Annotated in this window: 47 protein-coding genes and 3 pseudogenes (1 of these 50 running past the window's edge); 26 read left to right on the top strand and 24 right to left on the bottom strand. The window is 65.5% G+C overall.

What is annotated here, in order from left to right; genetic code table 11:
• A protein-coding gene (locus M3I56_RS09165; RefSeq protein ID WP_302056740.1) for an ATP-binding cassette domain-containing protein crosses the window boundary here: on the bottom strand, positions 1 to 505 show its 5' end (the start). It extends 1,364 nt beyond the left edge of the window; 505 of the gene's 1,869 nt are visible here — the first part of the coding sequence; it begins with the start codon at positions 503 to 505; its stop codon lies off the left edge, out of view.
• The gene (locus tag M3I56_RS09160) at positions 502 to 1,395 is read right to left on the bottom strand and encodes an extracellular solute-binding protein (protein WP_254353525.1); all 894 of its coding nucleotides are present in this window, start codon (positions 1,393 to 1,395) and stop codon (positions 502 to 504) included. The genes M3I56_RS09165 and M3I56_RS09160 overlap by 4 nt, the downstream gene beginning before the upstream one ends.
• Before the next feature lie 174 nt (positions 1,396 to 1,569).
• On the opposite strand from M3I56_RS09160, the gene M3I56_RS09155 reads away from it, so the two are divergent.
• The 9 genes from M3I56_RS09155 (at position 1,570) to M3I56_RS09115 (ending at position 10,322) form a co-directional block, all read left to right on the top strand.
• Positions 1,570 to 1,998, top strand: coding sequence for a molybdopterin-binding protein (locus tag M3I56_RS09155; protein WP_254353524.1), 429 nt, complete (start codon positions 1,570 to 1,572; stop codon positions 1,996 to 1,998).
• Between the two features lie 25 nt (positions 1,999 to 2,023).
• Entirely contained in the window at positions 2,024 to 2,632 is a 609-nt protein-coding gene (locus tag M3I56_RS09150; protein ID WP_254353523.1) for a nitrogen fixation protein NifQ, read from the top strand.
• Positions 2,633 to 2,681: 49 nt separating this feature from the next.
• On the top strand, positions 2,682 to 3,095 hold the full coding sequence (locus M3I56_RS09145) for a winged helix-turn-helix domain-containing protein (RefSeq protein WP_254353522.1): 414 nt from the start codon (positions 2,682 to 2,684) through the stop codon (positions 3,093 to 3,095).
• Between the two features lie 378 nt (positions 3,096 to 3,473).
• Entirely contained in the window at positions 3,474 to 4,742 is a 1,269-nt protein-coding gene (locus M3I56_RS09140) for an MFS transporter (RefSeq protein WP_254353521.1), read from the top strand.
• Positions 4,743 to 4,902: 160 nt separating this feature from the next.
• Positions 4,903 to 5,367, top strand: coding sequence for a zinc-finger-containing protein (locus tag M3I56_RS09135; RefSeq protein ID WP_254353519.1), 465 nt, complete (start codon positions 4,903 to 4,905; stop codon positions 5,365 to 5,367).
• Between the two features lie 210 nt (positions 5,368 to 5,577).
• Positions 5,578 to 5,976 carry a hypothetical protein gene (locus M3I56_RS09130; RefSeq protein ID WP_254353518.1) on the top strand — a complete coding sequence of 133 codons (399 nt, stop codon included), beginning with the start codon at positions 5,578 to 5,580 and terminating at the stop codon, positions 5,974 to 5,976.
• An 878-nt stretch (positions 5,977 to 6,854) separates the two neighbouring features.
• Entirely contained in the window at positions 6,855 to 7,103 is a 249-nt protein-coding gene (locus M3I56_RS09125; protein ID WP_254353516.1) for a hypothetical protein, read from the top strand.
• Positions 7,104 to 7,224: 121 nt separating this feature from the next.
• Positions 7,225 to 8,973: an ABC transporter permease subunit gene (locus tag M3I56_RS09120; protein ID WP_254353515.1), complete on the top strand. Its 1,749-nt coding sequence runs from the start codon at positions 7,225 to 7,227 to the stop codon at positions 8,971 to 8,973.
• A 14-nt stretch (positions 8,974 to 8,987) separates the two neighbouring features.
• Positions 8,988 to 10,322, top strand: coding sequence for an AAA-associated domain-containing protein (locus tag M3I56_RS09115; protein WP_028207896.1), 1,335 nt, complete (start codon positions 8,988 to 8,990; stop codon positions 10,320 to 10,322).
• Positions 10,323 to 10,407: 85 nt separating this feature from the next.
• On the opposite strand, the gene M3I56_RS09110 is transcribed toward M3I56_RS09115, so the two are convergent.
• Positions 10,408 to 10,806 carry an FKBP-type peptidyl-prolyl cis-trans isomerase gene (locus tag M3I56_RS09110; RefSeq protein ID WP_254353514.1) on the bottom strand — a complete coding sequence of 133 codons (399 nt, stop codon included), beginning with the start codon at positions 10,804 to 10,806 and terminating at the stop codon, positions 10,408 to 10,410.
• Between the two features lie 287 nt (positions 10,807 to 11,093).
• A complete protein-coding gene (locus M3I56_RS09105; protein WP_254353513.1) occupies positions 11,094 to 13,982 on the bottom strand; it encodes a mechanosensitive ion channel family protein in 2,889 nt (962 codons plus the stop codon).
• Positions 13,983 to 14,417: 435 nt separating this feature from the next.
• On the opposite strand from M3I56_RS09105, the gene M3I56_RS09100 reads away from it, so the two are divergent.
• Entirely contained in the window at positions 14,418 to 15,707 is a 1,290-nt protein-coding gene (locus M3I56_RS09100; RefSeq protein ID WP_254353512.1) for an MFS transporter, read from the top strand.
• Positions 15,708 to 15,710: 3 nt separating this feature from the next.
• On the opposite strand, the gene M3I56_RS09095 is transcribed toward M3I56_RS09100, so the two are convergent.
• Complete coding sequence (locus tag M3I56_RS09095; protein WP_254353511.1) at positions 15,711 to 16,712, bottom strand: 2-dehydropantoate 2-reductase; 1,002 nt, start codon at positions 16,710 to 16,712, stop codon at positions 15,711 to 15,713.
• A gap of 4 nt (positions 16,713 to 16,716) precedes the next feature.
• Positions 16,717 to 17,487, bottom strand: a complete 771-nt coding sequence (locus tag M3I56_RS09090; RefSeq protein WP_254353510.1) for a class II aldolase/adducin family protein — start codon at positions 17,485 to 17,487, stop codon at positions 16,717 to 16,719.
• Positions 17,488 to 17,654: 167 nt separating this feature from the next.
• Between M3I56_RS09090 and M3I56_RS09085 the strand changes: the two genes are divergently transcribed.
• Entirely contained in the window at positions 17,655 to 18,098 is a 444-nt protein-coding gene (locus tag M3I56_RS09085; RefSeq protein ID WP_254353509.1) for a MarR family winged helix-turn-helix transcriptional regulator, read from the top strand.
• 44 nt (positions 18,099 to 18,142) lie between these two features.
• Here the strand turns inward: M3I56_RS09085 and hpaI are convergent, their stop codons facing one another.
• From hpaI to M3I56_RS09050, 7 genes are read right to left on the bottom strand one after another with little or no spacing between them, the layout of a single operon-like run.
• On the bottom strand, positions 18,143 to 18,925 hold the full coding sequence (gene hpaI / locus M3I56_RS09080) for a 4-hydroxy-2-oxoheptanedioate aldolase (RefSeq protein WP_254353508.1): 783 nt from the start codon (positions 18,923 to 18,925) through the stop codon (positions 18,143 to 18,145).
• A 16-nt stretch (positions 18,926 to 18,941) separates the two neighbouring features.
• Entirely contained in the window at positions 18,942 to 19,745 is an 804-nt protein-coding gene (gene hpaH, locus M3I56_RS09075) for a 2-oxo-hept-4-ene-1,7-dioate hydratase (protein WP_254353696.1), read from the bottom strand.
• Positions 19,745 to 20,155: a 5-carboxymethyl-2-hydroxymuconate Delta-isomerase gene (locus M3I56_RS09070; protein ID WP_254353507.1), complete on the bottom strand. Its 411-nt coding sequence runs from the start codon at positions 20,153 to 20,155 to the stop codon at positions 19,745 to 19,747. Before M3I56_RS09070 ends, hpaH begins: the two co-directional genes overlap by 1 nt.
• A gap of 15 nt (positions 20,156 to 20,170) precedes the next feature.
• A complete protein-coding gene (hpaD, locus tag M3I56_RS09065) occupies positions 20,171 to 21,034 on the bottom strand; it encodes a 3,4-dihydroxyphenylacetate 2,3-dioxygenase (RefSeq protein ID WP_254353506.1) in 864 nt (287 codons plus the stop codon).
• Entirely contained in the window at positions 21,034 to 22,491 is a 1,458-nt protein-coding gene (gene hpaE / locus M3I56_RS09060) for a 5-carboxymethyl-2-hydroxymuconate semialdehyde dehydrogenase (RefSeq protein ID WP_254353505.1), read from the bottom strand. Before hpaE ends, hpaD begins: the two co-directional genes overlap by 1 nt.
• Before the next feature lie 34 nt (positions 22,492 to 22,525).
• Complete coding sequence (locus M3I56_RS09055; RefSeq protein ID WP_254353504.1) at positions 22,526 to 23,281, bottom strand: fumarylacetoacetate hydrolase family protein; 756 nt, start codon at positions 23,279 to 23,281, stop codon at positions 22,526 to 22,528.
• Positions 23,278 to 24,048: a fumarylacetoacetate hydrolase family protein gene (locus M3I56_RS09050; RefSeq protein ID WP_254353503.1), complete on the bottom strand. Its 771-nt coding sequence runs from the start codon at positions 24,046 to 24,048 to the stop codon at positions 23,278 to 23,280. Before M3I56_RS09050 ends, M3I56_RS09055 begins: the two co-directional genes overlap by 4 nt.
• 193 nt (positions 24,049 to 24,241) lie before the next feature.
• Here M3I56_RS09050 and hpaR point away from each other — a divergent pair, with 193 nt between their 5' ends.
• Complete coding sequence (hpaR, locus tag M3I56_RS09045; protein WP_254353695.1) at positions 24,242 to 24,640, top strand: homoprotocatechuate degradation operon regulator HpaR; 399 nt, start codon at positions 24,242 to 24,244, stop codon at positions 24,638 to 24,640.
• 85 nt (positions 24,641 to 24,725) lie between these two features.
• Here hpaR and M3I56_RS09040 read toward each other — a convergent pair whose 3' ends face one another.
• Positions 24,726 to 25,037 (bottom strand): thioredoxin family protein, encoded by a 312-nt coding sequence (locus M3I56_RS09040; RefSeq protein ID WP_028207910.1) that lies wholly within the window; start codon positions 25,035 to 25,037, stop codon positions 24,726 to 24,728.
• 628 nt (positions 25,038 to 25,665) lie between these two features.
• On the opposite strand from M3I56_RS09040, the gene M3I56_RS09035 reads away from it, so the two are divergent.
• A complete protein-coding gene (locus M3I56_RS09035) occupies positions 25,666 to 25,941 on the top strand; it encodes a hypothetical protein (protein ID WP_028207911.1) in 276 nt (91 codons plus the stop codon).
• 47 nt (positions 25,942 to 25,988) lie between these two features.
• Here M3I56_RS09035 and M3I56_RS09030 read toward each other — a convergent pair whose 3' ends face one another.
• The 5 genes from M3I56_RS09030 to M3I56_RS09010 all read right to left on the bottom strand — a co-directional run bounded on the left by M3I56_RS09030 (position 25,989) and on the right by M3I56_RS09010 (position 32,652).
• The gene (locus tag M3I56_RS09030; protein ID WP_254353502.1) at positions 25,989 to 27,257 is read right to left on the bottom strand and encodes a winged helix-turn-helix domain-containing protein; all 1,269 of its coding nucleotides are present in this window, start codon (positions 27,255 to 27,257) and stop codon (positions 25,989 to 25,991) included.
• On the bottom strand, positions 27,250 to 28,998 hold the full coding sequence (locus M3I56_RS09025; protein WP_254353501.1) for an FAD-dependent oxidoreductase: 1,749 nt from the start codon (positions 28,996 to 28,998) through the stop codon (positions 27,250 to 27,252). The genes M3I56_RS09030 and M3I56_RS09025 overlap by 8 nt, the downstream gene beginning before the upstream one ends.
• Before the next feature lie 46 nt (positions 28,999 to 29,044).
• On the bottom strand, positions 29,045 to 30,034 hold the full coding sequence (locus M3I56_RS09020) for a DedA family protein/thiosulfate sulfurtransferase GlpE (RefSeq protein WP_254353500.1): 990 nt from the start codon (positions 30,032 to 30,034) through the stop codon (positions 29,045 to 29,047).
• A gap of 268 nt (positions 30,035 to 30,302) precedes the next feature.
• The gene (locus M3I56_RS09015; protein ID WP_028207914.1) at positions 30,303 to 30,548 is read right to left on the bottom strand and encodes a hypothetical protein; all 246 of its coding nucleotides are present in this window, start codon (positions 30,546 to 30,548) and stop codon (positions 30,303 to 30,305) included.
• A 454-nt stretch (positions 30,549 to 31,002) separates the two neighbouring features.
• Positions 31,003 to 32,652, bottom strand: coding sequence for a PAS domain-containing methyl-accepting chemotaxis protein (locus M3I56_RS09010; protein ID WP_254353499.1), 1,650 nt, complete (start codon positions 32,650 to 32,652; stop codon positions 31,003 to 31,005).
• Between the two features lie 530 nt (positions 32,653 to 33,182).
• Here M3I56_RS09010 and M3I56_RS09005 point away from each other — a divergent pair.
• Positions 33,183 to 33,947 (top strand): annotated as a pseudogene (locus M3I56_RS09005) (transporter substrate-binding domain-containing protein); the annotation flags it as partial.
• A gap of 38 nt (positions 33,948 to 33,985) precedes the next feature.
• Here the strand turns inward: M3I56_RS09005 and M3I56_RS09000 are convergent.
• Positions 33,986 to 34,158 (bottom strand): annotated as a pseudogene (locus M3I56_RS09000) (gallate dioxygenase); the annotation flags it as partial.
• Positions 34,159 to 34,352: 194 nt separating this feature from the next.
• Between M3I56_RS09000 and M3I56_RS08995 the strand changes: the two are divergent.
• Together M3I56_RS08995 and M3I56_RS08990 are read left to right on the top strand one after the other, a co-directional pair.
• A pseudogene (locus tag M3I56_RS08995) lies at positions 34,353 to 34,476 on the top strand (PKHD-type hydroxylase); the annotation flags it as partial.
• 132 nt (positions 34,477 to 34,608) lie between these two features.
• Positions 34,609 to 35,319 carry a PepSY-associated TM helix domain-containing protein gene (locus tag M3I56_RS08990; protein ID WP_254353498.1) on the top strand — a complete coding sequence of 237 codons (711 nt, stop codon included), beginning with the start codon at positions 34,609 to 34,611 and terminating at the stop codon, positions 35,317 to 35,319.
• Positions 35,320 to 35,377: 58 nt separating this feature from the next.
• Here M3I56_RS08990 and cobF read toward each other — a convergent pair whose 3' ends face one another.
• Entirely contained in the window at positions 35,378 to 36,151 is a 774-nt protein-coding gene (cobF, locus tag M3I56_RS08985) for a precorrin-6A synthase (deacetylating) (protein ID WP_254353497.1), read from the bottom strand.
• Between the two features lie 160 nt (positions 36,152 to 36,311).
• Here cobF and M3I56_RS08980 point away from each other — a divergent pair, with 160 nt between their 5' ends.
• Positions 36,312 to 36,899: a LysE family translocator gene (locus M3I56_RS08980; protein ID WP_254353496.1), complete on the top strand. Its 588-nt coding sequence runs from the start codon at positions 36,312 to 36,314 to the stop codon at positions 36,897 to 36,899.
• A gap of 16 nt (positions 36,900 to 36,915) precedes the next feature.
• Here M3I56_RS08980 and M3I56_RS08975 read toward each other — a convergent pair whose 3' ends face one another.
• Positions 36,916 to 37,743 carry an AraC family transcriptional regulator gene (locus M3I56_RS08975; RefSeq protein WP_254353495.1) on the bottom strand — a complete coding sequence of 276 codons (828 nt, stop codon included), beginning with the start codon at positions 37,741 to 37,743 and terminating at the stop codon, positions 36,916 to 36,918.
• 137 nt (positions 37,744 to 37,880) lie between these two features.
• Here M3I56_RS08975 and M3I56_RS08970 point away from each other — a divergent pair, with 137 nt between their 5' ends.
• From M3I56_RS08970 to M3I56_RS08945, 6 genes are all read left to right on the top strand, one after another.
• The gene (locus M3I56_RS08970; protein WP_254353494.1) at positions 37,881 to 38,432 is read left to right on the top strand and encodes a GNAT family N-acetyltransferase; all 552 of its coding nucleotides are present in this window, start codon (positions 37,881 to 37,883) and stop codon (positions 38,430 to 38,432) included.
• Positions 38,433 to 38,634: 202 nt separating this feature from the next.
• On the top strand, positions 38,635 to 41,004 hold the full coding sequence (locus M3I56_RS08965; RefSeq protein ID WP_254353493.1) for a HAMP domain-containing protein: 2,370 nt from the start codon (positions 38,635 to 38,637) through the stop codon (positions 41,002 to 41,004).
• Positions 41,005 to 41,022: 18 nt separating this feature from the next.
• Positions 41,023 to 41,769: a methyl-accepting chemotaxis protein gene (locus tag M3I56_RS08960; protein WP_375541703.1), complete on the top strand. Its 747-nt coding sequence runs from the start codon at positions 41,023 to 41,025 to the stop codon at positions 41,767 to 41,769.
• Positions 41,766 to 42,299 carry a hypothetical protein gene (locus M3I56_RS08955; RefSeq protein ID WP_254353491.1) on the top strand — a complete coding sequence of 178 codons (534 nt, stop codon included), beginning with the start codon at positions 41,766 to 41,768 and terminating at the stop codon, positions 42,297 to 42,299. The genes M3I56_RS08960 and M3I56_RS08955 overlap by 4 nt, the downstream gene beginning before the upstream one ends.
• Positions 42,300 to 42,316: 17 nt before the next feature.
• Positions 42,317 to 43,303 carry a chemotaxis protein CheX gene (locus tag M3I56_RS08950; protein WP_254353490.1) on the top strand — a complete coding sequence of 329 codons (987 nt, stop codon included), beginning with the start codon at positions 42,317 to 42,319 and terminating at the stop codon, positions 43,301 to 43,303.
• Positions 43,304 to 43,343: 40 nt separating this feature from the next.
• Positions 43,344 to 43,709: a response regulator gene (locus M3I56_RS08945; RefSeq protein WP_028229743.1), complete on the top strand. Its 366-nt coding sequence runs from the start codon at positions 43,344 to 43,346 to the stop codon at positions 43,707 to 43,709.
• Positions 43,710 to 43,764: 55 nt separating this feature from the next.
• Here M3I56_RS08945 and M3I56_RS08940 read toward each other — a convergent pair whose 3' ends face one another.
• A complete protein-coding gene (locus tag M3I56_RS08940) occupies positions 43,765 to 46,086 on the bottom strand; it encodes an FdhF/YdeP family oxidoreductase (protein WP_254353489.1) in 2,322 nt (773 codons plus the stop codon).
• Positions 46,087 to 46,276: 190 nt separating this feature from the next.
• On the opposite strand from M3I56_RS08940, the gene M3I56_RS08935 reads away from it, so the two are divergent.
• From M3I56_RS08935 to M3I56_RS08925, 3 genes are all read left to right on the top strand, one after another.
• The gene (locus M3I56_RS08935) at positions 46,277 to 47,749 is read left to right on the top strand and encodes a PLP-dependent aminotransferase family protein (protein WP_254353694.1); all 1,473 of its coding nucleotides are present in this window, start codon (positions 46,277 to 46,279) and stop codon (positions 47,747 to 47,749) included.
• A gap of 11 nt (positions 47,750 to 47,760) precedes the next feature.
• Positions 47,761 to 48,081 (top strand): helix-turn-helix domain-containing protein, encoded by a 321-nt coding sequence (locus M3I56_RS08930; protein ID WP_254353488.1) that lies wholly within the window; start codon positions 47,761 to 47,763, stop codon positions 48,079 to 48,081.
• Between the two features lie 189 nt (positions 48,082 to 48,270).
• Positions 48,271 to 57,207 carry a hemagglutinin repeat-containing protein gene (locus M3I56_RS08925; RefSeq protein ID WP_375541702.1) on the top strand — a complete coding sequence of 2,979 codons (8,937 nt, stop codon included), beginning with the start codon at positions 48,271 to 48,273 and terminating at the stop codon, positions 57,205 to 57,207.
• A gap of 170 nt (positions 57,208 to 57,377) precedes the next feature.
• Here the strand turns inward: M3I56_RS08925 and M3I56_RS08920 are convergent.
• A partial coding sequence (locus tag M3I56_RS08920) for a SymE family type I addiction module toxin (protein WP_309249141.1) occupies positions 57,378 to 57,671 on the bottom strand: 294 nt, incomplete at its 5' end.

The raw sequence follows: 57,671 nt of genomic DNA, 5'->3' as shown, positions 1-57,671 counted from the left end.
CGACGTCGTCATACACGGGATCCACGGCGCTGAACGCCGAGCGTGCCGCGACGATCAGGAAGGGCGCCGCCACGAAGGTCTCGGCGAGCACGATGCCCGTGAAGGAGTCGGTGAGCGAGCCGCCGAAGAGCTGGCCGATGCCGCTATACGGTCCGATGAGAAACAGCAGCAGCACGCCGCTCGTGAGCGGCGGCAGCGCGAGCGGCAACTGCACGACGAAGCCGAGCAGGGCAATGCCGCGCGCGCGCGACCGAGCGAGCCAGTAGCCGAGCGGTACGCCGCCCACCAGGATGATGAGCGCGGCCACGCTCGCGCTCGCGACCGATACGCCCACCGCCGACCAGGTGGCGTGCCAGTCGACGCCGGCCCAGTCCGCCTGGCCGATCTGCGGAATGCTGGCAACGAACGGCGCGCACAGATAGACCGCGAGCAGCGCGCCGAGCCACCAGAGCGGCTGGGAGCGCTTCACGGCAACCTGCTCCGCACGCTGCGCCGCTTGTGTCATTGCTGTGCGGCGTCGATCACGGCTTGCACCGACGGCGGCATCGCCTGGGTCTGGCCGTTGACGGCAGGCTTCGTCACATCCACGCCATGCTCGGCGAGCAGTTTGCGGCCTTCTGCCGAGAGCAGGAAGTTTACGAAGCGCGCGGCGCCGGCGCTGTTGGGTGCGTCGTTGAGAACCGTGAGCGTGTAGTTCGCCTTGATCTTCAGTTCGGGCGCGGGGTGGATCGCCGGAATCTTCAGGTCTGACGTTTCCGTCGAGTAAAAGAAGCCCGCGTCGAGCTGACCCGACTGCAGACGGCCAACGAGCGTTTCTTCCGGCAGCACCTGCTCGGGATTTTCCGGCGCGCCAAGTGTTTTCTGCACGAGGTCAAGCTGGTTGTACGCCTGCGCGGCCTTCGTCATGAGCTCGACGGTGAAGGCGCCCTTCGGGTCGAGCTTCGGATCGGTGCGCCCGAGGCGGATGCCCGGTTCCTGCAGCACCTGATCCCACTTCTTCGTCTTGAAGTCGTTGGCGAAACGGCTCTTCGGGTTGTAGCCGATCAGGAGCGGCGATTCGGCAAAATTCACGTACCACGTCACGTGATTGCCGTTGGCCTCGCCCATGAGGCTCGCGTTGACCTTCGGGCTCGCGCTGATGAACACATCGCCGCGGCGCAGCTTGCCCTTTATCTCATTGGCGATCTTGTTCGAGCCGGCTGCATAGCCCTTGAAATGCAGGCCGGTTTCCTTTTCGAACGCGGGGCCCACGCTCTTCTCCATGAGGTTCACGAGCGAACCTGCATAGAGCACGTTGACATCGGATTCGTCGGCGAATGCGTTGGCGCTTGCACCCATCGCGCCAATTACACCGCTCATCACGACGACTGAAGCCACCAGCTTGCGGACAAACATGTTCGACACCCCGTCCGTTATAAAGGCCCATATATTACGATGGACTGCTGTATTGATGTGCTTGCCCAATTCGCTATTTTGGCAATCAGTGCCTGTGCGCGTCACACTGACACGCCTAAACTGGGGGCCAGTTCTTTTCCCGGTTCATAGTCCTGTTCAATTGTGGAGGCCCTCATGCGTACCAGCGCCCGTAACCATTTCTCCGGCCAGATCAGCGCGGTCAAGGCCGGCGCTGTCAACGACGAAGTCACACTGCGCGCCGACGGCGGCCTCGAGATTGTCGCGATCATCACGCATGGCAGCGCCGCTTCGCTGGGTCTCGCCGCTGGCAAGCCGGCCTTCGCGCTCGTGAAGGCATCGTCGGTGATCCTCATGGTCGACGGCGACACGAGCAAGGTGTCCACGCGCAACGTCGTGGCGGGCACGGTTTCGTCGGTCACGAAGGGCGCGGTGAATGCGGAAGTCGTGCTCGCGGCCCCGGGCGGCGCGCAGATCGCGGCCATCGTGACGACCGAAAGCGTCGATCGTCTCGGCCTCGCGGCAGGCAAGCAGGCTGCAGCGCTCTTCAAGGCATCGAGCGTGATCGTCGGCGTAGACGGTTGATGCGCTGCGAACGCACGTGAACGCAATGACACAGGGCAGTCAGGACCCCGCCACGCCGCCGCCGCCCGATTTCGATGCGCTGGCCGCCGCGCGCTGCGACGCCCTGACGGGGGCGCCAGAGGCGCCGCGCACGCCCGACGCCTGGCTCTTCGCGCGGCTCGTCGCGGCGCGCGATGTGCGCGGCGAATTGCCGTTGCCCGGTTTAACGCGCGCGCAGATCGACGCGCTCGGGGCGCGGCACTTCGTGTGTGCGGTGACGAGTGAAGCGCCGCACACGCACGTTATGGCGGATGCGTCGCATGCTGCATTTGCTACGGCAATGCAGGCCTTTCTCGTTGCGCTTGCCGCGCCGCAAGCCGACCCCGACGACGTGCGTTGCCTCGCCGCGATCATTGCCCACGCGTGCCTGCGACCCGATCATTTGTGGCGCGATCTCGGCCTGCGTGGCCGCGATGACGTGACACGCATGCTGGAGCGCTTTTTCCCTGCGGTCGTGGCGCGCAACGTGGAAGGCTTGCGCTGGAAGAAACTGCTGGCGCGCGAACTTGCGCTGGCATCGGGCGCCACGCCGGGACCGGCACCCGGTTGTCCCGGCTGCGAGGATTTCGGTTTCTGTTTTCCTGCTGGCCATTAGCCATCCAGAGGGGAACGGCGCGCGAAACGCATCGTGTATGCTTGCGCGCATGACCAAGTCCCCCAACGCTCAACCGCACGCAGACGCTCCCGCGCCCGCACAGGCGCAGAAACCGGCCCAACCCGAGGTGCGTTTTCGCATGCGCATCATTCAGGACGGCACGATCGCGCTCGGGCCAGGCAAGGTGTCGCTGCTCGAAGCCGTTCGCGAACATGGCTCGATCTCGGCTGCGGCGCGCAGCATGAACATGTCGTACCGCCGCGCGTGGCTGCTGATGGATGAACTCAACCGCGCGCTGGAGTCGCCGGCCACGGTTTCGGAGCATGGCGGGCAGAGCGGCGGCGGCAGCATGCTCACGCCCGTGGGCGAAGAGATCGTTCGCTTGTATCGCAGCATCGAGGCGCGCGCCGCAGCGGTCTGCGAGGCCGAGATCGAAGCGCTCGTCAAACTCGTGAAGGCCTGACGCAATATGACGTGACGCGGCGGCGCAGTGCCGCCAACGCCAGGCGCCTAGCTCCGCGCGCTCGTACCCCGACGTGGGGCGCAGCGTGGTGATCGTGGCCGCGAAGCCGTCCGTGCCCGCCGGCGCGGGTGCGCGACGCGCCTGCGGTATCGGTGTTGCGCTTACGAGGCGCCGACTACTCGCCAATTCCTGCCTCCGTCTGCTGGATGATCGTTCGATGTATTCCATAGGATATAACGACTCGGAGAGCGAGTGCATGAATCGCGCGGCCCCTCGTGTTCCTGTGGCGCCACGCCGCATGAACTAAAATTGCCGCTTTGCGCCTCGCTTGTGCCTGGTTGCGCACGCACCCGACTTTTCGCTTTCTCCCGCTGTTCAATGACCACACCCTCATCGGAGGCGGCGTCCGACGACCTGCCCAGTCTTTCGCGCAATCGCGGTTTCCAGCGCTTCTATGGCGCGCGCGTGCTGTCGTCGCTCGCGTTCCAGATGCTCGCCGTCGCCATGGGCTGGCACATCTACGCGCTCACGCATAGCGCGTTCGCGCTCGGTCTCGTCGGCCTCGCGCAGTTCCTGCCGATGTTCTGCCTCACGCTCGTCGTTGGCCACGTGGCGGACCGGTACGACCGCAGACGCATCGCATCCGTCTGCCAGCTCATCGAATGCGCCGCCGCGCTGACCTTCGCGGCCGGCACGGTCGGCAGCTGGCTGAGCGCGCCGCTCATCTACGCGCTCGCCGCGTGCGTGGGCGCGGCGCGCGCGTTCGAGTCGCCCGCCATTTCGTCCTTGCTGCCCGGCGTCGTGCTGCGCTCGCAGCTGCCGAATGCGACCGCGTGGTCGACCTCGGCGAACCAGACTGCGAACGTCGTCGGCCCGGCACTGGGCGGCCTGCTGTACGGCATCGGCGCGACGCCGGCCTACGCGGCGTGCTCGCTCGCCTTCGCGGCGGCGGCCACGCTCTCGGGCACGATCCCGCTGCGCGCCAAACCGCCCGCGCGCGCGCCCGTCACGCTCGAATCGGTGTTCTCGGGCATCGCGTTCATCCGTTCGCAGCCCGTCATTCTCGGCGCGCTGTCGCTCGATCTGTTCGCGGTGCTGTTCGGCGGCGCGACGGCACTCTTGCCCGTGTTCGCCCGCGACATCCTGCACGCTGGGCCCATCGCGCTCGGTCTCCTGCGCTCGGCGACGGCCGCGGGCGCGCTGGCAGGCTCGATCTGGCTCGCGCACTTTCCGCTGCGGCGGCGCCCGGGTCTCGCGATGTTCGGCGGCGTGATCGTGTTCGGCTGCGCGACGATCGCGTTCGGGCTGTCGCACAACATCGTCGTGTCGCTGATGGCGCTGGCGGTGCTGGGCGCTTCGGACGTGGTGAGCGTGGTCGTGCGCACGTCGCTCGTGCAGCTGCGCACGCCCGACGAAAAGCTCGGCCGCGTGAGCGCGGTGAATTCGCTTTTCATTGGCACGTCGAACCAGCTTGGCGAGTTCGAATCGGGGCTCACGGCTGGCTGGTGGGGCGCGCAGCGCGCTGTGCTCGTGGGCGGCGTGGCGACGATCTGCGTCGCGCTGCTGTGGATGCGGCTCTTTCCGCCCCTGCGCGACACGCGCTCGCTCGAGCGCGAAGAGGCGCACGCCACGGCGAGCGCGAACTGATCGCGCGAGCGGCCGCCTGCGGCGCCCCGTCCCGCCGGTGCCGCGCGCCGGGGTTTGCCGTTATCCTTTCTCCAGGGCCCGCTCGCAGCAGCGGACCCCCGTTTTTCTCATCCACCCATCAAGTCATGCATCCATCGACCATCGCCCCGAGGAGCGCCGCATGCGCGTAGGGCGCCCCGTCAAGGCGCTGCCGCAGCCGCTGTGCGACTACTGCGGCGCGAAAGCGGTGCTCGCGCGCTTCGCCGACGAGGCCTACCCATATCGCGACGATCACGGCCCGCTCTGGGTCTGTACGCCCTGTGAGGCCTGGATCGGCGTGCCCGCGCGCAGCACTCGCAACGTGCCGCTCGGCCGGCTTGCCAACGCCGCCCTGCGCGACGCCAAGAGCCGCCTGCACGACGCGCTCGAGCCGCTGGTGGCCGCGAAGATGCGGCGCGACAAGGTCAACGCCTTCGAGGCGCGCGGCAAGGCCATCCGCTGGCTTGGGGAGCAGCTGGGCTTCGACCTGCCCAATCCGTCGATCCACCTCCTGAGCCTCGAGCAGTGCGAGCAGGCCATCGCCCACATCGAGGCGTTCATGGCTGCGCGGCGCGTAGAGGGCGGGGGCGGGCGCGAACCGCGCTGAGCCTGCCACGGCCGACCGGTTGGCCGCCCCTCAGGCGATGCGCGGCGCATCTCTGTCACTGATCGTTACATTCGATTTGAGGGTCGGCGCTTAACCTTCGGCGCGCCGTGCCGTTATTGCACGGAACAGACTCTTACTTGCCCTTCCATGGCCAGGACCATCCCTTTTCCGCAGCGCTCGCAAGCCGGTCGCCCCCGACGCAGCAAGTCGATGTTGCTGCCGATCCCGCGCGCAGTCGCCAACGAGCTTGCGCTGCAGGTGCATCTCGGGCTCGCCGCGCTGCGCCGCGGCGGCACCGGCGACGACGCACGCGCCTTGCTCCATGCTCACGTGCTCGCGCAATCGATTGCGGAGGCCGGATATGGCGTGCTCGAGCCGGAACAGGTGCGGGCGGCCGATGCCGCGCTGATCGCCTGCTTCGAGCGCGGCAACACGGGCGGCGGTTGGCAACTGGAAGAAGCGGGCTTCGAGGCGGTTGCGCAGCTCGTGAATGTGTACGACCGGCAGTTGCAAAGCGCGCCGCTGTGGGCGCTGACCGAGGCAAGCGAGCGGCTCGAGCGCATGGGCGACGGCGAAACCAGCCAGCAGGCCTTGCGCAAGAGCGCGTGACGCGAGGGATGAGGCACGCCGGGTACACCCCTTGCGGCCAGCTTCGATAATCGTCGTCGCACAGCGGCAGTGGAAGTATGGTGAAGTGAACGATCCCTCTTTGCGAGACGAGCCGGATCGAGGGCGATGGACGGACGGTTGCCGGCGATGCATCCCCAAAAAATGCATGGCCGCTGCGGTCGCGCCTGGGACGCACTGGAGCGAACCTGGGGCTAGCCCGACGCGGGCCCCCAGCGGGCGCTGTGGCGACATTGGCACGAGATTTGACGCGGGACGCGAATCGTGTTGACTTCGGACAGGTGGCGCGCCTAAAATTCGCCCGTCTTAACAAAAGGGGCTGACGCCTTGGACAGTAGCAGTTGTCGATCTTCGAACAGTTTCGCTGCCTGACCGGCAGGACGTCCGCGCTCCCTTTCTTTCAGCCGCCGTCTTGCCAGCCAGGCAGATGGTGCGCGTCCAGCAGTAACTCCTCGTGCACTCTTGAATAGCGTCGACCGACGCCGCAGCGCCTTGAACGTATCGAGCGCCGCGGATGGCCGACATCGCGCCGTAAGCCCGCCCTGATCGATGCGCGCTTGCGGCACGGTTCGTTCGTTGCGCCCTCAAGCGCGACGCGTGGATCGACACATGCGCGCCTTGAGGCCCTAGAAGCCGCTTCGCGTTCGAGCCGACGGCTCGATGCAAGCCCCCGGGGTCAGCCGCCGTGACGATGAGGAGTTCCGATGTCCGACAGTGACAGTTATCCGTTATGCCGCTTCCTTTTGAATTGCATTGAGGAAAGCGGGCAGACGCGAGCCGCCGCGCGCTGAACAAAGCGCGCTGCCGGGTCTGCTGGCTTTCCTCCCCAACGCGTCCCCCGCGACGCCAGGAGAACCAGTATGAACTTCGGCCTTCTTTTGCCGCATCTGTCGCAACTGCAACAAACGCAGGACACCCTCCATCCCGATGTGCTCGGCGCGCGCGAGCGCCCCGCCGCCCTGCCGGAAATCGCGACTCGCCGCGCGCTGGCGAGACCTGCGGGCGCGCGTGTTTCGGGTCTGAATCAGACAAGCTGTAACGGATCCCCCGCGCGTATGCCCAGCCGGCCCGGCCGGCCGTACGCGCCGCGCGAGGGATTCGCGCAATAACCAATCGCCGGTGCTTCGACATGAACCAGTTCAACCACACATTGCGAACGACCCGCCGGGCAGCGCGCGCGTGCGCCGGCGTGCTCGTGCCCACGCCTGTTCTCGCTAACGGAGGCCGCTAATGGAGTTCAGCTTCAACCTGAACCGCACGGCCAACGCCTCGGCGTGGCGCGTGCTGCCGAACCGCTGGGACTTCGTGGCGTTCCCGCTGATGATCGGCCTGATCGCGATGGCGGCCGTGGGCTTTCACGAAACGATGGCGCCCATCGCGACGTTGAAGGCGCAGCCCATCTCGCTCGATCCCGCGAACCTGCCCGAGTACGCCATGCGCACCACGCTGCGCATGCTCGCTGCGATGGTGGCGTCGCTCATCTTCACGCTCGTGTACGGCACACTCGCGGCGAAGAGCCGGCGCGCGGGCCAGGTGCTCGTGCCGATTCTCGACATCCTGCAGTCGGTGCCGGTGCTCGGCTATATCTCGTTTACGGTCACGTTCTTTCTCGCGCTGTTTCCCTCGCGCGTGCTGGGGGCCGAGCTCGCGGCGATCTTCGCGATCTTCACGAGCCAGGCGTGGAACATGACCTTCAGCTTCTACCAGTCGCTGCGCACGGTGCCGCGGGATCTGGACGAGGTCTCGCGAGGTTTCCACCTCACGGGCTGGCAGCGCTTCTGGAAGCTCGAAGTGCCGTTCTCGATGCCAGGCCTCATCTGGAACATGATGATGTCGATGTCGGGCGGCTGGTTCTTCGTGGTGGCCTCCGAAGCGATCACGGTGGGCAACAACACGATCACGCTGCCGGGTGTCGGCGCGTATCTGGCCCAGGCGATCGCGGAAAAGAACCTGCATGCCGTGGGCTGGGTGATTCTCGCGATGATCGTGGTGATTCTCGCCTACGACCAGTTCCTGTTCCGCCCGCTCGTGGCGTGGGCCGACAAGTTCCGCATGGAGAACACGAGTTCGGGCGACGCCCCGGAATCGTGGCTGCTCGACCTCATTCGCCGCACGCGCCTCATTCACCGTCTGCTCGTGCCGATGGGCTTCCTGCTCGCCACGCTCGCGCGCATTCCGTTGCGCGTGCAACTGCCGAAGTCGCTGCCCGTCGTCACCACGATGAGCAAGCGCTCGCGCATTGGCGATATCGTCTGGGCCGCGTTCGTGATCGCGCTGACCGTGTTCGTGGTGTGGCACGTGGTGGCCTATGTGCGCACGGGCGTGACGCTCGATGAAGTCTGGCACGTGTTCGTGCTCGGCCTCATCACGCTCTTTCGCGTGCTGCTCCTGATCGCCATCGCTTCGGTGATCTGGGTGCCGCTCGGCGTGCTGATCGGCCTGCGTCCGGCGCTCGCCGAGAAGGTCCAGCCGCTCGCGCAGTTCCTCGCGGCGTTCCCGGCGAACCTGCTGTTCCCGGTGTTCGTGATCGTGATCGTGCGCTTTCACCTGAACCCGGACATCTGGCTCTCGCCGCTCATCGTGCTCGGCACGCAGTGGTACATCCTCTTCAACGTGATCGCGGGCGCAAGCTCGTATCCGAACGATTACAAGGAAGCGGCCACGAACTTCCGCATTCGCGGCTGGCAATGGTGGAAGAAGGCCATGCTGCCGGGCATTTTCCCGTACTACATCACGGGCGCGATCACGGCTTCCGGTGGCGCATGGAACGCGAGCATCGTCTCAGAGTTCGTGCAATGGGGCGACACGAAAGTCGTCGCGCACGGCCTGGGCGCCTACATCGCACAAACGACCGCCGCCGGCGACTTCCCGAAGATCATTCTGGGCATCGCGATGATGTCCCTGTTCGTTACGTTGTTCAACCGCGTGCTCTGGCGTCCGCTGTACACGTACGCCGAGTCCCGGCTGCGCCTCGATTGAGATGGAGTGACATCATGCTGAATCCGAAAATCGTCTCATCCGACCTGCTGCCGATGCGGCCCGCTCCCGGCCAGGAAGTGCTCGCCGTCAAGCATGTTTCGCGCGGCTTCGCGAAGAAAGAGGACGAACGCCTCGTGCTCGACGACGTGAACCTCTCGCTGCGCGAGGGCGAGATCGTCGGCTTGCTGGGCCGTTCCGGCTCGGGCAAGTCCACGCTGCTGCGGATCATCTCCGGGCTCATCGAGCCGACCGAAGGCGAGGTGAACTGGCTCGGCAAACCGCTCGAAGGGCCCGCCGAAGGCGTGTCGATGGTGTTCCAGACCTTCGCGCTGTTCCCGTGGCTCACCGTGCTGCAGAACGTGGAAGCGGGCCTCGAAGCGCAGGGCGTGGGCGCGCGCCAGCGCCGCGAGCGGGCGCTGGCGGCCATCGACCTGATCGGTCTGGACGGCTTCGAAAACGCCTACCCGCGTGAGCTTTCGGGCGGCATGCGCCAGCGCGTGGGCTTCGCGCGCGCGCTCGTGGTCGACCCGACGCTCCTGCTCATGGACGAGCCGTTCTCCGCGCTCGACGTGCTGACCGCCGAAACGCTGCGTACCGATCTGCTCGACCTGTGGACGCAAGGCCGCTTGCCGATCAAGTCCGTGCTGATCGTCACGCACAACATCGAGGAAGCGGTGTTCATGTGCGACCGCATTCTCGTGTTGTCGTCGAATCCGGGCCGCGTGTCGGCCGAGATCAAGGTGCCGTTCAAGCATCCGCGCAACCGTCTCGACCCGGCGTTCCGCAAGCTCGTCGATGACATCTACGCGAAGATGACGGCGCGCGAAGCCGCCGAGGCCACGACTCGCCGTCTCGAAGTGGGCAGCCGCCTGCCGGACGTGTCGACCAACATCATGGCGGGTCTGATCGAGACACTGGCGGCCGCGCCGTATCACGGCCGCGCCGACATGCCGGAAATCGCGCGCTCGCTGCATCTGGAAGTGGACGACCTGTTCCCGATCGTGGAAATGCTGCAGCAGCTCGGCTTTGCCGACGTGCGCGAAGGCGACGTGCTGCTCACGCCGCCCGCACGCGTGTTTTCGGAGATGGGCACGCAGGCGCGCAAGCTCATGTTCGCCGATCACCTGCTGCGCAACGTGCCGCTCGCGGCGCGGATCAAGAAAGTGCTCGACGAGCGGCCGGGCCATCGCGCGCCGCGCGTGCGCTTCGAGCAGGAGCTCGAGGACGTGCTTTCCGATGTCGACGCCGAAGAAACGCTCGATACCGTGATCGAGTGGGCGCGTTATGGCGAGGTCTTTTCGTACAACGACCAGTCGGAAATCTTCAGTTTCGAGGACGTCGAGGCGTAAGGCCCACGTCGTCGCAAAAACAAAAACGGGCGGCGAGGGTGACACCTCAACCGCCCGTTCTTTTTACCTTCAGAATCTGCTGGCCTTATTGTCCGATACCGATCAGCTCGATTTCGAACGTGAGGTCGCTGTTCGGCGGGATCGGGCCCACCGCGCGATCGCCATAAGCGGTCGCCGCCGGGCAGGTCAGCTTCGCCTTGCCGCCGACCTTCATCTTCTGCACGCCCTGCGTCCAGCACGGAATCACGCGATTGAGCGGGAAGGTCGCCGGGCCGCCGTGCTTGTCGGAGCTGTCGAATTCAGTGCCGTTCGCGAGCGTGCCGCGATAGTTCACGCGCACGACGTCGGTGGCGGCGGGTTGCGGACCGGTGCCTTGCTTGATGTGTTCGACGACGACGCCCGACGGCAACTTGTCGATGGTGTTGGCGGCGAACGCGGTCGTTGCAACGGTGGCAGCGGCGACCAGGGCAATCAGTGATTTCATGAGATGTCCTCGTTGAATGGCAAATCGATTATATCGGGCGCGCGGCCTGGGTCCCGGTTTATGACGGTGATGAAAAGGTGAGCTTCTTCGGGACCCACCGCGACGCGCGAGCAGCGCACCATGCCGCCGCTCGCAGACCCTTGATTAGACGGATAACTTTGCGCTGAAAGCGTTGCGCCGCGACGTGGATTGCGGCGTATCGGTGAGCTTTTTCGGGAGATAGATCGAGCGAAGCGAAGGGTGAGGCCGGCGCGCGTGAGCCGCGCACCGGCCAGGGCATCGACGCATCAATTCGGCTTACCGCTCGACGACGCGTTACCGTCGCCCGATGCGCCGGCGCGGCCATTGCGCGGCTTGCCGCCTTGCGAAGCCGCCTTGGAAGCGCCGCGCGCTTCCGCCCGCCCGCGATCGTTGTCGGCGTCGTCGTGATCGTCACTATACGTATGCCCTTCGACGTCGTCACCGCGCGCCATGCCCACGAGGAAGTTGCGCTGCGGATTCGCCAGCTCGATGCCGCGTTCCGTAAAGCGCAGCAACACGCGCTTGTTGAACTCGCGCTGCACGCCCCAGCGCGCCGAGTCCTTGCACTGAATCTGCCCGACGAGCGTCACGGTCGCGCCATCCACCTGATCGACGCCCCAGTACGCGAAGTCGCTGAGGATGCCGTTCTTGAACGCGTCTTCCTTGCGGATCTCGGCGCCGATGTCCTTGAGCGTGTCGATGGCGCGCTGCAGATCCGCGCCATGCGCGATCTGCACCTTCACCGCCGCGTTGCCGATGCCGCGATTCGTGTTGTTCACGGTCGTCACGGAACTGAACGGCACGGTGTAGAGCGAGCCATCGCCGCCGCGCAGGCGCACGGTGCGGATCGAGAGAAACTCGACCGTGCCCGAGACGCCTGCCACCGTCACCCAGTCGCCCACCTGCATGGCGTTTTCCGTCAACAGGAAGATGCCGGTGATGAAGTCCTGCACGAGCTTTTGCGAGCCAAAGCCGAGCGCCACACCGAAAATACTCGCGCCCGCAATGAGCGGCGCGGTGTTCACGCCGAGCTGCGAGAGCGCGGTGAGCCCGACCACGACGAGGATCGAAACGAGCAGCGTGGTGCGGAACATCGGCAAGAGCGTGCGCAGGCGCGCGGCGCGCACGAAGTCGCCGGCGTCGGTCCACGTGTTCAGGCGCCGCTCGGCCGCGCCGTTGGCGAACTCCCAGATCGCGACGGCGGCGACGATGGCGATCACGATAGTGAGGAGTGCCGATCCCAGCAAATGCCCGATCGGCGCGAGCGCGAGAATGCGTGCGGGACGCAGGCCCCAGACGTGCAGCAGCAGGTCGAGCGTCACGATCCCGATCGCCACGACGACGATGCGCCGCAGCGCCGGGTAATAGCGGTACGCACGGCGCTGGCCGAAGCTCATCTTCTCCTGATCCTCGCGCAACCCGAACGCGCGGCTCAATGCGCCGAGCAGCACGATGGCGCTCACGCGCGCGGCGAGCAGCACGACGAGCGAGAGTCCACCCGCGCGCAGCAGCGCCGCATAGCCGCCGCGCAGATCGAGCGCCCAGACGAACCAGAGCGCCAGGACGACGAAGAGCGCCACGCCAACCCAGATGTCGGCGAACCATTGCATGAACCAGGCATACGAGCCATGGCGCGCGGCGGCGGCGCGCATGGCGTCGGCCACGGGGCGGCGCAGTTGCAGGATCATCACGGCGAGCGCGAGGTGGCCGACCAGCGTGACGACCTTCACGAGCGCGAGATGCGCGTCCTCGGTCATGCCGAGCGGCACCGCGCCGCCAAGCGCGCCGCCCACGCCGCCGATCACGACGATGCGCACGAGCCAGCGCTGCGCGTAAGCGGCCCAGTCGTCGGGCAGCGGCACGAGGCGCAGCGCGGCGGCGTCGGGCGCGAACAGCAGCTTGCCGAACATCACGATCACGCGGCAGATCACATACGTATCGACGATCTGACCCACGGCTTCAGCGGGCGCGGCGTCGTCGGGGCCGAACAGCGACAGCACGCCCGCGGCGCACAGGCCGAAGGCGACCACGGGCACGACTTCGAGCAGCATCACGAGCAGCGCGCCGGGCAGGCGCTGCAAGAGGCGCCAGTGATGCGCGCCGCGCAGCGCGTGGTATGCCTCTTTCGCGCGGTCCGCGGCGGTTTTGGGCGAGGCGCCGGCGTTGTCCTCGGCTTGCGCCGCGACCACGGTGGCCCGCGCCGCCGCGTTGGCGCTCGCGTTCGCATCGGGGCCGGCGTTCGGGTCGCTGTCCTTGCCGCCCTTGCCCTCGGCCGGCTCCATGCCGGCGGCTTCGCGCAGGGCGTCTTGCTGGGCGTCGGCTTGCGCATCGGCGGCTTTCGCTTGCGCGGCGAGCGCGACGCTCGTGCCCGTCGCTTCAGGCGTTTGTGGCTGTGCCGTTGGCGTGCCGCCTTGCGGGGGTTCGGCGTCCTCGCGCTGTTTCGCGGCCTGGTGCGCGGCAATCGCGCGCTCCGGCGTAGCGACGACGCGGCGCAGCACCGTGGCGAGTGCGAGCGCGGGCACGAGCGTGAGCAGCAGCACGCGCAGGAGCGCGAGCAGCAGCGCGTGGCCTTGCGGCGTGTTCAGATGGTCCTGCCACCAGTTGCGCGTGGACCAGAGGCCGAGCAGCGTCGCGAACGTATGGTTCAGATGCTGGCCGACCGTGCGTGCGCCGTGCGCGGCGTGATCGGCGATCTGCACGACCAGACCGTTGGAGCGCAGCGCGCCCGCGAGCGGCGTCGAAGCGGACGTGGCCGCCGCCGCGCCGGAGGCCGCGGCCGGTGCACTGGCCGGCGCGCTCGCCGAGGCGGGCACGGCGAGCGCGCCGGCGGCGGCGATGGCCCGCAGCGTGTCTTCCATGTGGCCGCGCTGCACGGGATCGTCGAGAACCCGGAGGGCGGCTTGCGCCTGAGTGGGCGTGAGCGCCACCGGGGCGGCGGGGTTGGCCGCGTTGGCGTCAGTGGCGGGCGCGGCAGGCTGGGCGGGACGCGCGGGGCTCGCGCCGGGCTTGAGCGCTTCGGCGACGGTGGCCGGTGTCGCCGCCGTCGCATTCGACGCGCCGAGCGCGAGCGTCAGGCCGGCAGAAACGGCGAGAACGGCAACGAGAGCATGCAGGCGCGACGTGCGCGGGAACCGAAAGGCAGAAGAAAGGGACATCCTTGTCATTGGCTTACGGGTCGCGACTGCGGCGACCCTTCAGTGGCGGCGGAGGAAACGACAGCGGGACGAAACGCGCGGCTGGAAGCGCATTGGCGCGGCGTACAGCCTGTCGCCGCCCGATTCGTCGGAACGTTCGACGCGCTGCCGCAATTTTGGTGCCCACTTTGTGCGTAGGTGGGCCACATGGCGTTTGCGGAACCGCCAAAAACGGCGCGGCGCGCGAAACGTAAGTGCTGACTATGGCGGGAGTATGCCTCTTTTACCTTACGAACGCGGATGAGACGCGCACGCCGGGCGCCGATAAAAGGGACGCTTCGACGCCGTACGCGATGCGCCGCCTACGCGGGTTTTGATCAGTGGCGCGTGCGCCCGGGCGAATGCTACCGTTGCACGGTCCACATTCAGGCCCGCCAGAGGCCGACGAGGAGAGCCATGAATAGCGTCAGCATGACCGGAGTGCGCAAGGGCAAACTGAGCCGCACGCAGTTGATCGTCGCCGCGACCATCGGCAATGCGCTCGAATTCTTCGATTTCACCGTCTACAGCTTCTTTGCGCTGACCATCGGCAAGCTGTTCTTTCCCACCATGTCGAGCTACGGGCAGTTGCTGGCCTCGGTGGCGACCTTCGGCGTGGGCTTTGTCATGCGGCCGCTGGGCGGCGTCGTGATCGGCGCTTATGCCGACCGCGCGGGACGCAAGCCCGCCATGACGCTCACCATCTTCATGATGGCGCTGGGCTGCATGCTGATCGGCCTCGCGCCCACCTACGCGCAAATCGGTGTGGCCGCACCGGTCTTGATCGTATTCGCGCGCTTGCTGCAGGGGTTTTCCGCTGGCGGCGAAGTGGGCGCTTCCACCACGTTGCTGATCGAGGCGGGCACGCCCGCCAATCGCGGCCTGCTCGGCAGCTGGCAGTTCGCGAGCCAGGGGCTGGGCGTTTCGCTCGGCGCGCTAATGGCGGGACTCCTTACGACTTTTCTCGCCGCCGACATGCTGCTCGCCTGGGGCTGGCGCGTGCCTTTCCTCATGGGCGTGGCGATCGCGCCGCTCGGCATATGGATTCGCCGGCGTCTGGACGAACAGTTGCCGCAGCAGGCGAGCGCGGTGCGCATGCCGGTGCTCGCCGTGCTAAGCGACCACTGGCGGCGCGCGGCGCTCGGCATCTTGCTGACGATCGGCTCCACGGTCACAGCCTATGTCGTCACGTTCTATATGCCGACGTATGCGATTCACGAACTGAAGGTGCCCGCGCCCACGGCCTTGCTGGCGGGGCTCGTTTCTGGCGTCGTGACCTTTCTGGTTGCGCCCGTATCGGGGGTGCTCTGCGATCGGTTCAGCCGCCGCGCGCTGATCTTCTGGCCGCGCGTGGGCGTCTTGCTGTTGATCTACCCGGCGTTCCTGTGGCTGGCGAGCGGCCCGGACGCCACGCGTCTTTTGATCACCGTAGGCGGCCTGAGCGTGCTGCTGGGGCTGCAGGCCGCGCCCTCCATCACGATGCTGCCTGAGATGTTCCCGCGCGCCGTGCGTGCGACGGGCATGGCGATCGTCTACGGCATCGGCGTGGCGATTTTCGGCGGCTTCGCGCAAACCGTTGCCACCTGGCTCGTGAAGAGCACGGGCAATCTGCTCGCGCCCGCGTGGTACGTGATGGCGTGCGTGGCGATCTCGTGCCTCGCGTTGCCGTTCATTCGGGACCTCACCGGCAAGCCGCTCGAGGATTGATGTCTAGCGTTTCTGGCGGCCCGCTTCGAGATTCGCGTCGAGCTGGCGCGCAAGACCGTAGAGCATGCCGAGCGACGGCGCCGCGATGCCCACGCGCTGCGCCAGTTCATATGGCGCGCCTAGCAGGGCTTCGACTTCGAGCGAGCGCTGCGCTTCTACGTCTTGCAGCATCGAGGTCTTGAACGCGCCTAGCTTGCGCGTGATCGCGTTGCGCTCCTCGATGGTCATCGCGAGGCGAATGCCGAGCGCTTCGCCAATCGCACGCGCCTCGGCCATGACCGCGCTCACGAGCTGCGCCGTGAGCGGGTCGTCGAGAAGCACGTCGGCGGTCGAGCGCGTGAGCGCACTGATGGGGTTCATCGTCATATTGCCCCAGAGCTTCGCCCAGATATCGGCCTGAATCGGCGCGGCTTTCGTGACCTCGAAGCCAGCCCTCGCAAGCAGATCGCGCGCTTCCTGCGCACGCGCGGCCATGGGCGCCGATCCTTCGCCGACGATCAGATGATTGCCGCCGCCCTTGCGGATCACGCCCGGCCCCGCAATCGACGACGATAGATGCACGACGCAGCCCGAAGCCTGCGCGGGCGGCAGCGCCTTCGAGACGACACCGCCCGGATCGACCGCTTCGAGCTGGCCGTTCTCGTGCGTGCCGCCGAATCCGTGGAGGAACCACCAGGGCACCCCGTTCATCGCCGAGACGATATGCGTGTGCGGGCCCACGAGCGGCGCAAGTGAAGCTGCCGACTGTGCGAGCGCCTGACCCTTCAGGCAAACGAAGACGATGTCTTGCGCGCCGAGCGTTGCGGCGTCGTTCGTGGCGTTGACGGATTGCGTGTAGCGCGTGTCGCCTTCGATGATCGTCAGGCCGTCGCGGCGAATCGCTTCCAGATGCGCGCCACGTGCGAGCAGATTCACGGCGATGTCCGCGCGCGCAAGACGCGCCGCGATCAGGCCGCCGATCGCACCGCCACCGACGACGGTGAACTTTTGATTCGGGGTGTTCAAACTCTCACTCCTGATAGGAAGGGTCGATGCGCGTGACACGACGGACCAGCGCGTCGAGCACGTTTTGGCCCGCGCCATGTTCGGGCGAGAACTGCAATGCGTCGCGCGTCGCGCGTTCGGTAATGGCGGGCGAGATCGGCAGCGTCTGGCCGCGCATCGAATCGGTCACGACCTGCACCTCGCACGCGCGATTGAGCGTCCACAGCAGCGCCAAAGCGTGCGCGGGGGTCACACCATGCGAGAGCAGCCCGTGGTTGCGCAGGATTAGCAGCCGCTTGTCGCCCATCGACTTCAGGATGCGCGATTTTTCTTCGGCGTGCACGGTGATGCCTTCGAAGTCGTGATACGCGACCATGTCGTGCAGCTGCGCCGAATAGAAGTTCGTATACGCGAGGCCGCCTTCCATGCACGCCACCGCGAGCCCTGCCGTGGTGTGCGTGTGCATCACGCAATGCGCGTCTGCCACGTTTGCATGAATCGCGCTGTGAATCACGAAGCCGGCCGGGTTGATCGGGTACTCGCTCGGACTCAGGACACGGCCTTCGAGATCGATCTTGACGAGATTCGAGGCCTTGATTTCCTCATACGTGAGCCCGAACGGGTTAATGAGGAAATGTTTGTGCGGCCCGGGCACGCGCAGCGTAATGTGATTGAAGATCAACTCGGTCCAGCCCATGAGATGAAACACGCGATACACGGCGGCAAGCTGCACGCGCGCCGCCCATTCCGCGGGGTCGCACCATTCGGGGCGCGTGCGCTGGATGTTTTCATTCATGACAGTCTCCTCGTGGCGGGCTCTGATCACGCCGATCCTACGCGCAAATAAATGCGTGTGCAAGCATCAAATTTTCGATGAAATGCCTGCAAAAAAGGGCTTTCATCGATGCTATCCTGATGGCGTGGCCGCATTTCGCGGCCGCTGAAAACCAGGCGGGAAGATCGATGACGGGGAAGTACAACATCGCAGAGCTGTTCACCTACCGGCTCCATGTGCTCAAGAAGCAGACCGATCGCACGATGAGCGAAGCGTTCGAGGCGGCGCTTTCCCTGTCGCTCACGGAGGCGCGGCTGCTGCTCAGCGTGGGCGCGTTCGGATCGTTGTCGGTGTCGGATGTCGGGCGCGTGTCGAATCTCGACCGCAGCCAGGCGAGCCGCGCCACCGACGTGCTCGAACGCAAGGGGCTGCTCGCCAAGACCTCGAACGAGGCGGACGCGCGCGGCGTGCTCGTGGCGCTCACGGCGCAAGGGCGCAGCACCTACCGGCGCGCCGCGACGATCTCGAAGGCGACGAACGACGCAATTCTTGCCGCGCTCAGCGAGCACGAGCGCGACGTGCTGGCGACCGTGCTGGCCAAGCTCGTGGAGAGCGGAGAAGAGGGCGAATGAAGCGCGCCCGGCGCGTGATGGGGTGAACGCGGGATGAGCGTGCGTTAGCCGCGCGCCGCAGGCTGGCGGAATCTCGCGGCCAGTTCGCTCGCGCCGCGTGCGAGCAACGACACGTCGCTGCCCACGGCGACGAACGTCGCGCCGGCTTCCAGATATTCGTTCGCAATGACCGGATCGGCCGCGAGCACGCCCGCGCCCTTGCCTTGGGCGCGCACGGTGCGAATACCTGTGCAGATCGCCTCGCGCACCGGTGGCGAGCCCGGTTGGCCCAGCAGGCCCATCGAAGCGCTCAGGTCCGCCGGCCCGAAGAATACGCCGTCCACGCCGTCCACCTGCGCGATGGCTTCGAGCTGGGCGAGCGCGCTTGCCGTTTCCACCTGGACCAGTACGCACAGTGCTTCCGCTGCGTGATGCAGATAGTCGGCTGAGCCGTTCCAGCGCGAGGCGCGCGCAAGCGCGCTGCCCACGCCGCGCACGCCGTGCGGCGGATAGCGCGTCGCGGCCACGGCGGCGCGTGCCTCTTCGGCGTTCTCGATCATCGGCACGAGCAGCGTTTGCGTGCCGATGTCGAGCAGTTGCTTGATGATGGCGGCGTCGTTGCGCACGGGCCGCACGATCGCGTGCGTGGGGTAGGGCGCGACGGCCTGCAGTTGTGCGAGCGTGCTGCGCAGATCGTTGGGCGCGTGCTCGCCGTCGATCAGCAGCCAGTCGAAGCCCGTGTTCGCAAGCAGTTCGCTCACGTACGAGTCGGCGAGCGCGGCCCAGAGGCCGATTTGCGGGCGGCCTTGCGCGAGCGCGCGCTTGAACGGGTTGGCGGGTACGGCCATGGATACGGCGTCCTGATCAGATGAAATTGAAGCCGATGCCGCCCAGCGGGCCGTAATCGGCATGGAACGTATCGCCCGCGCGCGCCGGAACCGGGGCCGTGAACGAGCCGCTCAGGATCACGTCGCCGGCTTCGAGGCGCTCGTCGTGGCGCGCGATCTTGTTGGCGAGCCAGGCAACGCCGGTTGCCGGATGGTTGAGCACCGCAGCGGCCAGCCCGCTTTCCTCCACGGCGCCGTTCCTGTAGAGCAGCGCGCCGACCCAGCGCAGGTCCACGTCGAGCGGCTTGACCGGGCGGCCGCCCAGCACGACGCCCGCGTTGGCTGCGAAGTCGGAAATCGTGTCGAACACCTTGCGCGGCGCCTGGGTTTCGCGGTCGAACTGCTCGATGCGCGCGTCGATGATCTCGATGGCCGGCGTGACGTAGGCCGTTGCGTCGAGCACGTCGAAGAGTGTGACGTCAGGCCCTTGCAGCGGCCGGTTCAGCACGAACGCCAGTTCCACTTCCACACGCGGCGCGATGAAACGGTCCGCGCGAATCTCGCTGCCTGCGGGGATGAACATGCTGTCGAGCAGCGGCGCGTAGTCGGGCTCGTCGATCTGCGACGAGCGCTGCATGGCGCGCGACGTGAGCCCAATCTTGCGGCCCTTGATCGTGTGGCCCGCAGCGAGCTTGAGTTTGACCCACTCGCGCTGGATCGCGTAGCCGTCGTCGATCGTCATGTCTGGGTGCGAGCGCGAAAAATGGCGCAGCTGCGTGCGCGTGCGCTCCGCCTCGTCGAGCTGTGCGGCCAGCTCGCAGATGGTTTGCTGATCTAGCATCATGAACTCACGTTTTTGAGCCGGGCATGCAGGTTGTTGTGCTTCCACGCGCCTTCCTCGCTGAACTCGACGATTTCGAGCGAGAGCGCGAGGCCGTGCGACGCGAAGGCTTGGGCGAAGTGCTGCTTGATCGCATCGAAGAGCGCATCGCCCGTTGCCCGGCGCACGGCCTGGGAGCGGCCCGCGCCGATCTTCAGGCAGCCATGCAGGAAGGCGTTCCCGGGATCGCCGTCGGCAACGAAGTACTGTTCGCAGCGCAGCGCGCGCGTGCGAATGCCGCCGCGTGGATAGACGCGTGCGCCGTTTTCATCGCGTTGGGCATCGAGCACGTGAGCAAGCGTTTCGCAGAGCCGGCCCATGCGGCTCGCATCGGCGAGATTCGCGCTGTATTCGAGGGTGAGATGGGGCATGGCGTTCTCCCGTGATCAAGCTGGCAGCGGCGTGACCGGCAAGATGGCGTTGATCTGCCCGGTGCCGGAGCTGCCGAAATACGGCGTGACGACTTCCGCGCGGCCTTCGTAGCGGTCCCACCCGAGCGCGCCGAGCAGCATGGCGGTGTCGTGCATGCCGCCCTCGCCCCAGCACTTTTCGTTGTACATCGGCAGCATGTCGCAGAAGGTTTTCCAGTCGCCGCGCTCCCACATCGCCACGACGTTGCGATCGGTCGCTTCGAGAAACGGGTCCCAGACCTTGTGCATGAAGGCTTCGGCCGTGCCGTTGTTGGCGAAGTGGTGGCTCAGCGAGCCGCTCGCGAGTATTGCCACCGTGCCGTCGTAGCGCTGTTCGATCGCGCGGCGCACGGCGAGGCCAAAGCGTGCGCTCGTGGCGAGGTCGTGCCACATGCACCAGCCCGCCACCGAAACCGTGCGGAAATGTTCGTCGCCGTTCATATAGCGCATGGGGACGAGCGTGCCGTATTCGAGGTCGAGCGTGGTTTCGCTATGCGCGCGCGTCTTGACGCCCATTTCGTTCGCGACATCGGCAATCAGATGGCCGAGCTGCGGATTGCCGGGATACGCATACGGCATGTTCTTGATGAAATGCGGCAGTTCGTTGCTCGTGTAGACGCCTTCGAAGCGCGGCGCACAGTTGATGTGATACTCGCTGTTCACGAGCCAGTGCACATCGAACACGACGATCGAATCGACGCCCAGCTCGCGGCAGCGGCGGCCGATCTCGCGATGGCCGTCGATGGCCGCCTGGCGGCAGCCCTTGTGGGGGCCGTCCAGTTCGGAGAGGTACAGCGAAGGCACGTGCGTGACCTTGGCCGCCAGCGCGAGTTTGCCCATTACACGCCCCAGTGCGGAATGTGATGCGAGCCGAGCGAAACACACACGTTTTTCGGCTCGAGGAACACTTCGTAGCTCCACGTGCCGCCTTCGCGGCCCACGCCCGACGCCTTCGTGCCGCCGAACGGCTGGCGCAGGTCGCGCACGTTCTGGCTGTTCACGAAGCACATGCCCGCTTCGACGGCGGCGGCCACGCGCAGCGCGCGGCCGGTGTTCTCGGTCCACACGTAGCTGGACAGGCCATAGGCGATGTCGTTGGCAAGGCGGATCGCGTGCGCTTCGTCGTCGAAGGGAATCAGGCATGCAACCGGGCCGAAGATTTCTTCCTGGGCGATGCGCATGCGGTTATCGACATCGACGAACACGGTCGGCTGAACGAAGTTTCCCTTCTTCACCGCGTCGGGCAGCGCCGGCGCGTCGAGGCCGCCGCACGCGAGCGTCGCGCCTTCTTTCGGCCCGAGTTCGATATAGCTGCGTACCTTCGCGAGATGGCCCTGGCTGATCATCGGGCCGACGATGGTTTTCTCGTCGAGCGGATCGCCCACGCTGATGCGCTTCGCACGCTCGACGAAGCGCTCGGCGAACGTCGCGTAGATCGAACGCTGCACGAGAATGCGCGAGCCGGCCGTGCAGCGCTCGCCGTTGTTCGAGAAGATCATGAACACGGCGGCGTCGAGCGCGCGCTCGAAATCGGCGTCGTCGAAGATCACGAACGGCGATTTGCCGCCCAGCTCCATCGAGAACTTCTTGAGGCCCGCGGCTTGCACGATGCGGTTGCCCGTGGCCGTCGAGCCCGTGAACGACACCGCGCGCACGTCGGGGTGCGCGACGAGCGGCTCGCCCGCTTCCTTGCCGTAGCCGTGCACGATATTGAGCACGCCCGCCGGAATGCCGGCGTCGAGCGCGAGCTGGCCGAGCATCGAGGCCGTGAGCGGCGATAGCTCGCTCATCTTCAGCACCGCGGTATTGCCGAACGCGAGGCAGGGTGCGACCTTCCACGTGGCGGTCATGAACGGCACGTTCCAGGGCGAGATGAGCGCGCACACGCCGACGGGATGAAACAGCGTGTAGTTCAGATGCGTGGACGTGGGGTAGGTGTGGCCGTCCACGGCGGTACAGACTTCGGCGAAGTAGCTGAAGTTGTCGGCGGCGCGCGGCACGAGTTGCTTGCCGGTTTGCGAAATGGTCTGGCCCGTGTCCTTCGTTTCGGTTTGCGCGATTTCGGGCACGTGCTTCGCGATCAGCTCGCCGAGCTTGCGAATCGCCTTTGCGCGCTCAGCGGCGGGCGTGGCCGCCCAGGCAGGGAACGCGTCTTTCGCGGCGCGCACCGCGAGATCGACTTCCTGCGCGCCGCCGCGCGCCACTTCTGCGAGCACGTCCTGGTTGGCCGGATTCACGGTTTCGAAGTAGTCGCGCCCGGGGTGCGCGCGGCCGTTGATCAGATGGTCGATTCGCATGTCTAACGTAGTCCGTGTTCGATTCGTTGGCGGATCAGCGGCCGTAGTCGGCGTCGCTCGCGATGGTGTTGACGAGACGGCCCAGACCGTCTATCTCGCACACTACTTCGTCGCCTGCATTCACGTTGACGACGCCTTCGGGCGTGCCGGTCAGAATGACGTCGCCAGCGGCGAGCGTCATGAAACCGCTCAAATACTCGATGAGTTCCGCGATGCCGGTGACGAAATCGCGCGTGTTGCCGTTCTGCCTGAGTTCGCCGTTCACGTAGGTGCGCAGCCCGAGCGCATTGACGTCGGCGACATCGGCGGCGTTGACGAACCAGGGGCCCAGCGCGGTGCCGCCGTCGCGGTTTTTCACGCGCAGGTTCGGGCGGTAGTAGTTCTCCAGATAGTCGCGGATCGCGTAGTCGTTCGCGATCGTGTAGCCGGCCACGTACTGCATGGCGTCCTCGCGTTTCACGTGCTGCGCGGTGCGGCCGATCACGACGGCGAGCTCGCACTCGTAGTGCATGAACGTGACGTCGGCGGGGCGGCGCGTGGTGCCGCGATGGCCGATCACGCTGCCCGGCCCCTTGAGGAACACGAGCGGCTCCTCCTGCTTCGAGAATTGCAACTCTTTGGCGTGCTCGGCGTAATTGAGCCCAAGGGCGAAGATCGTGCCGGGCTCGAAAGGCGCGAGCCAGACGACTTCGTGCTCTGCGCGCACGCGCCCGTCGGCGAGCCGCACGCGGTTTCCTTCGGGTGTGGCTTCGTGTATGGCGCCTGCATAGGCAACGCGTCCGCGCATCATGCCTGGGCTCCCTGCGCCACGCCTGCCGCGACGAATTCGATTTCGAGTGGCGCCCAGTCTCCAACGGAGATGGCTGCACGCGCACCGGCCTGAACCACGGGTGCGCCATGCGGCACGCCGAGCGTGATGACGTCGCCAGGGGCGAGCGTCATGAAGTCGGTGACATCGGCGAGCAACTGGGCGACGCCGCGAACGCAAGTGGCCGTTGTTGCATGGAAGGCCGCGCCGCCTTCGACGTTCACCGCAATGGCCAGCTCATCGGGATCGGCCACATGGCGGCGCGCGACCACGGCGGGGCCGATTACGCAGAAGTTGTCGCGCGCGCGAAACCGCACCGAAGGGCGATAGACGCTCGCGTGCGGCACGCTCAGATCGGCCACGAGCGTATACCCCGCGATGTAATCGAATGCTTCAGGTGCGGCGACGCGCGCGGCGGTTCGTCCAATCACGACGCCGAGCGACGCGCCCACCTGGACGCCTTCGCTGCCGGGCACGACCACGCGCGCGCGGTGCCCCGCGAGCGTGTTGCGCGGCTTCAGGTAGAGGATGGGCGCGCGCGGCGGCGCCTTATAAGGGGGTGCGTTCACGGCTTTACCCAGCGCTTCGAGCGCGGGGCGGTCGTTGAGCAGCGTGCCGTAGACAGCGCCGCTCACCGGCGCCCGGCAACGCGTGCCGGTGGCGAGCAGCCCGCGTATGGCAGCGGCGCAGACGTCGCGCGGCAAGGCCTCGCCTTCGACGTGCAGCAGATGATCGGCAACGGAAAACATGGCTTGGATAGGCTTCGCGGAAACACTAATATGTGAGTGATAGTGCGCTTGCTATCATCCGTCGTCAATCGTCCATGAGAATTTTTCGGGTTTCCCCCAGGGGCCCCCAGATCGTCGAATTCCTCGTTTAGCTGAAACCGCCATGTCCGATACTTCGCGTCCGACCACTCGCGTTGCGCACCGCAACCTGCCCATGCTGCTGTTGCGCGCACGCGAAAAGATGATGGAACGCTTTCGCCCGCTCATCACGTCGCACGGCCTCACCGAGCAGCAGTGGCGCGTGATACGCGCGCTCAACGAAAGCGGACCGCTCGAGCCGCGGCAGATTTCCGACCTGTGCACCATATCCAGCCCGAGCATGGCGGGTGTGCTCGCGCGCATGGAGGCGCTCGGCCTCGTCACGAAGGAGCGTTTCGCCGACGACCAGCGGCGCGTGCTCGTCTCGCTCACGAAGAAGAGCCATCAGCTCGTGAAAGCGATTTCGAAGGAACTGGAGGCGCGCTACAAGGCGCTGGAATCGGAGGTGGGGCCGGAGGTGGTCGAGCGGGTGTATCGCGCGATCGACGATCTGCTCGCCGGCCTGGAGGCGTGAGCGTGGCGCGCTCGCGGGCAAAGGTGAGGCTTTTCGGGAGGGGTCCGCGCGGATCGTTCGGACCGCGTAGGAGGGCGTGACGGGACTACGCGAGCGCAGCGAACGCCTCGTCGAGTTCGGCGGCATTTTGCGGACGCACCACGCGCGCGACCTCCACGCCGTCGCGCAGGAAAATGAGCGTGGGCCAGAGTTTCACGCGAAACGAGCGGCCTAGCGCGCGGCCCGGTCCATCTTCCACTTTCAGGCGACGCACCTGCGGATTGCGCTCGAACGCCGCGCCGATCAGCGGTTGCGCACCCTGGCAATAGCCGCACCAGTCGGTGCCGAATTCGACGACGGCGGCCCCGCTGAGCGAGTCGATTTCCTTGCGGGCGGGCGCGTGCGTTGCGTAGTTCATCGTGTGATTCCTCGTATTGGCATCTGCAGATATCCACGTACGATACCGCATCGCGCGGCATCGTTCAGGCTTCGCATTGAGCGCCCGCATGGACGTTCGCGCGAGAGGTGAGGCTTTTCGGGAGTGAGCCGGTGGGCACGTGTTGACGCACCGTGAACGCAATGGCGCGCGCGCGTGGGTCGTGCCGTCACGAGCAAAAGTACCTTGAAAACAAGGGCGAAACGCAAAACCAGCGCGTGCTGCGGTGAGCGCGAACCGATCGGCAGGCGCACTCGAAGCGGCGTGAATCCACGCTTCGAAGCACAAAGGTGAGCGCTTACGGGAGAGGCTGGCGCGCGCCATCGGGGATCACGCGAAGCGAGGCGAGGCACCTGCCAAGCCATCGTGCGAAACCCACATTAGCCCTGATTTCAAGGCGTTTTTTATTCGCCGGGCACGACGAAGCGACAAGCCTTCGCGCTCGCGGCCGCGGCGCGTGGGCGGCAAAGGTGAGAAGATTCGGGAGTGCACTTTGCGTTGCCCCTCGCGCTGCCTGGCCTCGAATGGACGCCCGCACCCGATGGGTATATAACATTAAAAAGTGCGGGATTCTTTTGACTACTGCTCACCAAGGGAGATCGAGTTCATCATGACGAGCGACGACAAGCAAAAGCAGGACGCTCAAAAGCCTGGTGCCGGTTCATCGCAACCGGATCTGGAGAGTCTGAACGCCGCCTTCAGTCACGTCGACGAAGGTGTGAAATCCGGCAAGATCGCGGCGGGCGCGGCGAAGGGCCTCGTCTTCAGCCTCGTCGAAACGCTGGGCGCGCTGGTGGGTGACCCCGACCTGCCGCAACACGCGCGTTCGGGCTACGAAGGGTTGCTCGAAGCCGCGCGCGAGCTGCGCGCCAAGCTGGAGCACTAGTCGTTCTCAACGCGTGCGGCGGCTCTGCCGGGTCGGCAGCCGCACGCTCACGCAGCCAGCAGGGCGGCCGCGAGGCCGTCCGGCGCTGTGCCAATGCGTAGCTCCGGCGTACCGTGCCAATCCGCGCAACGCTGCAGCGCCCGGCGCAAGTCGGCCACCAGACGGCCGCTCGCGCGCACGCCGGGCTCCAGATGCAGCGACTTCACCTCGAACACCTGCTGCGCCCGATGCGCCTTTGCGTCGATGCGCCCGACCAGCCGCCCGCGATTCAAGATCGGCAGTACGAAGTAACCGAATTTGCGCTTCGCAGCCGGCACATAGCATTCCATGGCGTAATCGAAATCGAATAGCGCGAGTGCTCGCTTGCGGTCCCACACCACTGGATCGAAGGGCGAGAGCAGGGTCGTGACCGTGGAGGCGAGCTTGCCGCTCGCCGCTTCGTCGATGAGCGCCGCGTGCTCGCGATGCACGAACGCGTCGTGCTTCCAGCCCTCCACGCGCACGGGCAGCAACTCGCCCGCGTCGGCGAGTGCGTGCAGGGCGTCGGCATACGGGCGGCGCGGCAGGCGGAAGTAGTCGGCGGCCCAGTCCGCGCGGATCACGCCGAGCGCGCGGCAGGAGCGCAGGAGCAGTTCGCGTTCCGCTTCGGCGCGTGGCGGCAGGTCGCGCGCGTCGTTCCAGTGCGGCAGCACGCGCTCGGCGACGTCATACACACGCTGGAAGTTGTGGCGCTCGGCCACCATCAGCGCGCCGGTTGCGAACAGCACTTCCAGATGCCGCTTCTCCGGCTTCCAGTCCCACCAGCCGCTGCCTTTGGCGCCCTCGGCGCGCGCGAAGTCGGCGGAACGAACGGCGCCCTCGGCGCGAATGCGCTCGAGCAGCGCGTCGATCTCGTTACGGTATTGGTCGTGCCACTCGGCCGCGTATTTCCAGCCCATGCCGGAAGGATCGAGCATGCGATGGCGCAGCAGCCCGTAGTCTTCGATGGGCAGGAAGCAGGCCTCATGCGCCCAGTATTCGAACAGGCGCCCTTGGGCAAGGTGCGCATCGAGCCAGGCCGGCTCGAACGCGCCAATGCGGCTGAACAGCACGAAATAGGGACTGCGCGCGACCACGTGGATCGTGTCGATCTGCAACTGCGCCATGCGGCGGATCGCGTCGAGCACGTCGTCCCGGGTCGCCTTGCGGCGCGGCGGCGCGAGCAGCCCTTGCGCCGCGAGATGCAGCGTGCGGGCCGCCGCGAGCGGCAGAACTAGCGAGGAACCGGCTTCGGAAACCGTGGGCGCTTCTGCAACCTCCACAGCGCGCTCACGCATGGACGCCCGCAACCGCCGTCACCGGCCGCAGCGTCGCGAGCCGTTGATGGATCTGCGCGACCACGGCCGCACCTTCGCCCACCGCCGCGGCCACACGCTTGGTCGAGCCCGCGCGCGCGTCGCCGATCGCGTAGACGCCTTCCACCGAAGTCGCGAGGCTGCACGACTCGTTGTCGCCGGTCAGCACGAAGCCGTGTGGGTCGAGCTTCACGCCGCACGCTCGCAGCCAGCCAGTGTTCGGGTCCGCACCCGTGAAGAGGAACAGGTGGCGCGAATCAAAATGGTCGACGCCCTCCGGGCACGGCATCTTCAGACGCACCGCAGCGAGGCCGCTGTTGTCTTCGTCCAGGCCGCCGATCTCGCTGTGCCCATGCACGCGTACGTTCGAGAGCGAGGCGATACGGTCGATCAGATAACGCGACATCGTCGATTCGAAACCGGCCTTGCGGATCAGCACGTCGATCTGGCGCGCGTGCGTGGAGAGATAGACGATCGCCTGGCCCGCCGAATTGCCGCCGCCCACGAGCACGATGTTCTCGTGCTTGCAAAGCTTCGCCTCGACCGGCGAGGCCCAGTAGTAAATCCCGCGCCCCGTATAGCGATCGATACCCTCGATCGCGGGCTTGCGGTACACGGCGCCGCTGGCGATCACGACCGTATGCGCGCGCACGTCGCCGCTGCAGGTTTCGAGCCGGCGCGGTTCTTCATCGCAGATCAGCTTGCGCACCGAGACCGGAATGGCCACGTGCGCGCCGAACTTCTGCGCCTGCACGAACGCGCGGCCCGCGAGCGCCTGGCCGGATATGCCCGTGGGAAAGCCCAGATAGTTTTCGATGCGCGAGCTGGCGCCCGCCTGGCCGCCGGGCGCGCGCGAGTCGAGCACGATCACCGAAAGGCCTTCGGACGCGGCATAGACCGCCGTGGCGAGACCGGCCGGGCCCGCACCCACCACGGCGACGTCGTAGACGCGCTCGCCGTCCAGCTCGGGCAGGATGCCGAGACACGTGGCCAGTTCGGGGGCACTGGGATGGCGCAGCACCGACCCGTCGGGGCAGATCACGAGCGGCAGGTCTTCGCAGCGCGCAGCGAAACGCTCGATCACGCCGCAAAGCATGCCTTCGTCGCGCTCGTCGAGCACGGAATACGGATGGCCGTTGCGCGAGAGGAAGCCTTGCAGCGAAACGAGCGTGGGATCGTCGTGCTTGCCCACGAGAATCGGGCCGCCCGCGCCCTTTTCGATCAGCGAGACGCGGCGCAGGATCAGCGCGCGCACGATGCGCTCGCCGAGTTCGGCTTCGGCGACGATGGCCGCGCGCAGCTGCTCCGGCGGAATCAGGATCGCGTCGACGGGTTCGAGCGCTGTGCCGTCCACGAGCGCCGGGCCCCCCGAAAGCTGGCCCACTTCGGCGAGAAAATGCCCGCGCCCATGCTCGACGATGAGCCGCTCGCGGCCCAGTCCGTCGCGCTGGGACACTTTCACCGAACCGGAGAGCAGCACGAACATGCCGGGGCCGGTTTCGCCCGTGCGAAAGAGCAACTCCCCTGCCGACCAGTGGCGCTCTTCGCCGAAGCGCGCAAGGCGCGCGATTTCGTCGTCGTTGAGCTCGGGGAACATCTGGTGGCGCCGCGTGGAGAGCGTCGAGAACGGCGCTTCGGCGGGTTGCGGCTGCGTGTCGGAGTGGCGGCTCGCGGAAGGAAGTTCCGTGGATTCGGGAACTTCGGCTTCGGTGATCGTGCCCATCTGGCGGTTCTCCTCGTGCGGGCGGCTCGGGAGCGGGCCGCCCGGATCAGACAGCTTTAGGCGTGATGTTGACCGGGACGTCGGCGTGGGCGTGCAACTGGAGCGACTCGAGCGTGCGGCCGGCATCGCGCCACGCATCGAGACCGCCGAGTAGCGGCACCACATCGGTAAAGCCGGCCTCGGCGAGCTTCTTCGCCATCCAGGCCGCGGAAATTTCATTGGGGCACGAACAGTAGATCACGAGCTTCTGGTCGTTCGGATACTTGCCGACGATCTCTTCGAGCCTGCGCTCGTCGGCGAACAACGCACCCGGGATGATGTACGGATCGAGCTTGCGCTTTTCTTCTGAACGAATGTCGAACACGACCGGCGGCGGCTTCGCGCCCATCGCGCGGTAAAGGTCTTCCACCGTAATGCGCGCGTTCGCGAGCTTTTTGATGAGCTGGCGGCGGCGCTGCCAGCGGTACGTCGCGTAGAGCACTAGCAGCACGACCACCACGACGAGGGCGAAGCGGCCAAGGCGGCTCGCGCCGCTCATCAGCATGTCGATCTGCGGCGCGAACATCACGCCGATGAGCAGGCCGGTGCCGGACCACAGCGCCGCGCCAATGCCGTCGAAGCCGACGAACTGGCGGTATGGCACGCCCATCGCGCCGGCCATCGGCACGGAAACGAGCGACAGCCCCGGCACGAACTTGGCGACGGCGAGTACGCGCACGCCCCAGCGGCCGAAAAAGCGCTCGGTTTTTTTCACGCAGGTGTCGCGCGAGAGCGAGAGCTTGCAGAGCGTCTTGAGCGTGTTGCCGCCGTAGAGGCGGCCGGCCATGAACCACACGCTGTCGCCGATCAGCATGGCGAAGATGGCGAGCCCGAGCACCGGCGCGACCTGCTGGCCGATCGAACCGGGATGCATGGCCGCCATCGCGCCGAACAACACGAGCGCGGGCATCGCGGGCACGGGCAGCCCAAGCGATCCAGCGAGCACATTGATGAACACCAGCGCAGGCCCGTATTGCGCGATGAGGTCATGTAGCATCGACTTACTTCCGTTGCGCCTTGAGGCGAGGAACGGGAAAGATAGGAGGGTAACGTAAAGATTATGAACGCATTTCGAAGGCGTGCAAGCGACCCCCTGCACGCGCGTGAGAATGCCTGCCGAGTGGGGCAGGCATATGAAAAAAGCGCCGGATTGAAAAGAGTGAAACGCGAGGTGTTCGCGAGATGCGCGCGTTGAGTGGAATGCGACAGAACGCGGCACACACGAGACTGCGCGTGCCGCGTTCGTGGCGCCAGTTTCCGTGCGCTTAACGCGTGTGTGATTCCCCGGGCAACTCGGCGCCTTGTGCGCGAATTGCCGCGATCAGCTCGGCCGGCGTGATTTCGTAACGCACTTCGCGATGGATGCCCGGCTTGCGCTCGTCGACTTCGACCAGCAAGAGGCTTTTGCCGTCGGCCGCCGATTCGAGGCGCAGTGAACGCAGTTCGCGTCCGGTCGCGTCGTCATGCTCGGTGAGCAGGGTCATGTTTCCGGAAGACCCGGTCGTGCGCATTGATGTTGTCCTCGTGCGTTGGATGGTCGAGCCATTGTACGGGGTCGGCTGCGCGGCGTGTTTATGCAAGTGAGCGCAGACACACACAGCGAGATCGCTGTGCCGCGACCCTGGCCAGCCAGTGTAACGCGACTCGCCGCCGCAACGCCCGTTTTTGCGCGCCCTGCAACGGGCCATGCGAAATGCGTTGCGCGTTGCACCGCTGTCATGGTTGCGAAGCAAAGCAATGCCAGGCGGCAGGCGTGCGCGCCAGAAAAAACGGCCCACCCGGGCAGCCCGGGCGAGCCGTTGAAACGCCGTTGTTACTCGGATCAGCAAACCGTGGTACGGCTTGCTGACGGTTTTGATGGTGCCGCCCGCGCGCCGCACTGTCGAGATGGGACTAACGCCGATCTCTCAGACCAATAGACGCGGCGGTTCGACTGCGCTGGCGGCGAGGCGTGCGAGCCGGTCGTTATGCCGCGATGTCCTCGGCCGCTTCGGCAAGGTTGACGCTCTGGCGGCGCGCCGGGGTGCGAGCGGGCTTCGAGCGCGTTGCCGCCTCCGCGCCCGCCACGGTGAAGAGACGCACGGCCTCGTCGAGCACGTCGGCCTGCTCGGCGAGCCGCTGCGCCGTGGCGGCGGCCTGCTCGACGAGCGCAGCGTTCTGCTGCGTGGCGCTGTCCAGGTGCGCGACGGCCTGATTGACCTGGCGGATACCTTCGGCCTGCTCGCCGCTTGCGTTCGCGACCTCGGTGATGATCGAAGAGACGCGGCTCACGGCTTCGTCGATCGAGCGCATCTGCGCAGTCGTGTTGCCCACGAGGCGCGTGCCTTCGGTGATCTCGTTGACGCTGGCGTCCACGACCTGCTTGATCTCCCTGGCCGACGCCGCGCAGCGCTGCGCGAGCATGCGCACCTCGCCCGCCACCACAGCGAACGAGCGGCCGGCCTCGCCCGCGCGCGCGGCTTCGACAGCGGCGTTGAGCGCGAGGATGTTGGTCTGGAACGCGATGCCGTCGATCACGCCGGTGATGTCGCTGATACGGCGCGACGCGTCGGTGATGCCCGTCATCGTGCGCTCCATTTGCGCGGCGATCGAGCCGCCCTCGGCGGCGGCCGACTGCGCGTCGCGCGCGAGATCGAGTGCACGGGCGCTGGCTTCGGCGTTGGCCTGCACGGTGGTCGTAAGTTGATCCATCGTGGCGGCGGTTTCTTCGAGCGATGCGGCCTGCATTTCGGTGCGGCGCGAGAGATCGAGATTGCCACTCGAGATTTCGTGCGCGGCGTCGAGCATGCCGTCGATCTGCGAGCGCACGTCGAACACGATCGCCGTGAGATTGGCCTGCAACTGGTTGAGCGCCTGGAGCACGTCGCCGAGATCGTCGTCGGTGGCGACCGCGAGCGTGGCCGTGAGGTCGCCCGCGGCCATGCGCGTGGAGGCCGTGGTCATCTGCGCGAGCGGCGCGCCGAGGTGGCGCGTGGTGAGACGCCAGGCGCCGAGCGCACCCACGCAGGCCGCGCCGAATGCGCCCCAGAACGGCAGCGGCGGCAGGCCCTGCCAGGCGGCGAAGCCGGCCGCGGTGAACACGGCGGGCACGGCGCCATAACCGAAGGCGATACGCGTGGCGATAGGCACGCGCAGGAGCGCCTGCAGCGCGCCCACCAGGCCCGTGCGCACAACGGACCCGTGGCGCAGCCGCACACCTTGCAGACGGCCGTCGCGCATTTGCGCGTAGAAGGCATCGGCCGTGCGGACTTCCTCGCGCGTGGGCTTCACGCGCACGCTCAGATAGCCGACCACCGTGCCTTGCTCGGAGACGGGCGTTATGTTCGCGCGCACCCAGTAGTGATCGCCGGACTTGCGGCGGTTCTTGACGATCGCGGTCCAGGGACGGCCTTCGCGAACGGTCTCCCACAAGTCGGCGAACGCTTCGGCCGGCATGTCGGGATGACGAATGATGTTATGTGCCTTGCCGATCAGCTCTTCTTTCGTAAAACCCGACACCGCGACAAACGCAGGATTGCAGTACTGAATGCGGCCCTTGAGGTCGGTGGCCGAGACGAGCATCTGCGAAGCGGGATAGTCGAATTCCTGTTGCGTGACGGGTTGATTGTTGCGCATGAGATTCCTTCGATGGGGCCGCTTGAGACCCAACAACACAGCGAGGCATAACGGCATTTCCCTTACAAACTTTAGGGATTTGCGCGCGTGAGGCGCGTATGAGCCGATCTGCGTGCAGAGAGAAAATCCGTTGTGCTATCAATGGATTGGCGCGGATGTTGGGGGGTATATGCACAGACTTTTCCCCGTTAACTGTGGACAAGTCCAGTGCCTCCAAAACGTGCAACTTCTCTGTCGCGCGGCGCATTGGCGTTTGCGATCAGGGACTTAGGGTCTCTGTCCAGAAGTTGTGCACAGGGCTGCCAACAAAATCTGTGGAAAAGACGGGGCGTTTCGAGGCGCTGCGAGACGGTGTTGCCGCGATTGGGAACGCTGTGGGTTAACCGAAACGCATCAACGACTTGATGCGGTCTTCCAAGGGTTACACACAGGGCTGCCAACAAAATGTGTGGACAAGTCATGGCGCGCGGAACGGTTCGTGTTGCCAACGAATCCGGCTTCGACGGCAGCGCGTCGAACGGCGCGCCTTCACTAGCGTGCCGTTTTCCTACTACGACAGCGAGCAACACACGATCGGCTATGCGCAGGACATCGCGCTGAAGATCGTCGACGAGGTGAAAAAGGAGCTGAAGCTCGACAAGCTCACGGTCAAGGAAACTCCGATCACTTCGCAGAACCGCATTACGCTGGTCCAGAACGGCACGATCGATATCGAATGTGGTTCGACCACGCACACCAAGGAGCGCGACAACCAGGTCGCGTTCACGAACAGCTTCTTTCAGTACGGCGTGCGCCTGATTGCGAAAAAGGATTCCGGCATCAAGGATTTTCCCGATCTCGCAGGCAAGACGGTCGTGACCACGGCGGGCACGTCGGAGGACCGGCTGCTGCGCGAGATGAACAACGACAAGAAGATGGGCATGCAGCTCATCGCCGCCAAAGACCACCCGGAGTCTTTTCTCAACGTGAAGACGGGGCGCGCGGTCGCGTTCGTGATGGACGAGCCGCTGTTGTACGGGGCGCGGGCCAAGGAAGCGGACCAGCAGGACTACGTGATCACCGGTACGCCGCCGCTCTCGGAGGTTTATGGCTGCATGGTGCGCAAGAACGATCCCGTCTTCAAGAAACTCGCCGATGGCGTGATCGCTAGCCTGCAGACTTCGGGTGAAGCCCAGCGGCTGTACACGAAGTGGTTTACGCAGCCCGTTCCGCCCAAGGGGATGAACCTGAACTATCCGCTGTCCAACGAAAATCGGGCGCTGTTTGCGCATCCGAACGATCGGGCGCTCGACTGATCGCAGGTATTCAATGCGGCGGCCGCAACCGGGCGGCCGCCTCGCATGGCCGCGTAGATGTGAAGGTTCGAAGTCCAGACGACTGCGCCAGGCTTCTCCAGCATAAAGAAAATCACGCCGTAGTGAATCAGTGTCCGCGCCAGTCGCGGCGGCGCACGAAATCCTTCTGCTCTTCGGTCAGCCCGGCCTCGTCAAACGAGCGCTCCGGGTCGGTATCGGCGTGCCAATTCGATCGTCATTCGCAAAAAAACACATTTACCTTGATGTCGCCAGCGGTGTCGCTAAAAGCCAATTCCATTTGAAAGAAAATTCAAAATATGGAATGATATCGATTCTCATTACGGTTGACCCCTGCCCAACCCCAACCAGGTCTATGCGCTGCTCTTAAACCGCTACGAAGGCGGCATGACGTCCGGCAGTCCGGTGGATGGCGCAGTGCGTGTGCTGCCCAACGGCGTGAAAACTGCGCACCGACGTTTCCTGCACGCTTTTTCTCTCGTCGCCCGACGAATACGACGGTGGCGAACTCGGCTTCACATTGCTGCTGCTGTTGATCGGTCTCGGCATGCAGGAACTGCTGGCGCGCCTGCCGTTTCTCAAGCGCGCGCTCGAATGGGCGGGGGTGGCCTTCCTGCTGTACGTTGCGACTCTGGAGTGAAACATGAGCTTTTCCGATACCGCCGAGATCGACGCGCCGGTAACGCCGCGCACGCGTCTCGACGCCGAACAGCGCGACGAACGCGCGAAGCGCTCGCGCCGCGCGACCTTCATCAAGTGGCTGCGCAAGGTGCACGGCTGGGTGGGCCTGTGGGGCGCGGCGCTTGGCCTGCTGTTCGGCGCAACGGGGTTCGTGCTCAACCATCGCGCCGAGCCGCTGCGCATTTCGCCGGGCGCGCCGCAAGTCTCGACGGTGCAGATTGCCGTGCCCGACCCCGCGCCCGAAACGCCGCGTGAGATGGTGAAGTGGTTGCGATCGCAACCGGATCTGAAGCTGCCCGCGCGCACGGGCCGCGTGCAGAAGGAGCCTGAGCACAACGTGGCCTGGGGCGATCGCCAGGTCGTGCAGCCCGAACATTGGCAGATGATGTTCACGTCGCCCGCCGAGAGCGTGATGGTCGAGTACTGGGTGGGCAACGACAAGCTCACGCTCAAGCGCAACGACAACTCGCTCGTCTCGACGATCACGAACCTGCACAAGGGTACGGGCATGAGCGTCGGCTGGGTGCTGTTCATCGACGGCTTTGCCGGGGCGCTCATTCTGCTTTCGCTCACGGGCGTGCTGCTGTGGACGGAGCTGAACAACCGCAAGACGGTGGGCGCCGTGCTGCTGTTCGGCTCGATTATCGTGTCGGTATGCGTGGGGCTGGCGTAAGCCTCGATGAGTGAACCCGGCAACGGGCGCGAACGCCGAGGTTCGCGCCCGTTCTATTTCAGTCTTTCACGCCGCGCTTGCGCAGCAAATAGGTGTCCATGATCCAGCCGTTCGCTTCGCGCGCCTGGGCGCGAACGCGGACGATTTCGTCTTTCACGTCTTCCAGCTGGCCCGCCATCAGGATCTCGTCAGGGGTGCCGACATAAGCGCCCCAGTAGATATCGAGTTCTTCGCCCGTGAGCTGCGCGTACGCGTTCTGCGCGTCGAGCATGACCACCGCGCTGTCCACGTCCTGCGGAAAACCGCCCTCCGCCAGCCGCCTTCCCGTCGTGATGCTCACCGGCTTGCCGATGAAGTTGAGCGGCACGCGATGCTTCGCCGCGAGCGCCTGCACGCTGCTAATGCCGGGAATCACCTCGAAGTCGAACGCGAGCCGACCATTGGCCAGGATCGAATCGAGAATGCGGATCGTGCTGTCGTAGAGCGACGGGTCGCCCCAGACGAGAAACGCGCCGCATTGGCCATCGGTCAATTCCTCTTCGATCAGGCGCTCGAATACGTGCTGCTTGTCGCGGTTGAGCTCGTCCACGGCGGCCTTGTAATCGAGGCCTTCGTCGCGGCGCCGCTCGGGGCTCGTGGCTTCCACGATGCGATAGTCGTGGTCCTTGATGAAGCGAGCGCAGATTTCCTTGCGCAGCGCGACGAGCTTGTCCTTGGCCGCGCCCTTGTCCATCACGAAGAACACGTCCGCGGCGTTGAGCGCCTCGATTGCCTGCACGGTCAGGTACTTCGGATCGCCCGCGCCGATGCCGATGATGAGGATCTTTTTCACGTTGCAGTTCCGGAATGTGCGTCGTCGGTGCGGCGCAATGATAGCGCGAGTTCGGCGCGGTACCGCGCTCGCGGGCAGGGCAATTTTCTTCAATACGCGGGCGGCGCGCGCGTCTACCCTCGACGCTTGTTGATCGCCCACGCGCGTAGCGAGGAAAACCGTGAGCACTGCCTTGTCGATGGCCGCCTTCGCGCTGGCCACTTCCATCACCCCTGGACCCGTCAATATTGTCGCGCTGAGCGCGGGCGCGCGCTACGGGCTGCGCGCGAGCCTGCGCCACGTCGCCGGCGCGACCGTGGGCTTCACGTTGTTGCTGCTGCTGATCGGTCTCGGCATGCAGGAACTGCTGGCGCGCCTGCCGTTCCTCACGCGCGCGCTCGAATGGGCAGGCGTGGTCTTCCTGCTGTACGTCGCGTACCGGCTCGCCACTGACAATGGCCGCATCGACTCTCCGAGCGCGGCGCGCGGGCCCTCGCTGATGGTGGGCGCCACGATGCAATGGCTCAATCCCAAGGCGTGGCTCGCCTCGGTCGCAGGTATGGGCTTATATGCGGCCTCCGGCGAGAGTGCGCTCGTCTGGCAGTTCGCCGCGATCTATTTTGTGGTGTGCTACGTGTCGATCGCGTGCTGGGCATGGGCGGGCGCGTCGCTGCGCCAGGCCTTGCGCGAGCCGTCGCGCGTGCGTTTCGTAAACCGCGCGATGGCGTTGTTGCTGGCGGGCAGTGCGGTCTGGCTCGTGCTTGCCTGAGCGCACGGCGGCTACGTTAGCCGCGATATTGGCCAGGCGTCGCGGCAACGAACTGGCGGAACGCGCGCTGCAGATGCGCTTGATCGGCGAAACCCGCCTGCGCCGCGACATCTGCAATGGCGTGCCCGCGACGCAGTTGCGCGCGGCTGAACTCGATCCGGCGGTTCACGACATAAGCGTGCGGCGTCATGCCGTATTGCTCGCGAAACGCCCGGATCAGGTACGAGGGCGAAAGATCGGCGGCGGCGCAGATCTCTTCGAGCTTGAGCGTGCGCGTGTAGTTGCCGTCGATGAATTCGGCTGCGCGCGCGAGGCGCTCGTTCGGTTCGCGTGCGCTGACCGGCGCAGGATTCAGTGACTGCTGGAGCCTGGAGAAATAAGCGACGACGGCGCATTCCTTGCGCAGTGCCGACTCATTCGTATCGACGAGCAACGCGTAAAGCGCGTTGAGCCCGTCGAACAAATCACGCTCCCAGCTCAAGGTTTGTTCGAACGGGCGAAAGCCTTCGTGGGCTCCGAAGCCCAAGTCGTGTTGCAGATTCGCGAGCCACGCCGTGTCGAGATAGAACATGCGGTAGGCCCAGGGCTCGTCCGTGGCCGGGTTGCATGCATGCACGACTTCCGGATTGATGACCACCACCGCGCCCGCGCTGATATGCGAGAGCGTGCTCCCGTTCAGGTAGGTGCTGCGCCCGCCCGTGACCGCGCCGATCGAGAACGTGCTGTGTGCGTGACGGCCGTAGCGTACTTTGCGGCCGTCGGCGATTGCGCGGACTTCGATGAACGGCAGCTGTGCGTCACGCCAGAAGTAGGGTTGTGCGTCGGACGTCGTGGCTTGCGGCATGGGAGACCTCGGAGTGATGCTGCGCGCATGAAGCGACACAGGTGGTCCATATTAGCGCAACGCGAGCAGGCAGGGGGGACGTGATAGGCTTGTTCGAATCGCGCGGCTTATTCCCTTTCCATTGCCAGGCACTGCACATGAACGAAACGAAGCCAACGAATGCGACGAATACAACGATTCGCCCCTTGACCGAGCAAGACGCTGAGGCGTTTCACGCCATGCGTTTGTACGCGACCGAAAATTATCCCGCCGGTATCGTCCCGACCTATGATGAGGAATCGAAGCGCACGCCCGAAGAAAGCCGGGCCCGGGTGCGCGCCACCGGGAACCAGGTCGTATTCGGCGCATTCGTGGGCGACACGCTCGTCGGCATCACCGGCCTCATGCGCGAACCGCGCCGCAAGCTCGCACATAAGGGGCTCATTTGGGGCGTCTTTGTCGATCCTGCATGGCGAGGCGCCGGCATTGCAAGGCAATTGATGGAGGGTGCCATCGCTCACGCCCGCACGCTAGGCTTGCTCCAGGTGCAACTGGTGGTGAGCGTGCTGAACCCCCGCGCCCAGGCGCTCTACCGCTCGTGCGGCTTCGTGCGCTACGGGGTCGAGCCCCGCGGCCTGTGCATCGACGGCGAGTACGCTGACGACGAACTCATGGTGCGCTTTCTCGACGACCCCGCCGTGCCCGACTGAGCGGCACGCCGTCGCCGGTCAGTGCGCAACGGACCGCGAACGTCAAGTGTGGTGTAACGCACAGTGCGCTCGGGCGAATTGTGCATGGTCATCATTTCGTCATACCTGAACGTCGATAATCCATCGCGAATAAATTGGCCAACGTGTCCCGAGCCGCGCAACCATAGCGCGGCCGGCGTGACGAAGGCCCGGGGATTTCGACATGACCATTCGTCACCGCATCACGCTACTCATCGTCCTGATGTTCGTCGCGCTGTCCGCCATCGGCGGCTACGCGGCCTGGCAGGCCCGCCGCAGCGCCACCGACGTCCGCCAGGTTACCCAGGGCGTCGTGCCGAGCGCGCTCGCTTCATCCGACCTCGTGTCGCTCGTGAAAGACGTGCAGCTCGCGACCATGACGCTCGTCTACGCACCCGACGCCACGGTCGCGTCGCTCGCGCAAAACGAACTCAAGGACAAGGAAGCCGCGTTGCGCGCCGCGCTCGACGTGCAGCGCAAGGCGGCAGCCAGCCACGCACAGGAAGGCCTGGTTTCGCAGGCGCAGGAAAGCCTCGCGAACTACTTCTCCGCGATCGACGACACCGCGAAGATGAAGGCGAGCGGCAAGAACGAACTCGCGCAAGCCTATCTCTTCGCGAACGTCGCGCAGTACCGCGACGAACTCGAAGGCATCGTCACGACGATGCGCGTGGAAAAGAACCGCCAGAAGGACGACGCAATCCGCACCCTCAACGGCACGCTCGACACCACGACGAGCGCCATTGCTGGCGTGACGGGCGGCGCGGTGCTGTTGCTCACGCTCATCGGCGCGCTGCTCTACCGCCAGATCACGCGGCCGCTCTCGCGCATGCAGGCCATGATGAGCGAGATCGCGTCGAGCCAGGACTTCACGCGCCGCGTGCCCGTGGCCCGCATGGACGAAATCGGTCATTCGATCGTCGCGTTCAACGGCATGATCGAGAAGATCCAGCACAGCTCCGCGCAGCTCAAGCGCAAAACCGCCGACATTCAGGCGATGCTGCAGAACATGCAGCAGGGCATTCTCACGGTGGTGGAAGGCGCGACGATCCACAACGAATATTCGGCGTATCTAGAGGCAATCTTCGAAACGAACGAGATTGCGGGCCGTTCGCTCATGGACCTCGTGTTCTCGCACACGGATCTCGACGCCGACACCCTCGCGCAAATCGACGCCGCCGTGCACGCGTGCCTTGGCGAAGACGACGTGAACTTCGCCTTCAATCAACATCTGCTCGTGAATGAAATCACGCGCACGCTGCCCGATGGCCGCGCGAAGGTGCTCGACCTGAGCTGGTCGGCGATCACCGACGAAAACGACGTGGTCGTGCGCCTCATGCTGTGCGTGCGCGACGTGACGGAGCTGCGCGAACTCGCGGCTGAAGCGGGCGAGCAGAAGCGTCGCCTCGAAATGATCGGCGAAATCCTCGCGGTGAGCGAAGAGAAGTTCCAGCATTTCGTCGAAAGCTCGGCGGGCTTCATTCACGAGAACGAGCACATCATTCGCCAGCACGACTGCGCGGACACGAGCGCGATTGCCGCGCTGTTCCGCAACATGCATACGATCAAGGGCAATGCGCGTACGTACAGCCTGCAGCATCTCACGGGCGTGGTGCACGAAGTCGAGCAGCGCTACGACGCATTGCGCCGCGAAGACACGAGCCACACGTGGGACCAGCAGGCGCTCATCGACGATCTGGAACGTGTGAAGACGGCGCTCGAGCACTATTCGAGCATCAACGAAGTGAGCCTCGGGCGCGGCCCGCGGGCGGCTGGCGCGCAGAACGGCGCGGCGAGCCTCACCGTCACGCGCGAAGCGATCGAAGAGACGCTGCGCATCGTCGATCGCACCGACGACAACGATTTGCCCGCACTGCGCGCGATGCGCGCCGAACTACGCGCCACGCTGCGCGCCATCGGCACCGAGCGCGTGGCCGATGCGCTTGCGGGCGTGACCGGTTCGCTGCCCTCGCTCGCCCAGGAACTCGGCAAGGTCGAACCGGTGGTGCGGATCGCGGACAACGGCTATCGCCTGCGCAGCGAGGCTGCCGGCACGGTGAAGAACGTGTTTATGCACCTGCTGCGCAACTCGCTCGACCACGGCATTGAAATGCCGGCGCAACGCCGCGCAATCGGCAAGGACGAGTCGGGTCATATCGACATCGACGTGAACGTGCACAACGGTGCGCTGCAACTGACGCTCGCCGACGACGGCCGCGGCCTCGCGCTCGCGCGCATCCGCGGCATTGCGGTGGAGCGCGGCTGGCTGCAAGCGGATGAAGCGATGAGCGACGACGTGATCGCGGCGTTCATTTTCCGCCCCGGCTTTTCGACCGCGGCGAGCGTGACCGAAGTCTCGGGCCGCGGCGTGGGCATGGACGCGGTACGTGATTTCCTCGAGCGCGAGGGCGGCGCAATCGAACTGCGCTTTACCGATGACCGCCAGGGCGCCGATTACCGGCATTTCCAGACCGTCGTGCGTTTGCCGCAGCAGTGGGCCGTAAAAGTGGCGGATGCAACGCAGGCAAAGCAAGAAGAAGCGCTGGCGGGCTAGCGCATCGCGGGGGTGGCAGTGGTCTTACCGTATTTGATCGAAGGCGCGGCGCTCGTCGCCCTGGCAGCCGGCGTGGCCGTCGCGTGGGGCAAGCGTACGCAAACGCAGGCACGCGAGGCAGCGCGCGCGCAGGACGTCGCGCACGCGGCCGCGCTCGCACAGGCTCAAGCGCGCTACACGGCGCAGCAGGAAGACGCCGTGCGCGAGCACGAGGGGCTGGCTGCGCAGATCGAGTCGCTGCGCGCGGAACTCGCGCAGCGCAGGTCCGTGGCCGACGCACTCGAAGCGGCGCTCGCCGGCGAGCGGTCGCAGCGTGACGACGCCATGCAGCACGCGGCGCGTATCGCGAGCGAGGCCTCGCGCCTGAAGCTCATGTCGTCGACGTTCGAGCGCTGGCACGAGCAGATGATTTCGCTGATGGCGCAGAACAACGACATGCACAAGAAGAACCAGGAGCTGTCGTCGATCGTGAGCCATGTGCTGATCGTCTCGCTCAATGCATCGATCGAAGCGGCACGCGCGGGCGCGGCCGGCCGCGGCTTCTCGATCGTGGCGGGCGAAGTGCGCTCGCTCGCCACGCGTTCGCAGGACCTTTCGAAGAGCTATCGTGACAGCCTGAACCGCAACGACCTCATCACGGCGGCGACGTTTCAGGACATTCAGGCGGGCGGCAAGATGATCGCGGCGACGCTGGCGAGCGTGGAAGCGTCGTCGCAGCAGCTGCATCACCAGCTCGAAGCGACGCGTGCAGGGGCGCACGCATGATCGGCACGCACGCGAAGGACAGCATCGAGCGGATTTTTTTCGCGGCTGCGCGCATGCGTCTCGTGACCGACGCGCAGCACAGCTGCGAGATCGAGCCTCGTGTGGGCGAGGCGCCCCAGGGCGAGCATCTGGTCGTGCTGACGATTTCGTCGATGCAGTTCCGCCTGCTGTTGCTCCTGCACTTCGAAGATGACGAGCGTACGCAGCGCTATTACGTGGGCGACGCCTCGCGCGCGCTCACCGAATGCTTCATGGAGTTCTGCAACCTGTGCTGCGGGGCCATGAACCAGCAACTGGTCGAGCATTTCCCCGACCTCGGCATGTCCACGCCCTATGCGCTCAGCAGTGGATGCCTGCCGTATCTGCGCGAACTGAAGCCGGATTACGTGCAGTCGTATGCGCTCACGATCGATCACGACGTCCGGCTCGGCGCCACGCTGTGCGTTTGCACACAAGCGCCGCTCGATTTCGTGGCGAGCACCGCCGCGGTCGAGGTGCACGACAGCGCGGGCGAACTCGAAATGTTTTGAAGGCAGAGAAAGGAAACATGAACGCGAACAAGCCAGTCAGCAAGCTGTTGCTGCTGGAAAGCGATACGGAGCGCGCCGAGGCGATCGCGCAAACCGCAGCCGCACACAATTGCGTGTGCGTGCCGGTTCGACGCGACGCTCTCTCGGCGGCGCTGAAGACGCATTACGACCTCGGCGGCGTGCTGCTGGGCGAGGACTTTGGCGGCTCGCTCGACGCCGCGGCGGCGGTGGCCGTCGCGCTGGAGGCGGAGCGCCCCGAACTGCCCGTCGTGCTGCGGCGCGCGGCAAACGGGCACGGCGATGCATTGCCCGAGCCGTTGCGCCGCTTGCCGTGCGCCGGCTGGCACGAAAGCGATCCCCAAACGCTGATCGCTGCGCTCGAAGCGCACGTGTTCTCGCACGACTATCCGGACCCGCTCGTGGACGGCATCACCGACATGACGCTCGGGCGCCTGCGTGGCCTCTTTGCCGAACTCGAAGTGAACTGGGACACGCCGAGCATCGTGCGCGACCGCATCATCTTCGGCGAGGTGTTGACGCTGATTCCGATCGAGACCGCATGGTGCCGCGGCTGGCTTCTCATGCAGACCGAGGAGGCGCCGCTGATCGAGCTGCTGCCGCCGCGCGCGGGCCGCGACGAAGCGAGCGACTTCCGCGACGTGAACGGCGTGCTCGCCGAACTCACGAATCTCGTGTGGGGGGCGTTCCGTAACCGCTATCTGGGTAACGCGCACGCTGCCGACGAGGCGGGTTGGGGCCGCGCGCAGGTGCAGGTGCCGCTGCTCATCAATCATCGGCGGCGCTATCTGTCGTTTGGGTCCGACAATCCGCAGTTGTGCATCAAGTACCGGCTCACGTGCCCGAATACGGGCCGCGAAGTGGTGATCGACCAGCGGTTCGTGTTCAGCCTCGGCTGGTCGCGCGAAGGGTTTGACGAGACGGCCGCGCAGGCCGCCGCTGCCGCCGTTGATGAGCAGGCCAGCGGCGAACTCGAATTATTTTGATCAAATGCGCGCCCTACGCGGCGCAACAGAGAGGGACAACATGGCAAAGATTCTGGTGGTGGACGATTCGAGCACGGTGCGCGACGAAGTGGCCGGCTTTCTGCGCAAGAACGGTCTGGACGTGGACACGGCCGTGGACGGCAAGGACGGCCTGGCGAAGCTGCGTTCGAACCCCGGCGTGAAGCTCGTGGTGAGCGACGTGAACATGCCGAACATGGACGGCCTCACGATGGTCGAGAAGATCCGCAGCGAACTCGCGAACACGGCCGTGAACGTGGTCATGCTGACCACGGAAAGCAGCCCGGCCATGAAGGAGCGCGGCAAGGCGGCCGGCGTGCGTGGCTGGATCGTGAAGCCGTTCAAGGGCGAAGCGGTGCTGGAGACGTTCCGCAAGCTCGCAAGCTAAGCACAGCGCATGCAATAAGGCCCCGGGGCCATTGCCGGGGCCTTCAGACCCGACATCACGCCGCGATGGCGTGATCGGTAGCCGTGGCAGGGCTCAGCAGCACCGGAATCGACTTCGAGGTCGGTGTGCCCGCGCCGTCTGCAATGGACGAAAGCGGCACGAGCGGATTGGTCTCGGGATAGTACGCGCCGAGGCAGCCGCGCGGAATGTCGTACTCCACCAGCATGAAGTCCTCGACGTGGCGCTCCACGCCGTCGTCCCACACGCTCGTGATGTCCACGTGCTGGCCCGGCTCGAAGCCGAGCATCGTCATGTCTTCACGGTTCGCGAACAGCACGCGGCGCAGGCCGTACACGCCGCGATAACGGTCATCGAGACCGTAGATCGTCGTGTTGTACTGATCGTGCGAGCGCGTTGTCATGAGCGTCATGAGACGCGGGCCGTGCTCGGCGCGTGCGCGGTGAATGGGCGTATCGAGCGCGATGGCATGCACGACGAACTGCGCCTTGTTGCTAGGCGTTTTCCACACGCGGTCGCGCGAGGCCACACCCAGGTGGAAGCCGCCGGGGTGCTTCAGGCGCTCGTTGTAGTTCTCGAAGCCGTCGAGCACTTTTTCGATGCCGTCGCGGATCTTCGCGTAGTCGGCGGCGAGGTCGAGCCAGTCCACCTTGTCGCTGCCGAGCGTGGCGTGCGCCATGCGCGCGACGATCGCGATTTCCGAAAGCAGGTTCGTCGAAGCGGGCCGGTTCATCCCGTAAGAGATGTGCACCATGCTCATCGAGTCTTCGACGCTCACGCCTTGCGGCACGTCGTTCTGCAGGTCGATCTCGGTGCGGCCGAGCGTGGGCAGAATGAGTGCGTCGCGGCCGTGAACCAGGTGGCTGCGGTTGAGCTTCGTGGTCACGTGCACCGTGAGCGCGCACGCGCGCATCGCTTCCCACGTGCGCGGCGTGTCGGGCGTGGCGATCGAGAAGTTGCCGCCCAGACCGATGAACACCTTCACGTGGCCTTCGAGCATCGCGTGAATCGTTTCGACGACGTCATAGCCGTGCTCGCGCGGCGGCTCGAAGTCGTAGGCCTCGCCGAGACGGTCGAGAAACGCCTGCGTGGGCTTTTCCTCGATGCCCACCGTGCGATCGCCCTGCACGTTCGAATGGCCGCGCACGGGGCACAGGCCCGCGCCGCGGCGGCCGATATTGCCGCGCATCATCATGAGGTTCGAAAGCAACTGGATCGTCGCCACCGAATTCTTGTGCTGCGTGAGGCCCATGCCCCACGTCGAGATGACGGCACGGCCCTTCACGTAGATATCGGCGAGCTTGAGCACTTCTTCGTTCGGCACGCCCGCTTCGGCCACGATGGTGTCCCACGATTCGGCGCGCAGGTCGGCGGCGAACGCCTCGAAACCCACGGTGTGCTCCGCGATGAAATCGACGTCGAGCACGCGTTGAGTGCCTTGCGCGAGCGCTTCGTCGTCGAGTTCGAGCACGCGCTTGGCCACGCCCTTGATGAGCGCGAAGTCACCGCCCACGCGCGGGCGGATGAACACGGAGCTGATCTGCACGCCCTTGGGCGAGAGCATGTCGAGCGTGTGCTGCGGGCTCGCGAAGCGCTCCAGCCCGCGCTCTTTCAACGGATTGATCGAGACGATGGTCGCGCCGCGCTTCGCGCAGTCGCGCAACTCGCCGAGCATGCGCGGATGGTTCGTCGCGGGGTTCTGGCCGAAGATGAGCAGCGTGTCGGCGTGCTCGAAGTCGTCGAGCGTGACCGTGCCCTTGCCGATGCCCACCGTGCCCGGCAGGCCGCGGCTCGTGGCCTCGTGGCACATGTTCGAGCAGTCGGGGAAGTTGTTCGTGCCGTACATGCGCACGAAGAGCTGGTAGAGGAATGCGGCCTCGTTGCTCGCACGCCCCGAGGTGTAGAACGCAGCACGGTTCGGGTCGTCGAGCGCATTGAGGTGCTTCGCGACCAGCTTGAACGCGTCGTTCCACTCGATCGGCACGTAGCGGTCCTGCAGCGCGTCGTAGACGAGCGGATCGGTCAGGCGGCCGTGCTGCTCCAGCTCGTAGTCCGACTGCGCCATCAGCTCGCTAACGGTGTGCTCCTGGAAGAACTGGGGCGTCACGCGCTTGCTGGTCGCCTCCGCCGCCACGGCCTTCACGCCGTTCTCGCAGAATTCGAACGTGGAAGCGTGCTCGCGGTCGGGCCATGCGCAGCCGGGGCAGTCGAAGCCGTCGGGCTGGTTCTGCTTGAGCAGCGTGCGGTAATTGCCGCCCGTCACCTTCTCCTTGATCAGGTTGATGGCGACCTGCTTGAGCGCGCCCCAGCCGGCGGCGGGGTGGTGATACGGCTCGATGCGACCTTGCGGCTTCTTCATGATGCGGTTGGCTTTTCGTTTTCCAGGGCGGTCTGCCCGATGACCCAAGGCTACTGTGTTCCTGTGCCCCCGGAGATCACAGAAAAACCAAAAAGCAAGGGATACAGTTGCGGCGTTTTGTCATAGACTTGCCGGGATCGGCCTCGCGCGCGTGGCCCCACCCCTTCGCCTGATCGGACGCAACCCGAACGTGACCCGCTACGAGCAACTCGCCGACGATATCGAAGCCGCCGTGCGCCGCGGCGTGTTCGGGCTTGGCGAGCGCATTCTCTCCGTGCGGCGCGCGAGCCAGCAGCACGGCGTGAGCATCAAGACGGTGCTGCGCGCCTATGCGCTGCTGGAAAGCCGCAGCGTGATCGAGTCGCGGCCGCAATCGGGTTATTTCGTGCGTGCGCGCGTGGGTGCGCCGCAAGGGCGCGGCGTGGTGGGTGCACAAGGCTCCCAGGGCAAGGACGCCATTTCCCCTGGGAAGCCGCGCCGCGCGAGCGCGCCCAGGCAGCCCGTGCCCGCCAATGTGGATGTGAGCCGGCTCGTGCTTTCCACCTTGCGCAGCATCGGCGCGCAGGACGCTGTGCCGCTCGGCTCGCCGTACCCGGACCCGGCGCTGTTCCCCTGGCGGCGCATCAACCAGTACGCCAACGCCATCGCGCGCCGCCATGCGAGCTGGAACCTCATCGACGACCTGCCGCCCGGCAACCCCGAGCTGATCCGCCAGATCGCGCGGCGCTACGCCGAAAACGGCGTGAGCGTCGATCCCGAGGAAATCGTCATCACCGTGGGCGCGACCGAGGCGATCAACCTGAGCCTGCAAGCCGTGGCCAAGCCGGGCGACACGGTGGCCGTCGAATCGCCCACCTACTACGCGATGCTGCACGCCATCGAGCGTCTGGGCATGCGCGCGATCGAAGTGAGCACGCACGCGGATACCGGCATCGACCTCGACGCGCTGGAGCGCGTGCTGGCGCGCCAGAAGGTCGCGGCCTGCATGGTGATGCCGAACTTCCAGAATCCGCTGGGTTTTCGCATGCCCGACGCGAACAAGGCGCGGCTCGTGGCGCTTGCCGAGGCGCACGACTTGCCCGTGATCGAGAACGACGTCTATCAGGAGCTGTACTTCGGGCAGACGCGGCCTTCGACGCTCAAGCAGTTCGACACGCGCGGCCTCGTGCTGCATTGCGCCTCGTTTTCGAAGAGCCTTTCCGCCTCGTACCGCATCGGCTGGGCGCTGCCGGGGCGCTACCGCGCGCAGGTCGAGAAACTCAAGTTCCTCAATACGCTCACGACACCCTCGGTTCCCCAGGTGGCGCTGGCCGACTACTTGCGCCACGATGGCTACGACCGGCACCTGCGCCGCGTGCGGCGTTTCTACCGGCAACAGGCGCGGCTCATGCGGGCGATGGTCGAGCGCTTCTTTCCGGCGGGCACGCGCACCTCGGAGCCGCAAGGCGGCTACGTGCTGTGGGTGGAACTGCCGCCGCGCGTCGATTCGATGCGGCTCTATCAGGCGGCGCTCGCGCAGGGCATTACCATCGGGCCCGGCTACATGTTCTCGATGCGCAACGAGTACCACCACTACATCCGGCTGAACTACAGCTACCCATGGAACGCGCAGACCGAAGCCGCGCTGAAGACGCTAGGCGAAATGGCCGCGAAGATGGCATGAGGAGACAGGCGATGAACGCAGACAAAGAGCGCGAAGACGACGACGCAGACGAGCAGGGCGTCGATCCGGTGCTGATTGCGGTGCTCGAGCAGTTGTGGCGCGCCGAGTCCGAGAAGCGTGAGCATCACGAGCGGCAGGGCCGAGCGTGGTCGCTCGCGAAACTTTCGAAGCAGGCTGGCGTGCCGATGAGCGGACTGCGCAGGCAACTCACGGCGCTCGTGGACAGCGGGCTGGTGGTGACGACGCAGGCCGAAGATGGAACCGGCACGGCGAGTCTGTCGGATGAGGGGCGCGCGTTTTGTGCGGAGGTGTTCGGCGAGGGCGAAGCGTAGCGCGACGCTTTGCTCGTTCATAACCCGGTGTTGCCGTTGTCGGTTTGCGACACGGTTCATGCGCAACGGGTCAATACATCTAGGACAAATCTGAAACTCCTGCGCAATCGCCGCTTTGACAATTTTTGACGTGTTTTGAGATAGCCGCCTGACCAGAATCGCCTGACCAACTGAAAGTGTCGGGCGATGATGAACAAGATTTACAGGCTGGTGTTCAGCCGTGCGCGCAACATGCTCGTCGCAGTCGAAGAGAGCGCGACGGCATGTGGCAAGCGGGGGAGCGGCGAGGCCGCCGTGGCGGCGGCCGTGTTGCTGCTGACCGGGACGCCGCTGCTCGCGCACGCCCAGATCGTTCCTTCGGGCGCCCATGCACCCGGCGTCATCAACACGCCCAATGGCCTGCAGCAGGTGAACGTCAATCGCCCCTCGGGCGCTGGCGTGTCGATGAACACCTACTCGCAGTTCGACGTCCAGCAACGCGGCGCGATTCTCAATAATTCGCCGACGATCGTGAACACGCGGCTGGCGGGGCAGATTAACGGGAATCAGAACTATGCTGCGGGCCAGTCGGCGCGGATCATCGTCAACCAGGTCAACAGTGCCAACCCTTCGCAGTTCAATGGCCCACTCGAAGTCGCAGGTCGGCGTGCCACGGTGGTGCTGGCAAACCCGTCGGGGATTTCCGTCAACGGTGGCAGCTTCATCAATACGAACCGCGCCGTTCTGACGACCGGTGTCCCGCAACTCGACGCAAACGGCGCGCTTACGGGCTACAACGTCACGGGCGGCAATATCGCCGTACAGGGCAACGGGTTTAACGCGTCGAATGTCGATCAGGTGGATTTACTGGCAAGAGCCGTGCAAATCAATGCGGCAGTCTATGCCAACAGCCTGAACGTCATCGCGGGCGCGAACAACGTCAATCACGATACGCTCGCGGCGACACCGATCGCGGGCAATGGCGTTCCTGCACCCGTCTCGATCGACGTCAGTCAGCTAGGCGGTATGTACGCCGGCAAGATTTATCTGGCATCCAACGAGCACGGCGTGGGCGTGTCGAACGCGGGCGTGATTGCCGCCCAGGCGGGCGACTTCACGCTGAGTTCGGATGGCCGCGTCCTGCTCACGGGCAGCACGACTGCAAGCGGCAATGTCGCCCTGAACTCGAATACCGGTATTACGAACACCGGCACCACTTACGCGCAGGGTTCGCTTGCAGCGAATAGCGCAGGCGATCTCACGAATAGCGGCACGCTCGCTGCGCAGCGCGTGCTCAATGTGGGCGCGGGGTCGGTGAATTCGACCGGTTCGCTCGCCGCGGGCGTGAACGGCGATGGCGTGGTGACGCAGGCGGCGAATTTGAATGTCGTCTCGTCGGGCGCGCTTGCGGCCAGGGGTCACAACGTCGCAGGCGGTGACGCGACGCTTTCGGGTGCATCGGTGAATCTCGCAGGCAGCGAAACGGCGGCGGACGGCAACCTGTCGCTCAGGGCGAACGCAGGCGATCTGAGTCTCTCGGGCGCGACGACGAGCGCGCAGGGTGCGGTGAACGCGCAGGCCACGGGCGCGCTCGTCAACGACCACGGCGCGATGACGGGCGGTGCCGTGACGCTCGACGCGGGCAGACTTTCGAACCAGGGCGGCAACGTCTCCGCACAGGGGTCGCTCAATGCGACGGCGGCAGGCGATGTGTCGAACCAGGGCGGTGTGCTCGTCTCGCAGGGCGCAATGCAAGTGCGCGGCGGCGGATCCATCGCCAACCGCCAGGGCACGATGCAGAGCGCGATGGGCTTTTCGCTGTCCGGCACGTCGCTGGACAACACGGCAGGCCGCATTACGTCACTGAACGGCGACGGCCTGAACCTCGGCATGACTGGCACGCTGCTGAACGGCCTGGGTGGCGTGATCGGCGGTAACGGCAATGTGCAGATTAGCGCCTACACCTTCACGAACGCGGGGCAGGTCAGCGCACTGCATAACGCCATCCTGAACGCATGGAACCTGAGCAACGGCGGCTCGGCGAGCGCGGGCGATGCGTTGACGGCTACGGCGACCGGGTTGCTTTCCAACGCAGGCGGCACGCTTTCGGGTACGACAGTGACGGCCACGGGTGCATCCATCGACAACGCGAAGGGCAACATCGATGCGGATACCGTAGCAGTCTCGACGCCGGGAGACATCAACAACGAAGGCGGCACGATCACGCAGAGGGACACCAGCGCGCAGACCGTGAGCGCGGGCGGCAGACTGGACAACTCGAACGGCGGGCAGATCGCGTCGAACGCGACGAACCTGCGCGTAACGGGAGCAGCGGTTGATAACGACGCAGGCGCGATTGCGCACGCCGGTACGGGCACGCTGACGGTCAGCGCGGGCAACGGCGCGGGAGCGGTCTCGAACGCCGGTGGTGCGATCACCAGCAACGGGAATGTCATGGCCCAGGCGGGCTCGTTCAACAACACGACGGGTTCGGTCAGCGGTCAGCGCGGCGTCGCGGCGACGGTCAGCGGCACGCTGGACAATACCGGCGGCAAGGTACTGTCGAACACGGACCTGAACGTCACAAGCGCCACACTCACGAACGATAACGGCCAGCTTGGCGCGGGCGCCAACGGGACGATCCACACCGGGGAGATGACGATCAGCGGCGGCAAGGTCGTCGCGCCGAACCTCACGATCTCGAGCGCCAGTACGCTGGACAACAGCGAAGGCGATATCGAGGCGAACCAGCTCGCGCTCTCGGCCACCGACCTGCTGAACCACGGCGGCACGATCACGCAATACGACGCCGTGCAGATGGCCCTGAACATCAGCGGGACATTCGACAACTCGTCGCGCGGCACGCTGCAAACCGGCAGCACCGACTTCTCGCTCACGCCCGGGACGCTCAACAACAACGGAGGCTCGATCCTCCACGCCGGCACGGGCACGTTCACGATTGCACCGGGCAACGGCGCGGGTGCGCTCTCGAACGTGTGCGGCAGGATCATCACGGCGGGCGAACTCGTCGCGAACGCGGGGAGCGTCGACAACACGTCGGGCGTATTCGCCGCGCAGGGCTATCTCTCGGCCACCATCGTGGGTGTCCTGAACAACACGCAGGGTGTGGTGCGCTCGCTCGCGTCCGCTTCCATCGACAGCGGCGGTGCGCTCACGAACGTGAACGGTCAGATCCAGTCCGGCACCGGGGCCGTAGGCGACGGCAGCACGCTCGCCGTACGGGCTGCGTCCACTGACAACAGGCGCGGTGTCATCGGCAACCTGGGCAGGGGCGACACGACTGTCCGGGGCGGCAGCGAACTCCTGAATGCGGGCGGCCAGGTCACGGGCAACGGCAGTCTCGACGTCAATGCGTCGTCGATCCTGAACACCCAGGGCGCGCAGGTGAGCGGCGCGAACGTCACGGTGACGGGCGATAACCTGGACAACGCCAGCGGCGCAATCGGCAACGTCACGGGCCTGACCGGCGATGTGACGGTCACGACTACGGGCGCGATCAACAACTCGAACGGCCAGATCGGCGCGACCCGCGACCTCGCGGTGAGGGCATCGACGCTCACGGGCGGCGGCGCGTACAGCGCAGCCAATGACGTGGCGATCAACATGCAGGGCGATTTCGCGCCCGCGGCCGACGTGCAGTTCAACGCCGGTCACGACCTCACCTTCACGCTGCCAGGAACGTTCACCAATGCGGCGCTGGTGGAGGCGGCCAACAACCTCGGCGTCAACGCGGACGATATCTTCAATAGCGGGACCATGATGGCGGGCGGCACGCTCACCACGCACTCGGGCACACTGCAGAACACGGGCGCCATGGTGGGCGGCAGCGTGTCGCTGAATGCGAACCGCGGCCTGAGCAACGTGGGGCCAACTGCGCTCATCGGTGCAACTGACAGCAACGGCACGCTGGAACTGCTTGCGAACGATATCGAGAACCGCGACGACACCACGGCGACCGACTCGCAGGCGACGACCGCGATCTACGGGCTTGGCAGGGTCGTGCTGGCGGGCGGCAAGGATGCGAACGGGAACTACACCAACGCGGCGCTGATCCGCAATCAGTCGGCGCTGGTCGAGTCGGCGGGCGATATGGAGCTGCACGCCGGTCAGGTGACGAACACGCGGCGCGAGGTGACCGCAACTGGCTTTAACCAGCCTGTCGATCCTGACCTGCTGGCGCAGCGTGGCATCAGCCTTTCGGGCCGCACGGGCAAGGTCAACACGCCGGACCCGAACAGCATCGGCGGCGTGTACATCGACCCGCCGCACGGCGGCCAGATGAATAGCGACTACATGTACACGTCCTATACGGGCGTGGCGGTCGCGAACCTGATTGCGGGCATCAGTCCGCAGGCGCAGATCGTCTCGGGCGGCAGGCTCGACACGTCATCGGTCGGCACGTTCCAGAATGACTGGAGCGCGGTCGCGGCGGTTGGCGACATTGCTGCGCCCATGACGCTCGACCAGGTTAGCTGGACGGGACAGGCAGCGCCTGGCGTGCAGGTCACGTACTCGGGGTTCTACCACTACCGCAACTATGACGGCAGTATTCCCGACTGGACCTACTCGTTCTGCGCAAGCAAGTGCAACGCGCCCGCAGATATCCGCAACTACGCGTTGCCGGGTTACGAATCCAGCTTCGTCGCGGGTGGCACGCTTTCTGGTACGGGCATCCGCATCGACAACACGGCAGGCAACGCGGGCATTCCCTCACTCGGGCTTGCCGCTGGCCAGTCGCTGACCGGTGTGGATATCGGCGCGGTGAGCGGTAATGCCGGCGGCACGAAGGGCGGCACGGCCTCGGTCAAGGGCGGCGGGAGTATGGTCGATCCAGTCATCGCGAGCGCGACCGCACAGAACGTACTGCAAAACCTCACGATCCCCCAGGGCGGTCTCTTTAGGCCGGTGAGCACGCCCGGTGTGAATTACCTGATCGAGACGAACCCGGCGTTCACGAACCAGAAAGCGTTCATATCGAGCGACTACTACCTGCAACAGCTTGGCCTCAATCCGCAGACGACCGAAAAGCGCCTGGGCGATGGCTTCTACGAGCAGCAACTCGTGCGCAACCAGATCACGTCGCTCACCGGCAAGGCGGTATCTGGGCCCTATACCGATCTCCAGTCGATGTATGAAGCGATGCTTGCGGCGGGCGCCTCGCTTTCGAAGTCGCTGGACCTGCCGCTCGGCATGAGCCTGTCGCCCGAACAAGTGGCGCAGCTCACGAGCAACATCATCATCATGCAGACGCAGCTTGTGGACGGACAGTCGGTGCTCGTGCCCGTGGTCTATCTCGCGAAGGCGAGCCAGCAGAACATGGACGGGCCACTCATCGCGGCGACCGATATCGACCTCAAGAACGCGCAGACCTTCACGAACAGCGGCACGGTGCAGGCGGCGAATTCGATGCAGATAGACGGCCAGTCGATCAACAACGCGTTCGGCGCGCTTACGAGTGGCGGCCTCATGGCGCTGGCGACAGCAGGCAACGTCGATTTGACCTCTGCAAAGGTGAACGCCGGGAGTCTTGTGCTCAACGCGGGCGGCAACGTGATCCTCGACACGGCCACGAAAACGCTCAACCAGGTGAGTGCGACGGGGGCCACGCGCGTGAGCACGACGATGGGGCCAGTTGCGAGCATGAACGTGGCGGGCGCTGCGGCGATCATCACAGGTGGCACCTTCGAGCAGCACGGGGGCAACCTCAATGTTGGCGGCAACCTCGGTATGGCCATAGGCGGCAACTACGATATCGGCACGGTGCAGACGGGCGAGCACAAGGTGGTCGAGCGCGCGAATGGCGTGTCGGACACGAACATCAACAGTGTGACGGGCAGCACCGTGAACGTGGGCGGTGTCTCGGTGATTGGCGTGGGCGGCGACCTGACGGCGAGCGGCGCGAAGCTCAACCTGGGCGGCGGCGGCACCATCGCAGCGAAGGGCGCCGTCACGCTCGATGCAGCGAAGGCAACCTCGACCGTCGATAGCAACAGTTCCGGCAGCGACGGTCACGGCAGCTATTCGGAGTCATCGCACAGATCGCACGATGCGTTGACGGCGACCACGCTCAATGCCGGGGATTCGCTCGCGGTGGTGTCGGGCAAGAACATCGACGTCAGCGGCAGCTCGGTCAACCTGGACAAGGGCACGCTGGCGCTTGCTGCAACGGGCGATGTCAATATCGGCGCGGCGACCGAAACGCACGTCGATAACTCGCAGGAGCAGCACAGCCACAGCAACGTGGTTAGCGGCAAGGAGGTGGCGAGTTCGCGCAATACGACCGTCACGCTTTCGCAGGGCAGCACGATCTCGGCGGATAGCGTGTCGATCTCCGGCGGCCACGATATCAACGTGAACGGCAGTACGATTGTCGGGACGAACGATGTGGCGCTCGCTGCCGCGCATGACGTGAACATCGGCACGTCGCGGGACACCATGCAGTCCTCGGGCAGCTATGCGGAGAAGCGCACTGGCCTGGGCACGAGCGGCCTGACCGTGACGGTCGGCACCAGCAAGCTCGCGACGACTGATCAGCAGTCGAGCGTTATGAACCACGCGAGTACAGTGGGTTCGATCAACGGCAATCTGGCGATCCAGGCGGGCAATACGCTGCATGTGACGGGTAGTGACCTGCTGGCGGGTGGCAACGTCACGGGGATGGCGTCGAACATCATCATCGATTCGGCCACCGATACCGCGCACCAGGCGCAGACGCAAAAGACCAGCAGCAGCGGTGTGACGATTGGCCTCGCCGGTTCGGTTGGCGATGCGATCAACAACGCGTATTCGGAAGGTCGCGCCGTCAGTCACTCAGCGGGCAGCGGCAATGACCGCGCGGCGGCACTGCATGCGATTGCGGCAGGTAGCGATGCGGCAATGGCAGGCACGGGGGTGAAGGCCCTTGCCGATGGTGGGAAGCCCGATATCGGCATCAAGGTGAGCATCGGTTCGAGCAAGAGCCAAAGCCAGTCGTCGGAGGACATCACGACGCAGCGAGGCTCGAACGTGGCGGCGGGCGGCACGGCGGCGTTCGTCGCAACGGGCGACGGTACACCCGGCAGCGGCAACGTCACGATTGCCGGTTCGAACGTGAGTGCGAACGACGTGCTGCTGGCCGCGAAGAACCAGGTGAACGTGGTCAACACCACGAACACCGATTCGACGCGCAGTTCGAACAGCTCCAGTAGCGCGAGCGTTGGCGTGCAGTACACGCTGGCCGGCGGCTTTGGTGTGTCGGCTGCGATGGCGAACGCGCACGGAGACGCGAACAGCGACGCGGCGATCCAGAATGCCTCGCACGTGAACGGCGTGAACAGCGTGACGGTGATCTCGGGCGGCGACACGAACGTCACCGGCTCACAGATCAACGGCGGCAAGGTGATCGCGGACGTGGGCGGCAACCTGAATATCGCGAGTGTGCAGGACGTGACGAACAGCGCCGCGCACCAGAGCAGCGCGGGCGGCGGCTTCACGATCAGCCAGGGCGGCGGCAGCGCGAGCTTCAGCGCGCAGAACGGCCATGCGGACTCGAACTATGCGGGCGTGAACGAGCAGGCGGGGATCAATGCGGGTAATGGTGGCTTCGATATCAATGTGAAGGGCGATACGGACCTGAAGGGCGGCGTGATAACGAGTGCGGCAGACGCAGCACAAAACAGCCTGACAACCGGGACGCTGACGTACAGCGATATCGCAAACCACTCGCACTACGATGCGACGAGCAACGGCATCAGTGCGGGCGTGGGGGTTGCAAATACGGGCAAGGCGGTAGGCCCCGGCTCGGGGTCGAACAGGGGCGGCGTGGCGCCGATGCTGCCGCAGAGCGACAGCGGATCGGCGAGTGCGACCACCCGCAGCGCCGTGAGTGCAGGTGCGATCACTGTGACGGACGGGGCAAACCAGAAGCAGGACGTGGCAGGCCTGAGCCGTGAGACGACGAACACGAACGGTAGTGTGTCGAAGCTGCCTGACGTAAGCGCCCTGCTGAACCAGCAGGGCGACCGCATGAACGCTGCACAGGCCGCTGGGCAGGCGGTGGCGCAGCGCATCGGGGACTACGCGGATGCGCAGGCCAGGGCGACGGGTGACTCCGCTTGGGCTGAAGGCGGCAGCAAGCGTGCGGAGATGCAGGCGGCGGGCGCGGCGGTCGTAGCGGGTCTGGGCGGCGGCGTGGGCAGTGCTGTCGCGGGTGCAGCAGGCGCGGGTATTGGCTCGAAGATGGGGGGCGAGCTGAACAAGCTCAGCGAATCGATTGCGGCGTCGAACCTGACCGGCGATGCGAACATGAACGCCGCGCTCGGCAACATCGTCGCGAACGTCATCGCGACAGGCGCGGGTGCGGCAGTAGGTGGCGCGGGCGCGTTTGCCAGCTCGACCGTGGACCTTTACAACAGGCAGTTGCATGAGGACAGCAACGCCAAGGAGCAGACTCTGGCGAAAAAACTGGCCGACGAAAGCGGCGGCAGATACACCGAGCAGGACATCGAAAACCAGATGGCGCGGATGGACCTGACGGTGAATGGCCAGACTGAGTCGGGAGGTGTTCGGGTAGCCACCGGCGCACAGCCGCAGGATGGAACCGACTGGCAGTCCTATGGCGTGAACAAGGCGGGGCAGCAGGTCTGGGCACAGACTTTGGGACCAGGCGATCCTGATTTGCAGGCGTATATTGCAAGCGGTGCACGGGGCAGTGGTCTGTCGTACCAGGCCACGGCCACGGGTTCAAATCCTGGACTGGTGAGAGCGCCGGACTTCGTGAATTTCCAGGTTGATTACTTCGTGGGCAGTGCGTGGGGCACATTCTCGCGGGACGGGAATGCATTCTTCGGTTACGGTGTAAATATGGCGTTACCAAACACAGTTAACGCTGCGGCGAGTGTTCAATTCGGCTGGCTAAATCAAGCGACAGTTAGGCCGGGTCAGACGAATAATTTCTTGTCCGGATATGCGGGTAATGGAACCGCGGCATTTGGTGCTGTGGGCGGCGGCGTTGTTTATTCGCCTGGTAATGGAACTGCAACAACTGTCGGCGCGGGCGTTGGTGTGAACGTTGGAAAATCAAACAATCCAGCGAGTACCGGTATGGGCTACACAGTGGATCAGGGCCAAACAGGGATCAGGTGGTAACTATGCCAAGCTTCCCAGGGCAGACTCCAAAGACGCGAGCCCAGAAAATCGTCTGGTGGTGCGTCTTCACTGCGATGATGGGTTTTATCGTGTACGTGGTACTCAAAAACATCTTCTTCCGTTAAAACAACAACCCCGGCCGCGGCCGGGGTTGTTGTTTGTGGAGTGGTTCAATCCGGCGTGATGACGAGCCTGCCGTGCTGAACCTGGATCCTCACGCGCTGACCGGGCGGGAAGCCGGCCTGTTCAAGCCACATGCCGGCGATGCGTAGCCACGGAAAAAACCTGGGTGTCCGCCAGGGTCGGCCGGGTTTGGGTGAGGCGCGCCAGCGCATGATCTCCTGGACGGTGGCGTGTCGCTCGGGATGAGCGTGCAATGCATTAAGATTGGCATCAGCCATGGTCAACTCCTGCTGTGAGTTGGTGGTGGTCAGCGGGCGGTGAGTGTTGACGCACTCATCGCC

Source organism: Paraburkholderia sp. CNPSo 3281, assembly GCF_024206515.1.
Classification (GTDB): Bacteria; Pseudomonadota; Gammaproteobacteria; order Burkholderiales; family Burkholderiaceae; genus Paraburkholderia; species Paraburkholderia nodosa.
This window is presented reverse-complemented; position numbering and strand designations above follow the sequence as displayed.

Bases quoted from the DNA above. Each gene is read 5' to 3' on its own strand.
- M3I56_RS09160 (WP_254353525.1), bottom strand. From the start codon at position 1,395: ATGTTTGTCCGCAAGCTGGTGGCTTCAGTCGTCGTGATGAGCGGTGTA.
- M3I56_RS09155 (WP_254353524.1), top strand. From the start codon at position 1,570: ATGCGTACCAGCGCCCGTAACCATTTCTCCGGCCAGATCAGCGCGGTC.
- M3I56_RS09150 (WP_254353523.1), top strand. From the start codon at position 2,024: ATGACACAGGGCAGTCAGGACCCCGCCACGCCGCCGCCGCCCGATTTC.
- M3I56_RS09145 (WP_254353522.1), top strand. From the start codon at position 2,682: ATGACCAAGTCCCCCAACGCTCAACCGCACGCAGACGCTCCCGCGCCC.
- M3I56_RS09140 (WP_254353521.1), top strand. From the start codon at position 3,474: ATGACCACACCCTCATCGGAGGCGGCGTCCGACGACCTGCCCAGTCTT.
- M3I56_RS09135 (WP_254353519.1), top strand. From the start codon at position 4,903: ATGCGCGTAGGGCGCCCCGTCAAGGCGCTGCCGCAGCCGCTGTGCGAC.
- M3I56_RS09130 (WP_254353518.1), top strand. From the start codon at position 5,578: ATGTTGCTGCCGATCCCGCGCGCAGTCGCCAACGAGCTTGCGCTGCAG.
- M3I56_RS09125 (WP_254353516.1), top strand. From the start codon at position 6,855: ATGAACTTCGGCCTTCTTTTGCCGCATCTGTCGCAACTGCAACAAACG.
- M3I56_RS09120 (WP_254353515.1), top strand. From the start codon at position 7,225: ATGGAGTTCAGCTTCAACCTGAACCGCACGGCCAACGCCTCGGCGTGG.
- M3I56_RS09115 (WP_028207896.1), top strand. From the start codon at position 8,988: ATGCTGAATCCGAAAATCGTCTCATCCGACCTGCTGCCGATGCGGCCC.
- M3I56_RS09110 (WP_254353514.1), bottom strand. From the start codon at position 10,806: ATGAAATCACTGATTGCCCTGGTCGCCGCTGCCACCGTTGCAACGACC.
- M3I56_RS09105 (WP_254353513.1), bottom strand. From the start codon at position 13,982: ATGTCCCTTTCTTCTGCCTTTCGGTTCCCGCGCACGTCGCGCCTGCAT.
- M3I56_RS09100 (WP_254353512.1), top strand. From the start codon at position 14,418: ATGAATAGCGTCAGCATGACCGGAGTGCGCAAGGGCAAACTGAGCCGC.
- M3I56_RS09090 (WP_254353510.1), bottom strand. From the start codon at position 17,487: ATGAATGAAAACATCCAGCGCACGCGCCCCGAATGGTGCGACCCCGCG.
- M3I56_RS09085 (WP_254353509.1), top strand. From the start codon at position 17,655: ATGACGGGGAAGTACAACATCGCAGAGCTGTTCACCTACCGGCTCCAT.
- hpaI (WP_254353508.1), bottom strand. From the start codon at position 18,925: ATGGCCGTACCCGCCAACCCGTTCAAGCGCGCGCTCGCGCAAGGCCGC.
- hpaH (WP_254353696.1), bottom strand. From the start codon at position 19,745: ATGCTAGATCAGCAAACCATCTGCGAGCTGGCCGCACAGCTCGACGAG.
- M3I56_RS09070 (WP_254353507.1), bottom strand. From the start codon at position 20,155: ATGCCCCATCTCACCCTCGAATACAGCGCGAATCTCGCCGATGCGAGC.
- hpaD (WP_254353506.1), bottom strand. From the start codon at position 21,034: ATGGGCAAACTCGCGCTGGCGGCCAAGGTCACGCACGTGCCTTCGCTG.
- hpaE (WP_254353505.1), bottom strand. From the start codon at position 22,491: ATGCGAATCGACCATCTGATCAACGGCCGCGCGCACCCCGGGCGCGAC.
- M3I56_RS09055 (WP_254353504.1), bottom strand. From the start codon at position 23,281: ATGATGCGCGGACGCGTTGCCTATGCAGGCGCCATACACGAAGCCACA.
- M3I56_RS09050 (WP_254353503.1), bottom strand. From the start codon at position 24,048: ATGTTTTCCGTTGCCGATCATCTGCTGCACGTCGAAGGCGAGGCCTTG.
- hpaR (WP_254353695.1), top strand. From the start codon at position 24,242: ATGCTGCTGTTGCGCGCACGCGAAAAGATGATGGAACGCTTTCGCCCG.
- M3I56_RS09040 (WP_028207910.1), bottom strand. From the start codon at position 25,037: ATGAACTACGCAACGCACGCGCCCGCCCGCAAGGAAATCGACTCGCTC.
- M3I56_RS09035 (WP_028207911.1), top strand. From the start codon at position 25,666: ATGACGAGCGACGACAAGCAAAAGCAGGACGCTCAAAAGCCTGGTGCC.
- M3I56_RS09030 (WP_254353502.1), bottom strand. From the start codon at position 27,257: ATGCGTGAGCGCGCTGTGGAGGTTGCAGAAGCGCCCACGGTTTCCGAA.
- M3I56_RS09025 (WP_254353501.1), bottom strand. From the start codon at position 28,998: ATGGGCACGATCACCGAAGCCGAAGTTCCCGAATCCACGGAACTTCCT.
- M3I56_RS09020 (WP_254353500.1), bottom strand. From the start codon at position 30,034: ATGCTACATGACCTCATCGCGCAATACGGGCCTGCGCTGGTGTTCATC.
- M3I56_RS09015 (WP_028207914.1), bottom strand. From the start codon at position 30,548: ATGCGCACGACCGGGTCTTCCGGAAACATGACCCTGCTCACCGAGCAT.
- M3I56_RS09010 (WP_254353499.1), bottom strand. From the start codon at position 32,652: ATGCGCAACAATCAACCCGTCACGCAACAGGAATTCGACTATCCCGCT.
- M3I56_RS08990 (WP_254353498.1), top strand. From the start codon at position 34,609: ATGAGCTTTTCCGATACCGCCGAGATCGACGCGCCGGTAACGCCGCGC.
- M3I56_RS08975 (WP_254353495.1), bottom strand. From the start codon at position 37,743: ATGCCGCAAGCCACGACGTCCGACGCACAACCCTACTTCTGGCGTGAC.
- M3I56_RS08970 (WP_254353494.1), top strand. From the start codon at position 37,881: ATGAACGAAACGAAGCCAACGAATGCGACGAATACAACGATTCGCCCC.
- M3I56_RS08965 (WP_254353493.1), top strand. From the start codon at position 38,635: ATGACCATTCGTCACCGCATCACGCTACTCATCGTCCTGATGTTCGTC.
- M3I56_RS08955 (WP_254353491.1), top strand. From the start codon at position 41,766: ATGATCGGCACGCACGCGAAGGACAGCATCGAGCGGATTTTTTTCGCG.
- M3I56_RS08950 (WP_254353490.1), top strand. From the start codon at position 42,317: ATGAACGCGAACAAGCCAGTCAGCAAGCTGTTGCTGCTGGAAAGCGAT.
- M3I56_RS08945 (WP_028229743.1), top strand. From the start codon at position 43,344: ATGGCAAAGATTCTGGTGGTGGACGATTCGAGCACGGTGCGCGACGAA.
- M3I56_RS08940 (WP_254353489.1), bottom strand. From the start codon at position 46,086: ATGAAGAAGCCGCAAGGTCGCATCGAGCCGTATCACCACCCCGCCGCC.
- M3I56_RS08930 (WP_254353488.1), top strand. From the start codon at position 47,761: ATGAACGCAGACAAAGAGCGCGAAGACGACGACGCAGACGAGCAGGGC.
- M3I56_RS08925 (WP_375541702.1), top strand. From the start codon at position 48,271: ATGAACAAGATTTACAGGCTGGTGTTCAGCCGTGCGCGCAACATGCTC.